Annotated in this window: 48 protein-coding genes and 1 pseudogene (2 of these 49 cut by a window edge); 21 read left to right on the top strand and 28 right to left on the bottom strand. The window is 68.5% G+C overall.

Annotation, left to right across the window (positions count from 1 at the left end):
- A protein-coding gene (locus PW843_19110; protein MDE1148694.1) for a hydrolase crosses the window boundary here: on the top strand, window positions 1-298 show its 3' portion. Its footprint begins 269 nt before the window's first position; 298 of the gene's 567 nt are visible here — the last part of the coding sequence; its start codon lies off the left edge, out of view; the stop codon is at window positions 296-298.
- 5 nt (window positions 299-303) lie between these two features.
- On the opposite strand, the gene PW843_19105 is transcribed toward PW843_19110, so the two are convergent.
- Window positions 304-453 (bottom strand): hypothetical protein, encoded by a 150-nt coding sequence (locus PW843_19105; GenBank protein ID MDE1148693.1) that lies wholly within the window; start codon window positions 451-453, stop codon window positions 304-306.
- Between the two features lie 374 nt (window positions 454-827).
- Window positions 828-1223: a hypothetical protein gene (locus tag PW843_19100; GenBank protein ID MDE1148692.1), complete on the bottom strand. Its 396-nt coding sequence runs from the start codon at window positions 1221-1223 to the stop codon at window positions 828-830.
- An 85-nt stretch (window positions 1224-1308) separates the two neighbouring features.
- Here PW843_19100 and PW843_19095 point away from each other — a divergent pair, with 85 nt between their 5' ends.
- Both PW843_19095 and PW843_19090 read left to right on the top strand, forming a co-directional pair.
- Entirely contained in the window at window positions 1309-2841 is a 1533-nt protein-coding gene (locus tag PW843_19095; protein ID MDE1148691.1) for an ActS/PrrB/RegB family redox-sensitive histidine kinase, read from the top strand.
- A gap of 336 nt (window positions 2842-3177) precedes the next feature.
- Window positions 3178-3726 carry an ActR/PrrA/RegA family redox response regulator transcription factor gene (locus PW843_19090; protein ID MDE1148690.1) on the top strand — a complete coding sequence of 183 codons (549 nt, stop codon included), beginning with the start codon at window positions 3178-3180 and terminating at the stop codon, window positions 3724-3726.
- 56 nt (window positions 3727-3782) lie between these two features.
- On the opposite strand, the gene PW843_19085 is transcribed toward PW843_19090, so the two are convergent.
- On the bottom strand, window positions 3783-3992 hold the full coding sequence (locus PW843_19085) for a DUF1674 domain-containing protein (GenBank protein ID MDE1148689.1): 210 nt from the start codon (window positions 3990-3992) through the stop codon (window positions 3783-3785).
- Window positions 3993-4129: 137 nt separating this feature from the next.
- On the opposite strand from PW843_19085, the gene PW843_19080 reads away from it, so the two are divergent.
- The 7 genes from PW843_19080 to PW843_19050 all read left to right on the top strand — a co-directional run bounded on the left by PW843_19080 (window position 4130) and on the right by PW843_19050 (window position 13474).
- Window positions 4130-5455: a transcription antitermination factor NusB gene (locus PW843_19080; GenBank protein ID MDE1148688.1), complete on the top strand. Its 1326-nt coding sequence runs from the start codon at window positions 4130-4132 to the stop codon at window positions 5453-5455.
- An 82-nt stretch (window positions 5456-5537) separates the two neighbouring features.
- Window positions 5538-6218, top strand: a complete 681-nt coding sequence (gene rpe / locus PW843_19075) for a ribulose-phosphate 3-epimerase (protein ID MDE1148687.1) — start codon at window positions 5538-5540, stop codon at window positions 6216-6218.
- Window positions 6219-6233: 15 nt separating this feature from the next.
- Window positions 6234-7883, top strand: a complete 1650-nt coding sequence (locus tag PW843_19070) for a heparinase II/III family protein (GenBank protein MDE1148686.1) — start codon at window positions 6234-6236, stop codon at window positions 7881-7883.
- 79 nt (window positions 7884-7962) lie between these two features.
- Entirely contained in the window at window positions 7963-9552 is a 1590-nt protein-coding gene (purH, locus tag PW843_19065) for a bifunctional phosphoribosylaminoimidazolecarboxamide formyltransferase/IMP cyclohydrolase (GenBank protein ID MDE1148685.1), read from the top strand.
- Between the two features lie 251 nt (window positions 9553-9803).
- Complete coding sequence (locus PW843_19060; protein MDE1148684.1) at window positions 9804-11465, top strand: histidine kinase dimerization/phosphoacceptor domain -containing protein; 1662 nt, start codon at window positions 9804-9806, stop codon at window positions 11463-11465.
- A gap of 77 nt (window positions 11466-11542) precedes the next feature.
- A complete protein-coding gene (locus PW843_19055) occupies window positions 11543-12001 on the top strand; it encodes a type II toxin-antitoxin system ParD family antitoxin (GenBank protein ID MDE1148683.1) in 459 nt (152 codons plus the stop codon).
- A 273-nt stretch (window positions 12002-12274) separates the two neighbouring features.
- Complete coding sequence (locus PW843_19050) at window positions 12275-13474, top strand: IS256 family transposase (protein MDE1148682.1); 1200 nt, start codon at window positions 12275-12277, stop codon at window positions 13472-13474.
- On the opposite strand, the gene PW843_19045 is transcribed toward PW843_19050, so the two are convergent.
- From PW843_19045 to rpmI, 7 genes and pseudogenes are all read right to left on the bottom strand, one after another.
- Window positions 13402-13689, bottom strand: coding sequence for a DUF1902 domain-containing protein (locus PW843_19045; GenBank protein MDE1148681.1), 288 nt, complete (start codon window positions 13687-13689; stop codon window positions 13402-13404). The two genes, PW843_19050 and PW843_19045, sit on opposite strands and share 73 nt — an antisense overlap.
- Before the next feature lie 147 nt (window positions 13690-13836).
- The gene (gene lepA, locus PW843_19040; GenBank protein ID MDE1148680.1) at window positions 13837-15639 is read right to left on the bottom strand and encodes a translation elongation factor 4; all 1803 of its coding nucleotides are present in this window, start codon (window positions 15637-15639) and stop codon (window positions 13837-13839) included.
- A 101-nt stretch (window positions 15640-15740) separates the two neighbouring features.
- Window positions 15741-17429, bottom strand: coding sequence for a methyl-accepting chemotaxis protein (locus tag PW843_19035; GenBank protein MDE1148679.1), 1689 nt, complete (start codon window positions 17427-17429; stop codon window positions 15741-15743).
- A gap of 193 nt (window positions 17430-17622) precedes the next feature.
- Window positions 17623-20032: pseudogene (gene pheT / locus PW843_19030) on the bottom strand (phenylalanine--tRNA ligase subunit beta).
- Window positions 20033-20096: 64 nt separating this feature from the next.
- Window positions 20097-21173: a phenylalanine--tRNA ligase subunit alpha gene (pheS, locus tag PW843_19025; protein MDE1148678.1), complete on the bottom strand. Its 1077-nt coding sequence runs from the start codon at window positions 21171-21173 to the stop codon at window positions 20097-20099.
- A gap of 243 nt (window positions 21174-21416) precedes the next feature.
- Window positions 21417-21779 carry a 50S ribosomal protein L20 gene (gene rplT / locus PW843_19020; protein ID MDE1148677.1) on the bottom strand — a complete coding sequence of 121 codons (363 nt, stop codon included), beginning with the start codon at window positions 21777-21779 and terminating at the stop codon, window positions 21417-21419.
- A 13-nt stretch (window positions 21780-21792) separates the two neighbouring features.
- A complete protein-coding gene (gene rpmI, locus PW843_19015) occupies window positions 21793-21993 on the bottom strand; it encodes a 50S ribosomal protein L35 (GenBank protein ID MDE1148676.1) in 201 nt (66 codons plus the stop codon).
- A 253-nt stretch (window positions 21994-22246) separates the two neighbouring features.
- Here rpmI and PW843_19010 point away from each other — a divergent pair, with 253 nt between their 5' ends.
- Together PW843_19010 and PW843_19005 are read left to right on the top strand one after the other, a co-directional pair.
- A complete protein-coding gene (locus tag PW843_19010; GenBank protein ID MDE1148675.1) occupies window positions 22247-22699 on the top strand; it encodes a DUF488 domain-containing protein in 453 nt (150 codons plus the stop codon).
- A 219-nt stretch (window positions 22700-22918) separates the two neighbouring features.
- Window positions 22919-24673, top strand: coding sequence for a potassium/proton antiporter (locus PW843_19005; GenBank protein ID MDE1148674.1), 1755 nt, complete (start codon window positions 22919-22921; stop codon window positions 24671-24673).
- Between the two features lie 270 nt (window positions 24674-24943).
- Here PW843_19005 and PW843_19000 read toward each other — a convergent pair whose 3' ends face one another.
- The gene (locus tag PW843_19000) at window positions 24944-25885 is read right to left on the bottom strand and encodes an IS110 family transposase (protein MDE1148673.1); all 942 of its coding nucleotides are present in this window, start codon (window positions 25883-25885) and stop codon (window positions 24944-24946) included.
- A gap of 231 nt (window positions 25886-26116) precedes the next feature.
- Complete coding sequence (pip, locus tag PW843_18995; GenBank protein ID MDE1148672.1) at window positions 26117-27064, bottom strand: prolyl aminopeptidase; 948 nt, start codon at window positions 27062-27064, stop codon at window positions 26117-26119.
- A gap of 119 nt (window positions 27065-27183) precedes the next feature.
- Between pip and PW843_18990 the strand changes: the two genes are divergently transcribed.
- Entirely contained in the window at window positions 27184-27612 is a 429-nt protein-coding gene (locus PW843_18990) for a group III truncated hemoglobin (protein MDE1148671.1), read from the top strand.
- A 108-nt stretch (window positions 27613-27720) separates the two neighbouring features.
- On the opposite strand, the gene PW843_18985 is transcribed toward PW843_18990, so the two are convergent.
- Window positions 27721-28671 (bottom strand): thermonuclease family protein, encoded by a 951-nt coding sequence (locus PW843_18985; protein ID MDE1148670.1) that lies wholly within the window; start codon window positions 28669-28671, stop codon window positions 27721-27723.
- A gap of 595 nt (window positions 28672-29266) precedes the next feature.
- On the opposite strand from PW843_18985, the gene PW843_18980 reads away from it, so the two are divergent.
- From PW843_18980 to PW843_18960, 5 genes are all read left to right on the top strand, one after another.
- On the top strand, window positions 29267-31243 hold the full coding sequence (locus PW843_18980) for an adenylate/guanylate cyclase domain-containing protein (protein MDE1148669.1): 1977 nt from the start codon (window positions 29267-29269) through the stop codon (window positions 31241-31243).
- Window positions 31244-31541: 298 nt separating this feature from the next.
- Window positions 31542-32183 carry an RNA polymerase sigma factor gene (locus PW843_18975; protein MDE1148668.1) on the top strand — a complete coding sequence of 214 codons (642 nt, stop codon included), beginning with the start codon at window positions 31542-31544 and terminating at the stop codon, window positions 32181-32183.
- Window positions 32146-33165, top strand: a complete 1020-nt coding sequence (locus PW843_18970) for a FecR domain-containing protein (protein MDE1148667.1) — start codon at window positions 32146-32148, stop codon at window positions 33163-33165. The genes PW843_18975 and PW843_18970 overlap by 38 nt, the downstream gene beginning before the upstream one ends.
- Window positions 33166-33330: 165 nt before the next feature.
- Entirely contained in the window at window positions 33331-36039 is a 2709-nt protein-coding gene (locus PW843_18965) for a TonB-dependent receptor (protein MDE1148666.1), read from the top strand.
- A gap of 232 nt (window positions 36040-36271) precedes the next feature.
- A complete protein-coding gene (locus tag PW843_18960) occupies window positions 36272-37546 on the top strand; it encodes an aminotransferase class V-fold PLP-dependent enzyme (GenBank protein ID MDE1148665.1) in 1275 nt (424 codons plus the stop codon).
- Between the two features lie 162 nt (window positions 37547-37708).
- On the opposite strand, the gene PW843_18955 is transcribed toward PW843_18960, so the two are convergent.
- The 5 genes from PW843_18955 to PW843_18935 form a co-directional block, all read right to left on the bottom strand.
- Window positions 37709-38593, bottom strand: coding sequence for an RNA polymerase factor sigma-32 (locus PW843_18955; protein ID MDE1148664.1), 885 nt, complete (start codon window positions 38591-38593; stop codon window positions 37709-37711).
- A gap of 708 nt (window positions 38594-39301) precedes the next feature.
- Window positions 39302-41518, bottom strand: a complete 2217-nt coding sequence (locus PW843_18950; GenBank protein ID MDE1148663.1) for an adenosylcobalamin-dependent ribonucleoside-diphosphate reductase — start codon at window positions 41516-41518, stop codon at window positions 39302-39304.
- A gap of 181 nt (window positions 41519-41699) precedes the next feature.
- Window positions 41700-42506 carry a lysophospholipid acyltransferase family protein gene (locus PW843_18945; protein MDE1148662.1) on the bottom strand — a complete coding sequence of 269 codons (807 nt, stop codon included), beginning with the start codon at window positions 42504-42506 and terminating at the stop codon, window positions 41700-41702.
- Window positions 42507-42617: 111 nt separating this feature from the next.
- On the bottom strand, window positions 42618-43280 hold the full coding sequence (locus PW843_18940) for a YdcF family protein (protein ID MDE1148661.1): 663 nt from the start codon (window positions 43278-43280) through the stop codon (window positions 42618-42620).
- The gene (locus PW843_18935; protein MDE1148660.1) at window positions 43277-44155 is read right to left on the bottom strand and encodes a hypothetical protein; all 879 of its coding nucleotides are present in this window, start codon (window positions 44153-44155) and stop codon (window positions 43277-43279) included. Before PW843_18935 ends, PW843_18940 begins: the two co-directional genes overlap by 4 nt.
- Window positions 44156-44550: 395 nt before the next feature.
- Here PW843_18935 and PW843_18930 point away from each other — a divergent pair, with 395 nt between their 5' ends.
- On the top strand, window positions 44551-45186 hold the full coding sequence (locus PW843_18930) for a DUF3426 domain-containing protein (GenBank protein ID MDE1148659.1): 636 nt from the start codon (window positions 44551-44553) through the stop codon (window positions 45184-45186).
- 19 nt (window positions 45187-45205) lie between these two features.
- Here PW843_18930 and PW843_18925 read toward each other — a convergent pair whose 3' ends face one another.
- From PW843_18925 to argH, 5 genes are all read right to left on the bottom strand, one after another.
- Window positions 45206-46387, bottom strand: coding sequence for an acyltransferase (locus PW843_18925; protein ID MDE1148658.1), 1182 nt, complete (start codon window positions 46385-46387; stop codon window positions 45206-45208).
- 101 nt (window positions 46388-46488) lie between these two features.
- Entirely contained in the window at window positions 46489-49236 is a 2748-nt protein-coding gene (locus PW843_18920; protein MDE1148657.1) for a TIGR02302 family protein, read from the bottom strand.
- 44 nt (window positions 49237-49280) lie between these two features.
- Window positions 49281-50543 carry a diaminopimelate decarboxylase gene (gene lysA / locus PW843_18915; GenBank protein MDE1148656.1) on the bottom strand — a complete coding sequence of 421 codons (1263 nt, stop codon included), beginning with the start codon at window positions 50541-50543 and terminating at the stop codon, window positions 49281-49283.
- 36 nt (window positions 50544-50579) lie between these two features.
- Window positions 50580-50897 (bottom strand): hypothetical protein, encoded by a 318-nt coding sequence (locus tag PW843_18910; GenBank protein MDE1148655.1) that lies wholly within the window; start codon window positions 50895-50897, stop codon window positions 50580-50582.
- A gap of 11 nt (window positions 50898-50908) precedes the next feature.
- Complete coding sequence (gene argH / locus PW843_18905; GenBank protein MDE1148654.1) at window positions 50909-52339, bottom strand: argininosuccinate lyase; 1431 nt, start codon at window positions 52337-52339, stop codon at window positions 50909-50911.
- Window positions 52340-52545: 206 nt separating this feature from the next.
- On the opposite strand from argH, the gene PW843_18900 reads away from it, so the two are divergent.
- The gene (locus PW843_18900; protein MDE1148653.1) at window positions 52546-52965 is read left to right on the top strand and encodes a TlpA disulfide reductase family protein; all 420 of its coding nucleotides are present in this window, start codon (window positions 52546-52548) and stop codon (window positions 52963-52965) included.
- 221 nt (window positions 52966-53186) lie between these two features.
- On the opposite strand, the gene PW843_18895 is transcribed toward PW843_18900, so the two are convergent.
- The 5 genes from PW843_18895 to PW843_18875 all read right to left on the bottom strand — a co-directional run bounded on the left by PW843_18895 (window position 53187) and on the right by PW843_18875 (window position 56883).
- Window positions 53187-54059, bottom strand: coding sequence for a 3-hydroxybutyryl-CoA dehydrogenase (locus tag PW843_18895; protein MDE1148652.1), 873 nt, complete (start codon window positions 54057-54059; stop codon window positions 53187-53189).
- A gap of 93 nt (window positions 54060-54152) precedes the next feature.
- Window positions 54153-55088: an FAD-binding protein gene (locus PW843_18890; protein MDE1148651.1), complete on the bottom strand. Its 936-nt coding sequence runs from the start codon at window positions 55086-55088 to the stop codon at window positions 54153-54155.
- Window positions 55089-55090: 2 nt separating this feature from the next.
- Window positions 55091-55840 carry an electron transfer flavoprotein subunit beta/FixA family protein gene (locus tag PW843_18885; protein MDE1148650.1) on the bottom strand — a complete coding sequence of 250 codons (750 nt, stop codon included), beginning with the start codon at window positions 55838-55840 and terminating at the stop codon, window positions 55091-55093.
- 248 nt (window positions 55841-56088) lie between these two features.
- On the bottom strand, window positions 56089-56655 hold the full coding sequence (locus PW843_18880; protein MDE1148649.1) for a cob(I)yrinic acid a,c-diamide adenosyltransferase: 567 nt from the start codon (window positions 56653-56655) through the stop codon (window positions 56089-56091).
- A 24-nt stretch (window positions 56656-56679) separates the two neighbouring features.
- Window positions 56680-56883 (bottom strand): HIG1 domain-containing protein, encoded by a 204-nt coding sequence (locus tag PW843_18875; GenBank protein MDE1148648.1) that lies wholly within the window; start codon window positions 56881-56883, stop codon window positions 56680-56682.
- Window positions 56884-57047: 164 nt separating this feature from the next.
- On the opposite strand from PW843_18875, the gene PW843_18870 reads away from it, so the two are divergent.
- Window positions 57048-57671, top strand: the 5' portion of a protein-coding gene (locus PW843_18870) for a DUF4743 domain-containing protein (GenBank protein MDE1148647.1). Its footprint extends 240 nt past the window's final position; the window shows 624 of its 864 coding nt (coding positions 1-624); it begins with the start codon at window positions 57048-57050; its stop codon lies beyond the right edge, outside the window.

Here is a 57671-nt window from a genome sequence, read left to right as displayed (position 1 = left end):
AGGCCTGGTGCAGCCCAGCGACATCATCGTCACCAAGCGCCAGTGGGGCGCCTTCTTCGGCACCGACCTGGACCTGCAGTTGCGCCGCCGCGGCATCACCACCATCGTGCTGGCCGGCATCGCCACCAACATCGGCGTGGAATCCACCGCGCGCGGCGCCTGGGAACATGGCTACGCCCTGGTCTTCCCCCAGGACGCCATGACCACCTTCTCGGCCGAGATGCAGGATTTCGCCTTCAAGGCCATCTTCCCCCGCCTGGGCCGCCTGACCACCACTGCTGATATTGCTCTGGGTTGATTGGCTCAGGCCGCGAACGACAGCAGCAGGAGGGGGCAGATCTCACGCACCAGCGTCCGTATCTCCCCCTCCGTCACCCCGTCGCGGCGCATCACGGCCTGGACGATGGGGTCGGTCAGCATCTCTTCCAATGTCGCCTCTTTGAACTCCGGCATGGTGGTCCTCCAAATGACTGATCGCACCCGCCGGAGCACCATAATGCGGTTAAGAATGAATCGCAATTAGACTTTCCGCAGCACGATGAATTGGCCGCAGCGGCTCCGCCCTCAGTCAAGCAACCGCGAGCGCAGCGAGCTAGGACGCGACCGCGTCCGCCGGAAGTTTCCGGGGAGCATTAGCGGACCGGAAACTGAGGATTAGCCAAGGGGCGGATGCCCCGCCGGCGCCTGAGGCTCAGGAAGACCCGCGAGCGCAGCGAGCTAGGACGCGACCGCGTCCGGCGGAGATTTCCGGGGAGCCGAAGGCGGACTGGGAATCGAGGATAGCCAAGGGCCGGATGGCCCGCCGGCGCTTGAGGCTCATATAAAACTCAAGGCGCGTGATACGTCAGCACCCAGGCCACGCCCACCACCAGGGCCACCAGGCAGGCCAGCATCCAGGTCCTCAGCGGCACCGGCACCTTCTCACCCGGCCGGACGGCCTTCTTCTTGGGCTTGGCCGGGCGTTCCGATCCCGCCACCACGGTGGGCTTGGGCCGGCCATTGCCCTTGTAGGGATCGTGCAGTTCCACCAGGCGCCAGTCGTAGTTGGACAGGGCCTCCTCACTGGCGAAATCGACCTGGATCAGCCGGACGTAACCGCGGCCGTGGGCGCGCACGGCCTCGCTGAACTCCCGCTTGCCGGCGGACAGGTTGTCCACCATGGCCAGCGTTTCCCACTTCTTGCCCTGGGGTTTCTGCACGGCGAATTTGCGTTGGGATTCCAAGGATCATCCTCCACCGACAAGGCCATGGCTCAGGGGCGCTTGGTCCCCTAGGAATTAACAGCGCCGCCGCACCGGGGGCAAGGGGATGCCGGTGGACGATGCCGGCGGGGGATTAGGTGCGACGCCGTGCCCCGTGCGCTATATGCTGAACCCCGGCATGGTGGCCGCGGATGGTCTCAAGGTGGGTTGGGTCTGGGCGATGGCGCGGCAGGCGTGGACATTCGGGGCGCGGGACGAACGGCCGAGCGAGCGGCAGTGGCCCGGCGGCGCCCCTTTCGGTGAGGATCCCGATGACGGCCGCGTGAACGGCCGGTGGACCGGCGCCCGCATCAACCTGCGTACCCTCAACACCATCCGCTGGATCGCCATCGCCGGCCAGGCCATCACCCTGCTGACGGTGGAGGATCTGGTCGGCATCGACATTCCGCTGCTGCCGGCGCTGGCGGTGACGGCGGTGTCGCTGCTGATCAACCTCTACGCCATCGCCCGGCGGCGGCGCAGCCCCTTCCTGACCGAACGGGGGGCGGCCCTGTTCCTGGGCTACGACATCGTGCAGCTGACCGTGCTGCTGATGCTGACCGGCGGGCTGGAGAATCCGTTCGCCGTGCTGGTGCTGGCGCCGCTGATGGTGGGGGCCAGCATGCTGGGCCAGCGGCTGGTGGCCATCCTGACCGTCATCACCGCCGCCTGCCTGACCCTGGTGTGGGCGCTGGCCATGCCGCTGTCCTGGCCCGCCAGTTATGGCGTCACCCTGCCGCCGGTCTATCTGGACGGCATCTGGGCGGCGCTGACCCTGTCCGCCATCTTCATCGCCACTTACGTCTACAAGGTGGCGCAATCCGGTCGCGACCTGTCGCAGGCGCTGATCGCCAGCCAGGTGTCGTTGGCCCGCGCGCAGAAGGCCTCCGCCCTGGGCGCCCTGGCGGCGGCGGCGGCGCATGAACTGGGCAGCCCGTTGGGCACCATCGCCGTGGTGGCCAAGGAACTGGCCCGCGACCTGCCGCCCGACAGCCCGTGGGCGGAGGATATCCAGCTGCTGCAAAGCCAAAGCGCCCGTTGCCGCGACATCCTGGCGGATCTCGCCCGCCGTCCCGACGCGGAGGGTGAGATGGAGCCCTACGCCCCCTTGGGTGCGGTCCAGGTGATCGAGGCGGTGGCCGCCCCCCATCGCCGGATGGAGGTGGTGCTGGACATCGACGTGACGGGGGTGGAGGAGGGGACGCCGTCCCCCCTGCCGCTGTCGCCGGAATTGCAGCACGGCCTGGGCAACATCCTCCAGAACGCCATGCAGTTCGCCCAGACGCGGGTGGACGTCACCCTGCACTGCGCCTCCCCGGCCCTGGTGCTGACGGTGATGGACGACGGCCCAGGTTTTCCCGTCGGCCTGCTGGAACGCCTGGGCGAACCCTACGTCTCCGACCGGGACGAACGCCTGACCGAGGTGCCGGTCAGGGCCGGTGGCGGCGGCAACATGGGCCTGGGCCTGTTCATCGCCCAGACCTTGCTGGAACGCACCGGCGCCACGGTGGCCTACGCCAACGGCCGGCCGGGCAGCACGCCGGCGGGATCGGGTGCCCGGGTCATCGTCAGCTGGAACGCCCCCTTGGCGGCCCCTTGAGCAGTTTTCGCCACCGCCGGCGCGGTACCACAAAAGGAAAATGGCGCATTCAAGGCGGGGGATAGCGACGTAATGCCGCCTTGATATGGCGGCCCCCGTGTCCATTTGTCCGGTTGCACGGATTCTACGTTGGGTTTCCCTTGTGAAGTCTGTGCCATGCGCGGGGCGGCGATCTGCCGCGTGCCGGCGTCGTACGGGTTTCAACGCTGCCTGGCGTAGTAATCTCAGTTTTGTGACGGACCATCCAGGTCAGGTGCCGCCGCCGGGAAGCCGCCCGGGAAAGGCCAAGAAGGGTTTTCAAGAATGATCGTTGAAAGCGGTGACGTGACTGATCCCATGCGCCTCGGCTTCACCGGGGACGCCTCGCGCAGCCTGCTGGTGGTGGATGACGACGCCCCCTTCCGCATCCGACTGGCCCGCGCCCTGGAAAAGCGCGGCTTCGACGTCGTGGCCGTGGAAAGCGTGGCGCTGGGTGTCGACGTGGCGCAGGAAGCGGCCCCCCGCTACGCCGTGGTCGACCTGCGCCTGGCGGATGGCAGCGGCCTGGACGTGGTGAAGGCCCTGCGTGACGCCCGGCCCGAGGCCCGCATCGTCATGCTGACCGGCTATGGCAACATCGCCACCGCCGTCGCCGCCGTGAAGGCCGGTGCGGTGGATTACCTGCCCAAGCCGGCGGACGCCGACGCGGTCGAGGCCGCCTTGCTGACCGATGGCCCCCTGCCGCCGCCGCCCGAACACCCCATGTCCGCCGACCGGGTGCGCTGGGAACACATCCAGCGGGTGTTCGAACAGTGCGACCGCAACGTCTCTGAAACCGCGCGCCGCCTGAAGATGCACCGCCGCACCCTGCAGCGCATCCTTAACAAGCACGCGCCCAGGACTTGATGCGGGTTCCCTCAAGCGCCGGGCGCCCGGCAATTGAGGGAACAAAAACAAAAATCTTAAAAATCGCTACAGCGGCCCTTGCGTTCCCAGTCGCCGTAGCGCGTGGGTTCGGGGCCGGTGGGGCCGCCGATCTCCTGCACGGGCTTTTCCGCCTGGGCTTCGGCCTTGGCGGGCTCGGGCTTCGTCTCAGGTGCGGGCGTGGTGGGGGCGACATGCGCCTTGAACACGGGGGCCTTGGGCTGGGGCAGGGGGGGCAGCTTGCTCATGCCCCTATAATTGGCCCTGCCGCCGCCGACCGCCAAGGGCTTTTGCCGTTCCCACCCAAATCCATGCCGGAAACGGGGTACGGGTGCCCGAAAGGTGCCGGTGACAGCGGGCGTTTTCCGGGTTACACCCCGCCCCCATGAACACCGAAACTTTGGCCGCCCGCCGGGTTGCCCTCGACCTTCTGGAAAGCGTGCTGCGCCGCCGCGTGCCGCTGGATGACGCATTGGACCAGCACCCGGGTTTGGCCGGGCTGGAGCCGCGTGATCGCGCCTTCACCCGCCTGCTGACCGCCACCGTCATCCGCCGCCTGGGCCAGATCGACGAAGTGGTGCTGTCGCTGCTGGCCCGGCCCGACCTGCCCAAGGGCGGCGTGCTGGACATCCTGCGCGTGTCCGCCGCCCAGCTGCTGTTCCTGGGCACCCCCGCCCACGCCGCCGTGGACACGGGCGTGGAACTGGCGGTGGCCAAGGGCTTCGCCGGCATGAAGGGCCTGATCAACGCCGTGCTGCGCCGGCTGTCGCGTGAGGGTGCCGAATTGCTGGTGGCGCAGGACGCCGGCCGCCTGAACACGCCCGACTGGCTGTGGCTCAGCTGGCGCCAGCATTACGGCACCGGCCACACCCGCGCCATCGTCGACGCCCACCTGAATGAGGCGCCGCTGGACATCACCGTGAAGGAAGACCCGCACGGCTGGGCGGAAAAGCTGGAGGCGACGGTGCTGCCCACCGGCACCCTGCGCCGTGCCGCCGGCGGCAACGTCATCGACCTGCCAGGCTTTGCCGAGGGCGCCTGGTGGGTGCAGGACGCCGCCGCCGCGCTGCCCGCCCGCCTGCTGGGTGATGTCGCCGGGCTGAACGTGATTGACCTGTGCGCCGCCCCCGGCGGCAAGACCGCGCAACTGGCCGCCGCCGGCGCCAAGGTCACCGCCGTCGATCGCTCCGCCCCCCGGCTGGACCGGCTGTCGCGCAATATGGAACGGCTGGGCCTGTCGGTGACCACCGCCGTGGCCGACGCCGCCCGGTGGCAGCCGGAGGAATTGGCCGACGCCCTCCTGCTGGACGCGCCGTGCAGCGCCACCGGCACCATCCGCCGCCACCCCGACGTGGCGCGCCTGAAGACGGCGGAAGATGTCGGCCGCCTGGCCAGCCTGCAACGCCGCCTGCTGGACCGCGCCATCGACATGGTGAAGCCCGGCGGCCTGGTGGTCTACTGCACCTGCTCCCTCCAGCCGGAGGAGGGGGAGGAGCAGTTGTCCAAGCTGCTGTCGCGCCGCACCGACGTGATGGTGGAACCGGTCATCCCGGTGGATTTGGCCTACCAGGGTGCGGCCGACGACGCCGGCATGGCGGCGCTGGGGGAACTGGTGACCGACGCCGGCGATGTGCGCGCCACGCCGGGCCACTGGGCCAAGCTGGGCGGCCTCGACGGATTTTTCGTGACCCGCCTGCGGCGCACCAATTGATCCCGGCCAATTGATCCTGATGGATGGGTGCCGGGTGGCCGGCTTGGCAAAGCAGTCTTGAGTTGATAGGAACCTTTTCATCATGCAGCAGCCGGTACGCATCGCCCCCTCCATCCTGTCGGCCGACTTCGCCAATCTGGGCGCGGAGGTGCGGGCGGTGGACGCCGCCGGTGCGGACTACATCCATATCGACGTCATGGACGGGCATTTCGTGCCCAACCTGACCATCGGCCCCATGGTGGTGCAGGCCCTGCGCCCGCATTCGGCCAAGGTGTTCGACGTGCACCTGATGATCTCGCCGGTGGACAACTTCATCGCCGCCTTCGCCAAGGCCGGCGCCGACATCATCACCGTGCACCCCGAGGCGGGTGCCCATACCCACCGCACGCTGCAACTGATCCGCAGCCTGGGCAAAAAGGCCGGTGTCGCCCTGAACCCGGCCACGCCGGTGTCGGTGCTGGACTACATCATGGACGACGTCGACATGATCCTGGTCATGTCGGTCAACCCCGGCTTCGGCGGCCAGTCCTTCATCAACAGCCAGAAGGACAAGATCCGGGCCATCCGCCAGCGCATCGACGCCGTGACGGCGGGCACGACCCGTGTCATCGATCTTGAGGTCGACGGCGGCATCAATGCCGAACTGGCGCCCGTGGCCATCGCCGCCGGTGCCGACGTGCTGGTGGCCGGCACCGCCACCTTCCAGGGCGGTCCCGCCGCTTACGCCGACAATATCCGCCGCCTGCGCGGCCCGCTGGTCTAAGGGGTTCGACGGCGCATGGCCCGTGGCATCACCGGCATGAGACGCTTCCGCGCCGGCCCCGGCGCGCTGGTCTACCGGACACCGCTCTATGGCGTCTGGCTGGGCGGCCGCGCGCCCCAATCGCTGGGCGTGGTGCCGGCCGACCCGTGGCCGGGGGATTCCCGCCAGGGCCAGGCCTTGCTGGCCGGGACCTACCGTTTCGCCGGTGAGGAACGGCAGGGTGAGTTGCCGCCCTGGCTGGACCTGACGGCCGGCTCCGCCTGGCTGACGGCGCTGCACGGCTTCGACTGGTTGCGCCACCTGAAGGCCGCCGGCGGTGACGCCGCCCGGCGCCAGGCGCGCGTGCTGGTGACCAGCTGGCTGGACGGTTTCTCTTCCTGGCATGCCGTGGCCTGGGCGCCGGAGGTGACGGCCCAGCGCATCGTCGCCTGGATCGGCGCCCACGACTTCTTCCTGGCCAGCGCCGACGACGGCCTGCGCGCCCGGGTGTTCGACAGCCTGGCCCGCCAGATCCGCCACCTGGCCCGCCTGGTGCCGGGACGCCTGCGCGGCGTTGATTTGCTGCTGGGTATCAAGGGGCTGATCTATGGCGGCTTCTGCCTGGCGGGGCGCGGCCGCACCGCCCAGCGCGCCCTGTGGCTGCTGGAACGCGAGCTGGCCCGCCAGGTCATGGCCGACGGCGGCCATGTGCAGCGCAGCCCGTCCTTGCAGATGCAGGCGCTGCGTCACCTGATCGACATCCGCGGCGTGTTGCGCACCGCCCGGGCGGACATGCCCGACGCCTTGCAGCACACCATCGACCGCCTGACGCCCACCCTGCGCTTCTTCCGCCATGGTGACGGCGGCCTGGCGCTGTTCAACGGCGGCTGGGTGGAAGACCCCATCCTGATCGACACGGTGCTGAGCCAGGCCGACGCCCGCGGCCGCCCCTTGCGCAGCGCCCCGCATGTCGGGTTCGAACGCCTGGCGGCGGGCCGCACCTGCATCCTGTTCGACGCCGGCGCCCCGCCGCCGGCGGGCCTGGACGGCCGCGCCCATGCCGGCACGCTGTCGTTCGAGATGAGCGTGGGGCGCGAACGCCTGATCGTGAACTGCGGCAGCCACCCGTCGGAAGCCGGCGCCTGGCGCGGCGCGCTGGCGTCCACCGCCGCCCATTCCACCCTGGTGGTGGCCGACACCAATTCCGCCTCCGTGCGGGAGGATGGCGGCCTGGGCCGCCGCCCGCACCCGGTGGAGGCCAAGCGCAGCGAGACCGGCGGTGCCGTGCTGGTGGAGGCCGCGCACGACGGTTATCGCGACGGTTTCGGCATCATCCACCACCGCCGCCTGTACCTGGCCGAGAACGGCGAGGATCTGCGCGGCGAGGATAGGCTGGAGGGATCCGCCGGCCAGACCTACACCCTGCGTTTCCACCTGCATCCCGCCGTGCACGCCAGCCTGTCCCAGGGCGGCGACGGCGTGTTGTTGCGCCTGCCCTCGGGTGCCGGCTGGCGCCTGCGCCTGTCGGGCGGCACCGTGGGGCTGGAGGAAAGCGTCTATTTGGGCGACGGGCCCGAGCCGCGCGGCACCCTGCAGGTCACCGTGCGCGGTGAGACCGGGACCGGTGGCGCCACCCTGAAGTGGGCCCTGCGCCGTGAGAAGAAGGCCGAGGGCGCCGACCCCTGAGCCATTGCGACCGAATGCCATCCTGAGCCCGGCCCCGCAGCCGGGCTTTGTCTTTTCCCATCCAAGCCGGATTGCCATCATGACCAGCAGCCCCGATCTCGTTCCCCTGCGCCGCGCCCTCATCTCCGTCTCCGACAAGACCGGATTGATCGAGCTGGGCCAGGCCCTGGCCGCGCGCGGCGTGCACATCCTGTCCACCGGCGGTTCCGCCCAACGTTTGGCTGAGGCCGGCGTGCCGGTGACGGAGGTCAGCGACCACACCGGCTTTCCGGAGATGATGGACGGCCGGGTGAAGACCCTGCACCCCCGCATCCACGGCGGCATCCTGGCCCGCCGTGATGACGAGGGCCACGTGGCCGCCATGAACAGCCACGACATCCCCGGCATCGACCTGGTGGTGGTGAACCTCTACCCGTTCGAGGCGACGGTGGCGAAGGGTGCCGATTTCGAGACCTGCATCGAGAACATCGACATCGGCGGCCCCAGCCTGATCCGTGGTGCCGCCAAGAACCACGACTTCGTCGCCGTGGTGACCGACCCGTCCGACTATGCCCCGCTGCTGTCCGAACTGGCCGCCCATGACGGGCAGACCAGCCTGGACCTGCGCCGCCGCCTGGCCGCCAAGGCCTACGCCCGCACCGGCGCCTACGACGCCGCCATCGGCGCCTGGTTCGCCAACCGCCTGGGCCAGACCTGGCCGGAGAGCGTCACCGTGTCCGGCACCCTGCGCCAGACCCTGCGTTATGGTGAGAACCCGCACCAGACCGCGGCCTTCTATGTGACGGGTGAGCGCCGCCCCGGCATCGCCACCGCCACCCAGCTGCAGGGCAAGGAGCTGTCGTACAACAACCTGAACGACACCGACGCGGCGTTTGAGCTGGTGGCCGAGTTCGAACGTCCGGCCATCGCCATCATCAAGCACGCCAACCCCTGCGGCGTGGCCGAGGGCGACGACCTGCCCACGGCCTACGCCCGCGCGCTGGCCTGCGACCCCGTCTCGGCCTTCGGTGGCATCATCGCCACCAACCGCACCCTGGACGCCGTGACGGCCGAAGCCATCGCCAAGCTGTTCGCCGAGGTGGTGATCGCCCCGGACGCGGATGAGGCGGCCCGCGCCGTCCTGGCGTCCAAGAAGAACCTGCGCGTGCTGCTGACCGGCGACCTGCCCAACCCGGCCCAGGCCGGCACCCTGATCAAGACCGTGGCCGGCGGTTTCCTGGCGCAGAGCCGGGACGACGGCCGGGTGTTGCCCTCGGCGCTGAAGGTGGTGACCAAGCGCGGCCCCACGCCGAAGGAACTGGCCGACCTGCTGTTCGCCTTCCGCGTGGGCAAGCATGTGAAGTCCAACGCCATCGTCTATGCCAAGGACCTGGCCACGGTGGGCATCGGCGCTGGGCAGATGAGCCGAGTCGACAGCAGCCGCATCGCCGCCATCAAAAGCCGTGAGGCGGCGGAGGCCGCGGGCCTGTCCGAACCGGGCACCAAGGGCAGCGTCGTCGCCTCCGACGCCTTCTTCCCCTTCGCCGACGGCCTGATCGCGGCGGCGGAAGCGGGCGTGACGGCGGTGATCCAGCCCGGCGGTTCCATGCGCGACCAGGAAGTGATCGACGCTGCGGACGAACGCGGCCTGGCCATGGTATTTACGGGCATGCGTCATTTCCGTCACTGACGGGCCTCACGTCTGCGGGCACGGTCGGCATCCGCCCCCCGTGCCCGCAGACGGGTTTCATGAAGGTCCGGTTGGTTGGGCGGCGATGACCGATGGGGCAGCCCGGGAACCGCAGGGGGGTGGTTGACCGGGCCAATAGGGACCGACCGCTTGTCATGACCGCCACAGCGCCAGACCAAGCCGCGACTGCTGGCGATGCGCCCCGGAACCATGGTTCCGGCAGGCCTCACGATGGCCCGCACCACGACGGCTTGAGCACCGCCGTTCCCCTGATTCCATCCGCCGGCCGGCCGGTGGCCGCCTTGCTGCTGATGAGCCTGCTGGTCACCCTGATGGTGTTCATCTGGGCCGCCTGGGATCATCACCGCCGGGTGTGGGACGATGCCCGCGACCAGGTGGTGGACGTCACCCACGTGCTGGAGGAACACGCCGGCAAGATCTTCACCATCCATGCCACCAGCCTGCGTTACGTGGAACGGCTGGTGGACGATGCCGGCTGGAAGGATATCGCCGAGGACCGCCGTTTCTACGATCGCCTGCGCGAAATCTGGCAGGCCTCGCCGGAGCTGGAGGGCGTGTGGGTGGTGGACCCCACCGGCATCGTCCGCGTCAACACCGTGCAATGGCCGGCACCGGCGCTGGACGTGAACGACCGCGAATACTTCAAGGCGCAGCTGGAACCCGGCCACGGCATCTTCATCGGCCAGCAGCTGCGCGGCCGCCTGTCCGGCGTGCCCTTCCTGCCCGTCAGCCAGCGCATGGAAACGCTGGATGGGCGGTTCAACGGTGTCGCCCAGCTGTCGCTGCGGCCGGATTATTTCATCGCCTTCTACCGCTCCCTGTTCTCGGGTGAGCCCAAGACCATGATGCTGGTGCGCGACGACGGCGCCCTGCTGCTGCGCGAACCGGCGCCGCCGGATGGGGCCTTGCAGCAGGGGTTCTATCCGCAACTGATCCAGGCGCCCGTGGACAAGGCCGGCACCTTCATCCTGACATCGCCCATTGATGGGGTGGAACGCCTGTACGCCCGGCGCAAGGTGCCCAACCTGCCGCTGTTCGTCGTCTACGGCATCACCACCCAAAGCGTGGCGCACGAATGGCGGGCGCGTGCCCTGCTCTACGCGGCAGTGGCGGTGCCGGCCTCCCTGGCTCTGATGCTGGTGGCGTGGATCGCCATCCGCCGGTCGCGCGACCTGGTGCGCGCCGACCGCATCCTGCGCCAGGCCAACACGGTGCTGGAGGCCCGCGTGGCCGACCGCACCCGCCACCTGGACCGGGCGCTGGCGGACCGGGAGGTGCTGCTGCGCGACACCCACCACCGGGTGAAGAACAATCTCCAGGTCGTTTCCAGCCTGTTGCAGCTGCAAAGCGGCATGCACCCCACCCTGCGTCCCCTGCTGGGCGACGCCTTGCGCCGCATCCAGGCCATGGGGCTGCTGCACGAACAACTGCACCGGGCGGCGGACGTGGACGTGGTGCAGCTGGACCGCGTCGTCGATGCGCTGACGCGTGAGATCGACAACATCCACCAGGGGGAGGGGGCGGAACGCGCCGTCGCCGGCCACGTGACCGTGACCCTGGACGCGGAACCGGTGGAAACCGACCTCACCGCCTCCGTCCCCGTCACCCTGGTGCTGAACGAGGTGATGTCCAACGCCTTCAAGCACGCCTATGCCGACGGCCGGGGCGGCGTGCTGAAGGTGGCCTTGCGCCGTGATGGCGATGACGGCGTGCTGACCGTGACCGACGATGGCGTCGGCATGCCCGACCCCACCGCCCCCGCCGCCGGCCGGCAGAGCCTGGGCCTGCTGCTGATCGACGCCTTCGCCCGCCAGTTGCGCGGCACCTTCCACTTCGAAGACGCCGCCCCGGGCACCCGCTTCACCCTGCGCTTCCCGTTGGGGCGGGAGTGAAGGTGAGTTTTCAATTATAGATAGCGCGTGATAAATTCTTGTTTCCCGAGAGGGACCGGCGAAATGGGGAATGGCGCATGGCAAAGTACGATTTGCTTCGTGACTATCTCATGAAGCAGCAAATGGATGAGTTCGATCTGAACTTCCAGGAAATCGAGAATATAATACGGGCACCCTTGCCCGAAAGTGCCGACCGACCGCAGTGGTGGGCGAATGTGCGGGGCGAATCCAGTCACGTCCAGCGCGAGGCTTGGCGAAAAGCTGGATACGATGCCTTTCTGACTTCCGGATCACGGCGAGTCAGGTTCCGCCGCGTTGCGAGCGCATCCGGACAGGCTGACAGGACGCTCAAACTCGTCCTGTCGCATCATCATGATCGCCTGATTGATGACTTGGTGCGCTCTGGCCGTTACCCGGATGCCAACGCAGTGTTCAACGATGGATTGCGGCTCGTCGCGCGGCGAGAGGAAATCTATGCCACCAAGCTAAGGGCGCTGAAAGAGGCGGCTGAAGCTGAACGCCGCGATATCGATTAAGCACGGTTCGACGAAGCCACTATGGTCAGGTGGCTGAAACTTGGCGGGACGCCACGAAGTTCAGAGGCAGGGGCTTGGCGGCGTGAATGTCGCCGTTGAGGGCCAATAACTCTGGCACCGGTCACGTCCCACTGCGTGGTGTAGGAGCGCCTCCGCCGTGTCAGGCGTGGAGGCCGGCATAGCCGGCTGGAAGGCCTGACACGGCGGGCGGTCATCGCGGTTCTTCGGTAGAGTTTGGTCACCACAACACATCCCCAACCGAGGGTGACCACGATGACCGACCCGATGATGGCGCTGCGCGTGATGCTTGAAAAGGGCGCAGACGCCGATGTCCTGAGACAGATGATCGGCTTTGCCGCCGAGCGACTGATGGAACTGGAGGTTCAGGAGTTGACCGGTGCCGGCCACGGCGAACGGTCGGCCGACCGCCTGGTTCAGCGCAATGGCTACCGTGACCGCGATTGGCATACCCGCGCCGGCACGGTGGAACTGCACATCCCCAAGCTGCGCAAGGGCAGCTACTTCCCAGGCTTCCTGGAGCCCCGCCGCATGGCGGAGAAAGCGCTGACCGCCGTGATCCAGGAGGCCTACATCCAGGGCGTCTCCACCCGCGCGGTGGACGACCTGGTCCAGGCCATGGGCATGACCGGCATCTCCAAGAGCCAGGTCAGCCGGCTGTGCGAGGAGATCGACGGCCGGGTTAAGACCTTCCTGGAACGGCCGCTGGAAGGCGACTGGCCCTACCTGTGGATCGACGCCACCTATGTGAAGGTCCGCCAGAACGGCCGCATCGTCTCCGTGGCCGTCACCATCGCCGTGGCGGTCAATACCAACGGTCGGCGAGAGATCCTGGGCATGGACATCGGCACCTCGGAAGCCGAGACCTTCTGGGTAGAGTTCCTGCGCAAGCTCAAACGCCGCGGCCTGGGTGGCGTCAAGCTGGTCGTCTCCGATGCCCACGAGGGCATCAAGGCCGCTGTCGCCCGCGTATTCCGTGCCACCTGGCAGCGTTGCCGTGTCCACTTTATGCGCAACGCCTTGGCCCACGCCGGCAAGCAAGGCCGCCGTGTGGTGGCTGCCTTCATCGGCACCGCCTTTGCCCAGGATGACGCCACCGCCGCCCGGACCCAGTGGCGCCAGGTCGCCGATCAACTCCGACCCAAGGTCGGCAAGCTCGCCGCCCTGATGGACGAGGCCGAGGAGGACGTCCTGGCCTTCATGTCCTTCCCCGCCGCCCACAGGGCAAAGCTGCACAGCACCAACCCCATCGAACGCCTCAACGGCGAGATCAAGCGCCGTACCGAGGTCGTCGGTATCTTCCCGAACGAGGACGCCATCACCCGCCTGGTGGGTGCCGTCCTCATGGAGATCAACGATGAATGGGCAGTTCAGCGCGGTCGCTACATGACCCTGGAAACCATCGCCGCCGTCGGCGATGATCCAACCATCATGCTGCCCACTGTCGCCGCATGATCGTCCCGGCCAAACGCGCCGGAGACCAAAATGACCGGGCGCTTCTTACACCACGACCTGGGACACGATCCTGGCACCACGGCGGTGACCCTCTCGATCAGGGCTTCGAAGGTATCCGCTTCCGAATGCAGGCCGGGGATGTCGGTTTCGGCGACGTAGTAGGTGCGGGATTCCTCATCCCATGCCACCTGCACCGTATAGACGTGGTCCGCCATGTCGCCCTCCAGGTGCGCGCCCGTGCACCTCAAACCATACCGCCAAATTGGGCGTTCCTTTGGGGGCGTCAAGGGATGGCCCCAAAAGCGAACCGGCCGCCCTTGTGGGGGCGGCCGGCGCGGTACTCGATACTCAAATCAACGGGATCAGCCGTCGCCCATCTTCAGGGCGGCGATGAAGGCGCTTTGCGGGATTTCGACCTCGCCGAACTGCCGCATGCGCTTCTTGCCTTCCTTCTGCTTGTCCAGCAGCTTGCGCTTGCGGCTGATGTCGCCGCCGTAGCACTTGGCCAGCACGTCCTTGCGCATGGCGCTGATGGTTTCGCGGGCGATGACGCGGCTGCCGATGGATGCCTGCACGGCGATCTTGAACAGCTGGCGCGGGATCAGTTCCTTCAGCCGTTCACACAGCAAGCGGCCACGGTGTTCGGCCTGGCTGCGGTGGACGATGGTGGACAGGGCGTCCACCGCCTCGGCATTGACCAGGATGGACATCTTGACCAGGTCGCCGGTCTCATACCCGTCCATCTGGTAATCAAAGCTGGCGTAGCCCCGGCTGATGGACTTCAGCCGGTCGTAGAAGTCGAACACCACTTCGTTCAGCGGCAGCTTGTAGACCAGCATGGCGCGACCGCCGACATAGGTCAGGTCGATCTGCTGGCCGCGACGCTCGGTGCACAGCGCCAGGATGCCGCCCAGGTATTCGTCGGGCAGCATGATGGTGGCGCGAATCCACGGCTCGTCCATGTGGTCGATGCGGATGGGGTCCGGCATGTCGGCCGGGTTGTGCATGTCCACCACCGACTTGTCGGTCATGTGGACCTTGTAGATGACGCTGGGGGCGGTGGTGATGAGGTCCAGGTTGAACTCACGCTCCAACCGCTCCTGAATGATCTCCAGGTGCAGCAGGCCCAGGAAGCCGCAGCGGAAGCCGAAGCCCAGGGCCGCCGACGTCTCCGCCTCGAACTGGAAGCTGGCGTCGTTCAGGGCCAGCTTGCCCAGGCTTTCGCGCAGATGCTCGAACTCGGCGGCGTCGGTGGGGAACAGGCCGCAGAACACCACCGGCACGGACGGCTTGAAGCCCTCCAGCGGTTCGGCCGCCGGGCGGCGTTCCTCGGTGATGGTGTCGCCGACCTTGGTCTCGCGGATGTCCTTGATGCCGGCGGTGATGAAGCCCATCTCGCCCGGCCCCAGGCGACCGGACTGCACGGCCTTGGGCGTGAAGTGACCGACGCGGTCGGCCTCCTTCGAGGCGCCCGTCGCCATCATGCGGATCTTCTGGCCGACCTTCAGTTCGCCGTCGACCACGCGCACCAGGATGACAACGCCCAGGTAGGGGTCGTACCAGCTGTCGACCACCAGGGCCTTCAGCGGCGCGTCCAGGTTGCCCTTCGGGGCGGGCAGGCGTTTGACGATGGCTTCCAGCACGTCCTTGATGTTCAGGCCGGTCTTGGCCGAAATCATCACCGCGTCGCTGGCGTCCAGGCCGATCACATCCTCGATCTGCTGCTTGATGCGGTCGGGTTCGGCCGCGGGCAGGTCGATCTTGTTCAGGACCGGCACGATCTCATGGTTATGGTCGATGGCCTGGTAGACGTTGGCCAGCGTCTGCGCCTCCACCCCCTGCGAGGCATCGACCACCAGCAGCGAGCCTTCGCAGGCCGCCAGCGAGCGCGAGACCTCATAGGCGAAGTCGACGTGGCCGGGCGTGTCCATCAGGTTCAGCTGATAGGTCTCGCCATCATCGGCCTTGTAGGCCAGGCGCACGGTCTGCGCCTTGATGGTGATGCCGCGTTCACGCTCGATATCCATGCTGTCGAGCACCTGTTCGCGCATCTCGCGCGCCTCCAGGCCGCCGCAAAACTGGATCAGGCGATCGGCCAGGGTCGACTTGCCATGGTCGATGTGGGCGATGATGGAGAAATTGCGGATGTGCGAAAGGTCGGTCATGACGGGCCGGTCTGGGGAAACTGAGCGCGACCATAGGATGCCCCGCGTCCCGGCGCAACCGCAGGGATGGCGGGGCGTTCATGTGCGGTGCGGGCCCGACCCTACCCCGCCCGCACCTTGGCGACGAAGCCGGCCACCTGGTGGCGCAGATGGTCGGATTGGCTGACCAGGTCTTGCGCCGCGTGCAGCACGTCGCTGGCCATGGTGCCGGTTTCGCTGGCCGCCCGGGTGACCTGGCCGATGGTGCTGGACACGTCGGAGGTGCCGGCGGCGGCCTGGGCCACGCTGCTGGCGATCTCGTTGGTGGCGGCACCCTGCTGTTCCACGGCGGCGGCGATGGTGGCGACGATGTCGCTGATGCGGCCGATGGTGCCGCTGACGCCGTGGATGGCGCCGGCGGCGTTGCCGGCCACCGACTGGATCTCCCCGATCTGGGCGCTGATCTCCTCCGTCGCCTTGGCGGTCTGGGTCGCCAGGGTCTTCACCTCCGATGCCACCACGGCGAAACCCTTGCCGGCCTCACCGGCGCGCGCCGCCTCGATGGTGGCGTTCAGGGCCAGCAGGTTGGTCTGGCTGGCGATGTCGCTGATCAGGCGCACCACATCGCCGATCTTGCGCGCCGCCTCCACCAGGCCGCTGACGGTGTGGTTGCTGCGTTCCGCTTCCATCACCGCATCCTGGGCGATGCCGGACGACTCCTCCACCCGGCGGCCGATCTCCTGGATGCTGGCGGACAGTTGCTCGGCGGCGGCGGCCACGGTGTTGACGTTGCCGGCGGCCGCCTCGGCGGCGCCTGCCACCGCCAAGGTCTGGTGGTTGGTCTGCTCGGCGATGGCGGACAGGCCCTTGGCGCTGCCCTGCATGCGGTCGGCGGCACCGCCCACCCCCTCCACCACCTGGTCCATGGCGGCCTCGAACTCATCCGCCAGGCGGGCCAGCGCCTGGTGGCGTTCCGCCTGCGCCTGGGCCTTCAGGGTTTCCTGCTCATGGCGCAGGGTGTCGGCCTCGCCCATGGTGCGCTGGAAGATGCGCAGGGCCCGCACGGTGGCGCCGATCTCGTCCCGCCGTTCGGTCGTCCGGATCTCCACCGTGCGGTCGCCGTCGGCCAGGGCGGTCATGCTGTCGACGATGCGTTTCAGCGGGCGGGAGACACCGGCCCAGGCCATCCACAGCGCCAGCGCCATCACCAGCACCGCACCCGACAGGCCGCTGGCCAGGGTGACCCAGTAGGTGCGCTCGTTGCGCGCCTTGGCGGCGGCCTCGCCCTTGGCCAGGCTGTCGTCCACCGCCTTGGTGATGACGGTCAGCCGGTCCTGCAGCTTGGACAGGCGGATATCGAACTCATCGGTCAGGGTGGATGCCCCGGCCTTGGTGTCGCCGGCCAGCATCTGTTCGCGCGCCTTCTCCGCGAAGCCCATCATGGCCTTGAACTCGGCCCTGGCCATGGCCAGGTCATCCTTGGTGCCGGGGTGCAGGGTCGCCACCGCGTCCAGATAGCGGCCCAGGTCGCTGGCCTGCTGCCCGATCTCATCCTTCATGCTGTCGATGATGAACTTGTCGGTCTCGGCCACCATCATGTAGCTGATGCGCCCGATATTGGCGGCGGCCCCATTGGCGCGGTCGATGGCCTTCAGCGCCTCCGCCTCGCCACGCAGCAGGTACTGGTACTGTGCGGCACCCGTGTTCATCTGCGACAGGGTGTAGAGCGAGGTGCCCAGCGTCACCAGACCCATCAGGATCAGGGGCAGCAGCAGTTTCTGGATGATGGGCAGATCCCGGAAAAACCTCATGCGGTCCCCTCCCTCCCGGAGCATGGCGCCATTCGGCGCCAGTCTTTTTTCTATCTTTGGAAGGATAGTAAGGGCCGGCCAAAGGCGGCGCGCAAGGGGATAAGGACGGGGTTTTCGTCGATTAAATGGGCATTAAAAGAAAGGCGCCCCCTGGAAGCCAAGGGGCGCCTACTGCAAACGGATAAGTCCTGTGTCAGCCGCGCAACACGGCCCCGGTCGCCTTGGTGACGGCGGCGACCACTTTGGCGGCCACCGCCTCGATTTCGGCATCCGTCAGCGTCTTGTCCACCGGTTGCAGGGTGACCGACAGTGCCACCGACTTGAACCCGGCCTCGACTCCGGGACCCTGGTAGACGTCGAACAGTTGTACCGCGGTGATCAGGGCCTTGTCGGCGCCCTTGGCGGCGCGGATCAGGCGGTCCGCCTCCACCCCTGCTTCCGCCACGAAAGCGAAGTCGCGGCTGATGGGCTGGAAGGCGGACAGTTCCAGCTTGGGCTTTTCCGTCCCACCCTTCTTCTTTGGCTGGGGGACGGCGTCCAGGAACACCTCGAACGCCACCAGCGGGCCGGTCAGGTCCATGGCCTCCAGCACCGTGGGGTGCAGCTCGCCAAAGCGGGCCAGCACGGTGGGCCCCAGCCGCAGGCAGCCGGAACGGCCCGGGTGGTACCAGGCGGGCGCGTCGGTGGAGACGACCAGGTTGGCGGTGGGGGCGCCGGCGGCCTCCAGCGCGGCGATGGCGTCGGCCTTGGCGTCATAGGCGTCGACGGGGCGGGTGCCCTTGGCCCAGTGACGGCCCACGGCCAGGCCGGCGCGCACGCCGGCGGCGATCAGGTCCTGGCCCTTCTCACTGCCGTCGCGGAAGGCGGGACCCACCTCGAACAGCGCCAGGTCGGCATGGCCGCGCGCGGCGTTGCGGCCGGCGGCGGCGGCCAGGTTGGCCAGCACCGACGGCCGCATGACGGCCAGATCCGCGCTGATGGGGTTCAGCAGCGCCAGCTCATCCGGCGATCCCCCGAACAGCTTGGCGGTTTCCGGCGCCAGGAAGGACCAGGTGATGGCCTCCATCATGCCGCGGCCGGCCAGCAGGCGGCGCACGGTGGCGGTGCGGCGCTGCTTGGGCGTGACCGCGACCTTGGGCAGGCCCTCGTCACGCGGCAGGCTGGTGGTGGGGATGGCATCGAAGCCGTGGATGCGCAGCACCTCTTCCACCAGGTCGGCCTCGCCCTGCACGTCGGCGCGCCAGGATGGTGGGGTGGCATGGATCAGGCCGTCCTGCTGCGCGACCTCGAAGCCCAGGGCCTTCAGGATGCGTACCTGATCGACTTCGGGCACGTCCACGCCGCCCAGGTTGGCGACGCGCGACGGGCGCAGGGTCAGGGGGCGCTGCCACGCGGGTTCGGCACCGGCTACGAACACCGCGCCGGCCTCACCGCCACAGAGGTCCAGCACCAGGCGGGTGGCCTGCTCGATACCGCTGACGACACTGGCCGGGTCCACGCCGCGCTCGAAGCGGTAACGGGCGTCGCTGTCGATCTGCAGGGCGCGGCCGGTCTCCGCCACCTTGGTCGGGTCGAACAGGGCGGCCTCGATGATCACGTCGGTCGTGGTCTCGGACACGCCGGTGGTCTCGCCGCCCATGACGCCGCCCAGGGACAGCACGGCACCGCTGGCGTCGCTGATGACGGTCAGGCCGGCGGGCAGGGTGTATTCCTTGCCGTTCAGGGCCAGCAGGGACTCACCCGCCTTGCTCTCGCGCACGACCAGGCCGCCCTGGACCTTGGCGGCGTCGAACACGTGCAGGGGGCGCACCTGGTCCAGGGTCATCAGGTTGGTGATGTCCACCAGGGCCGAGATGGGGCGCAGGCCCACGGCCGTCAGCTTGTCCTGCAGCCATTGCGGGCTGGGGCCGTTGCGCACGCCGCGCACCACGCGGGCGGCGAACTGCGGGCAGGCGCCGGCGCGGGCGGGGGGGAAGTCCAGCGTCACCTTCACCGGGGCGGGGAAGGCGCCGGGCACCGGGGTGGTGTCCAGCGGCTTCAGGGTGCCCAGGCCGGCGGCGGCCAGGTCGCGGGCGATGCCGTGGACGCCGGCGCAGTCCACCCGGTCGGGCGTCAGGGAGATTTCGATGACGGCGTCGTCCAGCTTGCGCCAGGCGGCAAAGCCGGTGCCCACGGGGGCGTCGTCCGGCAGCTCGATGATGCCGTTGTGCTCATCCGACAGGTTCAGCTCGCGTTCGGAGCACAGCATGCCCCCGGCTTTCCACGCCGCGGATGGCGCCGACCTTCAGCACGTCGCCGGTGGCGGGCACCACGGCGCCGGGGCTGGCGAACACCACGGTGATGCCGGCACGGCAGTTGGGGGCGCCGCACACCACCTGGATGGGCTCCCCCTTGCCGGTATCGACCATGGCGACGCGCAGCTTGTCGGCGTTGGGGTGCTTTTCCGCTGACAGGACCTTGGCGATGGTGAAGGGGGCCAGGGCCCGGCCCTGATCCTCCACACCCTCGACCTCCAGGCCCAGGGAGGTCAGCTTGTCGGTGATGACGTCCAGCGGGGCGTCGGTTTCAAGGTGCTGCTTCAGCCAGGAAAGGGTGAACTTCATCGCTACCTGCCGTTATCGGATTGGGGCGCCTGGTCTTCAGACCGGCTGCCGCTCTTGGGATGGGTTATCGGGTCAGGCCCTGGGCCAGGCTGGGCACGTCCAGCGGCACGAAGCCGTAGTGCTTCAGCCAGCGCAGATCGGCCTCGAAGAAGGTACGCAGGTCGGGGATGCCGTACTTCAGCATCGCCACGCGCTCGATCCCCATGCCGAAGGCGAAGCCCTGCCAGCGGGTGCTGTCGATGCCGCAGTTCTCCAGCACCTTCGGATGCACCATGCCGCAGCCCAGGATCTCCAGCCAGTCACCGTAGTTGCCCAGCTTCAGCTCACCGCCTTTGCGCGAGCAGCCGATGTCCACCTCCGCCGACGGTTCGGTGAAGGGGAAGAAGCTGGGGCGGAAACGCAGCGGCAGGTCGTCCACCTGGAAGAAGGCGCGGCAGAACTCCAGCAGCGTGCCCTTCAGGTGGCCCATGTTGATGTTCTCACCGATCACCAGGCCTTCGATCTGGTGGAACATGGGGGTGTGGGTCTGGTCATAGTCGGACCGGTAGGTGCGGCCGGGGGCGATGATGCGGATGGGCGGCTGGCCCGCCAGCATGGTGCGGATCTGCACCGGGCTGGTGTGGGTGCGCAGCACGCGCGTACCCCCGTCCGGCCCGTTGGGCAGGTAGAAGGTGTCGTGCATCTGGCGCGCCGGGTGTTCCGGCGGGATGTTCAGGGCGGTGAAGTTGTTGAAATCCGTCTCGATGTCCGGCCCTTCCGCCACGGTGAAGCCCATGTCGGCGAAGATGGCGATCATCTCCTCCACCGTCTGGGTGATGGGGTGGACGCGGCCCTCCGTCTCCGGCCGGGCGGGCAGGCTGACGTCGATGCGCTCCGCCTCCAGCCGCTTGGCCAAGTCGGCGGCCTTCAGCACCTGGCGGCGGGCGTCCAGCGCCGCGCTGATCTCTTCCTTCACCGCGTTCAGGGCCTGGCCGCGCTCGCGCCGTTCATCGGGCGTCAGCGATCCCATGTCCTTCATCAGGCCGGTGATGCGGCCCTTCTTGCCCAGGGCGTCCACCCGCACCTCTTCCAGGGCGGCCAGGTCGGGGGCGGCGGCAGCGGCGGCCAGCAAGTCGGCCTTCAGGCTGTCGAGGATGTTCATCGCGACGATCCGTTATTGGGTGCGTTGGGACGGTTCTTGGGTACTGGCAATGACACGAACGCCGTTATGGCCGGCGACCGCCGGCCCCGCAGCGAGTACCGCAGGGCGCGAGCCGAGGAAGCCAAGCGGCCGGAGGGCCGCGCCCGGCGTCTGAGGGAACAAACAAAACCACAAAACAAAAAAAGGGGAGCGGGCCCGCCGGGCCTGCTCCCCTTTTTTCAGTAGGCGTTGATCCGGGTAGGATCAAGCAGCCTTGAGAGCGGCCTGGGCTTGATCGACCAGGACCTTAAACGCATCCGGCTCACGCGCGGCGATGTCGGCGAGGACCTTGCGGTCAACGTCGATGGCGGCGCGCTTCAGGCCGTGCATGAACTGGCTGTAGGTCAGGCCGTGGATGCGGGCACCGGCGTTGATGCGCTGGATCCACAGGGCGCGGAAGTTGCGCTTCTTGGCGCGACGGTCGCGGTAGGCGTAACGAAGCGCCTTTTCGACCTTCTCGATCGCGATGCGGAAGCAGTTGTTGGAACGACCGCGGAAGCCCTTGGCGAGCTTCAGGATCTTCTTGTGACGGGCGTGGGTGGTCACGCCCCGCTTAACGCGAGCCATGGTTCAGCCCTCCTTACGGTACCCGAATGAAATTCTTGGTGATGATGATACCGTCCTGCTTGGACAGGGTCATCATACCGCGGGCGTTCCGCTTCATCTTCTGCGGACGCTTGCGCATGCCGTGGCGCTTGCCGGCGGCCTGGGCGCGAACGAGACCGGAGGCGGTCAGCTTGAACCGCTTCTTCGTCCCGCTGTGATTCTTCAGCTTGGGCATTTTGGTTCCTTCGAATAATAACCGTTCCGGGAACGGCGGTGGATCTCACTTGAACGGGTGGGCATGCCCTGGACCTCTCGGTCCGGCCTCGCCGCCCAAATGAAGCGCGGTTTGTACACGGGGTGGGGGCTTAAGGCAAGGGTTGTGCGGGGTGGAAGACCCCACTGCCGGACGCATGGGCCCCTTGCCTGGCGCGGGGGTGGGCCCCACCTCTGATGGCAATGCCCTCTTAACCATAAGGACACGCCCGCCCATGCCCGACCTCTACACCATAGGGTATGAGAAGGTGGGCCAGCCGGCCCTGGTGGAACAGTTGGTGAAGGCGGGCGTGCGCACCCTGATCGATGTGCGCGAGCTGCCGCTGTCGCGCCGCGCGGGCTTTTCCAAGGGCCCCCTGTCGGCGGCCTTGCGCGGTGCGGGGATCGAGTATCTGCACCTGAAGGCGCTGGGCACGCCCAAGGAGGGACGGCTGGCGGGGCGGGCCGGCAACCTGCCGCTGTTCTGGTCGGTGGTGGACAAGGCGCTGGCCCGGCCGGAGGCGCAGTATGAATTGGGTGTGGCGGCGGCCACGGCGCTCAAGGGCCCCGCCTGCCTGCTGTGCCTGGAACATGACCCGCATATCTGCCACCGCGCCCGTGTGGCGTCCGACATGGCGACGGGATGGGGGTTCCAGGTGCATCATCTGATGGCCGACCCGGCTTTCTGACGGGTCGCCGCCGTATTCCCAGAAAATCCCGGCCGCCGCCGTATGGCCGTCACAATGTCCATGGAAATCTTGGGGGGTATGATGGGGATGGCCCGGTGGGGGGCCTTCCCGCGCACGTCACCTATACGGGACCCGGCGCCGTCTGGTCCGAATGGATAGCTGGTCCGGGGTCTTGCCGCACGGTAAGCCTCGCAGACCGAAGGGGGAGCAAGGCTGCCAGTGCATCACGTCGATACCATCATCCTCGCCATGGGGGCGCTGCTGCTGCTGGCCATCCTGGCCGGCCGCGCGTCCTCGCGTATCGGCGCGCCGCTGCTGCTGGTGTTCCTGGCGCTGGGCATCGCGGTCGACAAGCTGGCCAACTTCCAGTTCAACGATTACCGCCTGGCCTCGCTGGTCGGGTCCATGGCCATCGCCGTCATCCTGTTCGACGGCGGCCTGCGCACGCCGCGCAGCGTGTTCAAGATGGCGCGCTGGCCGGCCCTGGTCCTGTCAACCGTCGGCGTGGTCATCACCGCCGGCATCACCTGCGTGGTGGCGCGCTGGCTGCTGGGCGTGGGCTGGGCGCAGGGTTTCCTGATCGGGTCCATCGTCGCGTCCACCGACGCCGCGGCCGTGTTCCTGCTGCTGCACCAGCGGGGCCTGCGCCTGCGGCCCCGCGTCTCCGCCCTGTTGGAGGTGGAGTCGGGCCTGAACGATCCCATGGCCGTGTTCCTGACCCTGCTGTCCATCCATGCCGTCCAGGGCTCGGGTTTCGGCTGGGCGCAGTTGGGCCAGTTCGCGCTGGAGATGGGCGGCGGCGGCATCATCGGCGTCGCCGGCGGCTTCGCGCTGGCCGCCCTGATCAACCGGCTTGAGCTGTCGGCCGGCCTCTACCCCATCCTGGCGCTGGCCGGCACGCTGTTCATCTTCGGCGCCACGCAGACCATTGGCGCCTCGGGCTTCCTGGCCGTCTATCTCGCCGGCCTGGTCATGGGCGATCGCCGCATGAAGGCGCGCCAGATCATCGAGCGGTTCCACGACGGCCTGGCCTGGCTCAGCCAGATTTCCCTGTTCCTGATGCTGGGCGTGCTGGTGTCGCCCGACACGCTGCTGCGGGTGGCGTTGCCGGCCCTGGTGGTGGCCGTGGCGCTGATCCTGGTGGCGCGCCCCCTGGCCGTCACCCTGTGCCTGTCCTTCTTCGGCTTCGCCTGGAACGAGCGGCTGTTCATCTCTTGGGTGGGCCTGCGCGGCGCGGTGCCCATCTTCCTGGGGTTGCTGCCTGTGCTGTCGGGCCTGCGCGGGGCGGAGACCTATTTCGGCATCGCCTTCGCCGTGGTGCTGCTGTCGCTGCTGGCCCAGGGCTGGACCATCGGCCCGGCGGCACGCCTGCTGGACGTGGAGATCCCGGCCGACCCTGAACCGCCCAGCCGGGCCGACATCGACCTGCCGGTGGACGGGCCGCAGCAGCTGGCCATGCTGACCGTGGCGGCGGAAAGCGAGGCGGCGGTACGCGGCCTGGGCCGGCTGGTGGTGCCGGAATCGGTGCGCGTGCTGGCCATGATCCGTGAGGGTCATCCCGTAGCACCGGAGGAGGTACGGGTGCTCTACCCCGGCGATGCCGTCCTGGTGCTGGGCGAGCCCGCGGCGCTGACCGCCATGGAACGCCTGTTCGGTCGCCGCGACCATGGCCGCCGGGCGTCGGGATTGGGTGATTTCCAGGTCAAGGGCGAAACGCCGCTGACCACCGTGGCCGGCCTCTATGGTTTCACCCCGCCCGATCTGGCGGAGGATGTCGCCATCGGCGACCATCTCAGCCGCCGCCTGGGCCGCCGCGCCAGCGTCGGCGTGCGCCTGCGGGTGGGCGAGGTGGCGCTGATCGTCGCCGCGATGGACGAGGCCCGGGTGACCGAGGTCGGCATCGACCTGACCCCCGACGAACGCCCCTGGACCAAGCTGCGCCAAGGCGTCAAAGGCCTGCGCCTAAGGGCTTAACGCTGTTGTCCTCAGGCGCCGGCGCCCCCTCTGGGGGCTATTCAGTTCCTCAGGCGCCGGCGCCCCCATCCGGGGGCTTGGCTATCCTCGCTGCGCCCTTCGGTGCTCGCTGCGGCGGACGCGGTCGCGTCCTTGTCGCTTCGCTCCGTACAGCCCTGAAGGAAAGGTCTCCCATCGGGCCGCCAGACCCGTAGGCCGCGACTGCGGCCGCCGGAGATTTCCGGAGAGCCGCAGGCGGACTGGAAATCGAGGATAGCCAAGCAACTGTCTTCATGAGGCGTGAGCCGGATCGTATTCGCGCTGTTGCCTGAGGATTGAGTTTGCGAGGACGATGATTTTCCGCATGAGTGCGGTGAGAGCGACCTTGGGCTTTTTGCCGGCGGCGATGAGCTTTTTGTAGAAGGCGGCCAGGGGTGGGTTGTGGCGGCTGGCGACGACGGCGGCCATGTAGAGAACGTTACGGACGGCGGGTCTTCCGCCGTAGATGCTCCGGGGCCCGTCGCGTTTTCCGCTTTGATTGTCCATGGGTGCGACGCCGGCGAGGGCGGCAGCCTGTTGGCGTGTAAGGGCGCCCAGTTCGGGCATATGGGCCAGCGCGGTACTTGCGAAGACAGGGCCTATGGCGGGGATGGAGCGGAGGAATTTGTTCTTGGTCTTCAAGACCTCCGAGGCGGCGATGTGGCTGGCGATGCGCTTATCGACCAGGACGATCTGAAGGGCGATGGATTTCAATCGTCGCTTGGCCAGTCGGCGCAGTTCGGCGTTCTCCAGCCGTCTGGCCTGGTTGGTGATCGTGGTCCGATCCTCAAGCAATTGGCGGCGGTATGTTGTCAGCTCAGCCAACGCTTCCCGGTCTTTGTCCGGCTTGTGGTCTTCCCCTTTGATCGCCTTGGCATAGGCTGCGATCATGCGGGCGTCGAGCCGATCATTCTTGGCCCAACGACCGGAAGCTTTGGCGTAGTAGCGAACCTTGCGGGGGTCGACGATCCGAACTGGGATCTCGGCCTTCACCATGGTCTGAGCGACGGGCCGTTCATAGCCACCGCTGGCCTCCATGACGATCTGCACGGTGCGTTTCCGGCAGCGTTGCCGCAAAGCCACGTAGCCAGCCGGGGAATTCTCAATTTGGAAGACATCCCCGGTTTCATCGTCGAAGCCGTCGAGACGGTCCTTGCTGACATCCAGGGCGATGATAGAGTCGTTCTGCGCCATCTTCATACTCCCAGCCTTGCGCATGCGGGGCGGCGACCCCGTGCAACTGTTCGGGCTAATGAAGGGGCCGACCGGAGAGCCTTGCTTGGCTACGGAGCCGGAACTTCCCGCCGTTGGAACGGTCTTCCGGTCGGATCACGGGCTGGGGCATGCCCCAGCCCGTGACGGCGCTACTTTACGCAGATTGGGAAGATACAAGCCCCCGGATGGGGGCGCCGGCGCCTGAGGAACTTATAAAGTCTTGAACCGCTCCGTCGCCTGCACCAGGGCGGAGCGGATGCCCGGTTCCATGGCGCTGTGGCCGGCGTCCGGCACGATGATGTAGTCGGCCTCGGGCCAGGCGCGGTGCAATTCATCCGCCGTGCGGATGGGGCAGACCACGTCGTAGCGGCCCTGCACGATGATCGCCGGGATGTGGCGGATGCGGTCCACATTGTCCAGCAGGGCGCCTTCCGGCGTCAGTTTGTTGTTGCGGAAGTAGTGCGCCTCCATCCGCGCCAGGCCCAGGGCGTGGTTGTCCTCGCCGGAGGCGGAGACCAGTTCCGGGCTGGGCAGCAGGGTGGAGCAGGCGCCCTCATACACGCTCCAGATCCGGGCGGCGGCCATGCGGGTCTGCGGGTCGGCGGAGGTCAGGCGGCGGTAGTACGCCTCCAGCAGATCGCCGCGTTCGTTCACCGGTATGTGGTTGGCGAAGGTGCCCCACGCCTCCGGGAACAGGGTGCGCATCTCATACAGGAACCAGTCGATCTCCTGCTGGCGCATCAGGAAGATGCCGCGCAGCACCAGGCCCTTGGTCCGTTCCGGATGGGCCTGGGCGTAAGCCAGCGCCAGGGTGGAGCCCCAGGAGCCGCCGAACACCAGCCAGCGGTCGATTTCCAGCAGCGACCGCAGTTGTTCCAGATCCGAAACAAGCTGCGGGATGTCGTTTTCGCGGATTTCACCCAGGGGGGTGGAGCGGCCGGCGCCGCGCTGGTCCAGGATGATGATGCGGTAATGGGCGGGGTCGAAGAAGCGGCGATGGGTGGGCGAGGCGCCGGCACCCGGGCCGCCATGCAGGAATACGACTGGCGCGCCCGCCGGATTGCCGGCTTCTTCCCAATAGATCGTGTGCAGGCCGCTGACGGCCAGCGTGCCGGTCCGATAGGGTTCCAGGGGTGGAAAAAGATCGCCGCGCGCCATGGGTCGTTACACCAGCTTCTGGGAAAGGCGCAAAGTGTAGGACAAGCGCACGTGCCAGCGCAAACCCAACCAAGGCGGGAGCGGGCGTTTTGACCCGATCCGGCCGGAGCCATACAGCGATGTCACAATTTCCCGCCGCTTGCCCCACCGTTTTCCCCACGGTGACGGAGGATGCCATCGCCGCCCTGGTCGCGGCCTTTTACGATCGCGCCCGGGCCGATGCCCTGCTGGGCCCCGTCTTCCTCGCGGTCGTGGGCACGGCGGAGGAGGCCTGGGTCCGCCATCGCGCCCGCATCAGCGACTTCTGGTCTTCGGTCCTGTTGAGCACCGGGCGTTATGAAGGCCGGCCCATGGTGGTGCATGCCGGCCTGCCGGAGATCGGCCCCGACCATTTCCGCCGCTGGCTGACCTTGTTCGGCGAGACGGCCCGGGAAATGTTCGCGGCGGAGGCCGCGGACCGCATCGTGGCGGCCGCTACCCGCATCGGCCGCAGCCTGCAGATGGGCCTGGCGGTGGCGCGGGGCGAGGGTGCTGGGGCTTATCTTTAAGCGCGCCCTCAGGCGCCGGGCGCGGCCGTCCGGCCGCTAGGCTTGTCCTCACTTTCCAGTTCACTGCGTTCCCCGGAAAGTTCCGGGGCCGGCGGTCGCCGGCCATGGTCAGGGCTCTGTGGCCGGAGGCGTGCCCTCCGCCCTCGGCGTGCTGTCCGGTGCGGCGTCCTTCCCCTTGCGCGTCGGGCGGCGGTGGGGCCAGCGGCCGTCGGTGGTGACGATCTGGTCGGGGTTGGTGACGCGGATCATGGGGCCGTTGTGCTCCTCCACCCAGCCGCGCACCTCCACCATGCGGCCTTTCAGGTCCAGCGGGCTCAACTGGCGGGCGCGGAAGGCGGCCATGTCGCGGCGGTCGATCTCCACCGTGAAGTCGGTGCGCCGGTTGGCGCCGAAGTTCAGATAGACGCGGTCGCGGGCGTCGGCGGCGTCCAGCACCCGGCCGCTGACCACCGCGTAGCGCCCCTCGCTCTGAGCCGCTGTGTCGGGATCGCGCACGGCGTAGAACGGATCGGCCCACAGGCCAAGGCCATGATCGCGGGCATAGGTTTCGGCCCGGCGCAGCGGTGCCAGGCCCTTGGGCGCGTCGGGATGGGGGGCCAGTTCCGCCCAGCCCTGGCGCAGCAGGGCGTCCTGCACCCACAGCGGGCGGCGGCCCTGTCCATCCCGGATGACCAGGTGGGCCAGGACGCGGCCGTAACGGTCGTGGTCGGTGCCGCCCAGCATCAGGCCGACCGTGCGGTTCAGCACCAGCGCCTCCAGCGCCGCGCGCGATTCCGGTGCCAGCGGCCAAGCCGCGTGGGTGCCTTCGCCATCCGCCTGGCGGCCGGTCTGCGCCCGGCGTGGCGCCAGGATGCCGGCCAGCCGTACCACGCGGCCGTCGCGCAGAGTCAGGGTGTCGCCGCTCAGTACCGCCATCACCACGCCGTTGCCGGCGGGCGTCAGGCCCCGGAAGGATTTGGCATGGGCGGTCCTGGTCCGGTGCGTCCGCGCCCCGGCACCGCACGGCAGGGCGCACAGCGCCACGGCCAGCAGCGTGAAGGCGAGTCGTCTGGCGTGCATCGCGGGCGTTTCCGGCAACTGGGGCGCGATGACGATACGGGCTGACGGTCCAGAAGAAAAGACGGCGCGGACCATTGGTCCGCGCCGTTGACAGTTTACGCGTTCTGCCAGAACCGATTGATGGCACGGCCGCGTAAGCCGGTGATGGCGCGTCTGATGGGTATCGGCGGTCCCAGGGTTCCGGCCGCTGCCCGGCCCGTCTCAGGTGGACGGTGGGGCGAGGCCAAAAACGCGTAGGGGACGAAATTCCATCGGTTCCATCGTCTGCGGATCCCTTGAGGTGGGGGTTGCTCTGCGAGACGTTCGATACTTCGCAAACACCGGGCCAAGCGGCCAAAGGTTCATTGGGAAGCGCAAAAGCCTTAGGAACTGGGCATCCGCGGTGTCACTTCCCACGTCGGCTCGGCTTGTAGCACTGGAACGATGGTCAGGCGTGTCGCTTTATGTAATGCATAATGCAATTGTTTGTTGGGGTGCTGTTAACTATTGCTTAATGCAATATGCTCAGTTGGCATCCGCCCCATACCCGCAACACGGGTGGCGTGCCCCCTTGCCGCAGTTGCCGCCGGGCCGGCCGACCGCTACCGTGCGGGCCATGAGTGAAACGACACAGGCCCTGGAGCAGTCGGCAAGGGGATGCCCCATCCGTCGCTCCGCCGTGCGCCTGTCCATCGCCACCGCGCTGCTGCTGGGGTTCGGCACGCTGGTTCTGGTGGCGGTGGCCAGCGTCCTGATCCTGGGCTTCAGCACATCCACCCGCAACACGGCGGCGCTGCTGACGGACAAGGTCATCCTGGCCATGGACGGTATGACGGTGCGCGTGCGCGCCCAGCTGGATCCGGCCCAGTACCAGGCGGAATTCCTGGTGGCCTCCATCGCGCGGGGGGAGATCGACACCACCGACACCGCGCGCCTGGGCCAGAATCTGCGCTCCGCCCTGGCGGCCTCGCCCCAGATCACGGCGGTCAGCTTCGTCTCGCCGGAGGGCAAGTGGACCGTGGCCCGCCGTACCGGGCGGACGGAGGCGGAGGTGTCGACCATGACGCCGCCCCCCGCCACCAAGGTGCTGATGGAGGAGATGAAGGCCGCGCCCATCGCCCGCTGGGTCGATCCCGTCTGGTCCACGGAAGGGGAGACCAGCTATCTGACGGTGCGGGCGCCGGTGCGCGCGGCCGACGGCACTTTCCTGGGTGCCGTGCTGGTGGGCGTCAGCTTCGTCGACTTGTCAGGCTTCCTGGGTGAGCTGGACAGCAGCCAGGGCGTAACCGCCTTCATCCTGTATGACGCCGACCATGTGCTGGCCCACCCGGCCCTGATCGGCCGCACCTTCGACCTGGCCGATCGCACCCCGCCGCTGCCCACCCTGGCCGACCTGGGCGATCCCGTGGCCGCCGGCATCTGGCAGCGCCAGCCGCCGGGCCATGTGGTGGCCCGCGACGGCATGGGCGGCAAGCTGCGTGACCTGGATTTCCGCCAGGCCACCGTGGGCGACGTCGATTACGTCTATCTGCTGCGCGACCTGACGGGGTACGGCGCCCGCAGCTGGACCCTGGTCATGGCCCTGCCGCAGCGTGAGGTGGACCAGGAAATCCGCCGGGTGCGCTGGTTCGGCCTGGGTGGTGTCGCCATCCTGCTGGTGTCCGTGGTCCTCAGCCTCATCCTGGGCAAGACCATCAGCCGGCAGATCCGGGGCCTGTCGCGGGCAGCGACCTCGCTACGCGACCTGGACTTCCACGCCGTGCCCTATTTGCCGGATAGCCGCCTCAGCGAATTGTCGGACGCGGCGGCGGCCTTCAACACCATGCTGACCGGCCTGCGCTGGTTTGAATCCTACGTGCCCAAGGCGCTGGTCCTGCGCCTGATCCGCCGGGGCGACCATGCCGGCTCCATCCTGTCGGAGGAACGCGACGTCACCGTCATGTTCACCGACATCAAGGGCTTCAGTACCCTGGCGCAGAACATGACGCCGGCCCAGACCGCCTCCCTGCTCAATGAGCATTTCACCCTGCTGTCCGCCTGCATCGAGGCGGAGGGCGGCACGGTGGACAAGTTCATCGGCGACGCCGTTATGGCCTTCTGGGGCGCGCCTGACGACCAGGCCGACCACGCCGCCCGCGCGCTGCGCGCCGCCGCCGCCATCAGCCGCTGCATCCGTCACACCCATGACGAGGCGATGGCCCAGGGCCGGCCCGCCATCTGCCTGCGGGTGGGCATCCATTCCGGCCCGGTGGTGGTGGGCAACATCGGCACCGCCAGCCGCATCAACTACACCATCGTCGGCGACACGGTGAACGCCGCCGCCCGGCTGGAGGCGCTGGGCGCCGACCTGGCCGCCGAGGCCGCCCCCTGCATCGTCCTGGCCAGCGCCGACACGGTGGATGCCGCCGGCGACTGCGGCGTCGCCATGACCGATGTCGGCGAATACAGCCTGCGCGGCCGTACCGGCCAGGTGCGGGTCTGGCAATTGGCCGATGGCGACCACGGCCCCTCCGATCCCGTTGGCCCCGTGGGCATCACCATCGGTGAAGCCGGGGCGCCCAGCGTGACCGAGGACTGCCCGAAGCTGTCGTGAAGAATACCGGCGGCATGGGACTTCGGCTCATGCCGCTGTAGGCTGCGACCGCAGCCGCCGGAGATTTCTGGGGAGCCGAAGACGGACTGGAAATCGAGGAAGCCAAGCCAGCGGATGCTGGCGCCCGGCGCCTGAGGGGAAGTTTGATCGGCCACGATCAAACTGCGCGCGTAAGACTATAAATTTTTTATGACGCATGGGGGAAACACCCCCGCTGACGCATCAAGGCCCTACGACGATCGCGTGCGCCGGGATGGGGATGGGCCTTGTCTGCCGGCGCCGCAGCGGGATGCGGCCTGTGCAGGATCTGAACGACTTTCAGGGAAGTTCCCCGCCGGCGGCGCGGCTCAGCGACGACCGGGCGCGGTGGCTGGCGGCGCATGTGCTGCCGCATGAGCACGGCCTGCGCGTCTGGTTGCGGTCCAAGTCCTATCTGGGCTTCGATGCCGACGATGTGGTGCAGGAAACCTACACCATCCTGGCGGCCCGGCCGTGCGTGGCCGACATCCACAACCCCCGCGCCTATGCCTTCCAGACCGCCTACTCTGTCATCCTGCGCCAGTTGCGCCAGGCCCGCGTGGTGCCCATCGCCGCCGTGGCCGACCTGTCGGCGCTGGGGGCGGAAATGGACGCGCCCTCGCCGGAGGAGATCACCTCCGCCCGGCAGGAACTGCGCCTGATCCAAAGCGCCATCGAGGATTTGCCGCGCCAGACGCGGCGGGCCTTCGTCATGCGCCGGGTGGAGGGTTTGCCGCAGCAGGAAATCGCGCGGCGCATGCGATTGTCGGAAAACACGGTCGAAAAGCATGTCAGCCGGGGGCTGAAGCTGCTGATGGAAAAGTTCGGACGTGCCCGGGCGGGTGCGGAACCGGAGACGGGTGGCGTGGCGGACAAAAGGTCGAATGAGCGTGATTCCAAGACAAACCGCCGGGGCGATTGACCTGATCGCCGCCCAGTGGGCGGCCCGGCTGGACGCGCATGCCCTGACGCCGGAAGAACAGCGCGACCTGGACGCCTGGCTGGTGGACGATGTGCGCCACCTGGGCGCCCTGACCCGGGCCCGCGCCCTGCTGCTGGGCGGCGGCGTGGCCGACGCCCTGGCCATGGCGCCACCGCCGTCGCGCGGGATCACCCGCCGGGGCGCCCTGGTGGCCGCGGCGGCGGGATTGGCGGGCGTTGCGGTCTATGGCCTGGGCGGCCGGCGCCCGGCGGCGGCGCAGACCTTCACCTCCCTGGTGGGGGAGGTGCGGCACATCCCGCTGGACGACGGGTCGCGCATCATCCTGAACACCGACTCGGCCGTCTCGGTGGATTTCCATGCCGGCCGGCGCCTGGTCCGCCTGGACCGGGGGGAGGCCTTCTTCGAGGGGGCGGAGGCTTGGGCGGCGCCCTTCGTGGTGCGCAGCGCCGTGGCCCAGGTCTTCGCCGGCGGGGCGGCCTGCGCCCTGCGCCTGCTGGGCACGGGGGCGATGACGGTGGCGGTGGTGTCGGGCAAGGCCGCCATCGAGGGGCCGCCGTCGGCGCTGGCCGACGCGCTGGGCCGCCTGACCGGCCGGGACTGGTCCCTGCGGCCGGCGCCGGATGACGCCGTGCTGGTGGCGCCGGGGCAGGAGGTGATGATCCGCCACGGCGGTCACGGCACCCAGGTCAGTTTCGAGACGGTGGCCAAGGGTGGGCTGGAACGCGCCCTGATGTGGCGGGAGGGGCGCCTGGCCTTCGAAGGCGAAACCCTGGCCCAGGCGGCGGCGGAGTTCGCGCGCTATTCCCCCCGGCGCCTGGTGCTGGCGGGTGACCGCCTGGCCCAGCGGCGCATCTCCGGCCTGTTCCAGGCGACCGACCTGGCCGGCTTCGCCCGTGCCGCCGCCATCAGCTTCGGTGCCCAATACAGGGAAGATGGTGGCAATATAGTTCTTTCTGATTGAATGAGTTCGTGAGGATAGGTCGCGTAGGGATTTAAGCTGTTAAACTTAAATGACGGAGTGGCGGAAAGATAAGCCGCCAATTCTCTCTCCCAGCATGAACGCAATGAGCGCGGCCGACTGTCGAGGACGGCAAGGCCGCCCACTTCATCGTTGGGGGAAGATGTAATGATTGTGAAATACGGTCGCGGCCTGATGTTGGCGGGCACGGCGTTGGGTGGCCTGTGGGGTGTCACGCCGGCCTGGGCGCAGAACGCGCATTTCGATCTGGCGGCCCAGCCGGCGGTGCGTTCCATCCCCCTGTTCGCCCAGCAAGCCGGCATCCAGATCCTGGCGCCCACCGACCAGCTGGACGGCATCAACACCGCCGCCTTGCAAGGCGATCTCGATCGCGGCCAGGCCCTGGCCCGCCTGCTGAAGGGCACGCCCCTGGTGGTGGCGTCGGACGACGGCCGCACGGTGGTGCTGAAGCTGGCGCCGGCTGTGGCACCGTCATCCGGGTCGGCGGCCCGGCCCCGGGCCCAGGCGGCCCCCGCCGACGTCCAGGTGGCCGATGCCGCCGGTGGCAGCCTGGATGAGATCGTGGTCACCGGCACGCGCGATCGTGGCCGCACCCAGTTCACCACCATGACGCCGGTGGACGTGCTGAGCGCCAAGGACCTTCAGGACGGCGCCTCCAACCAGCTGCTGGAAAACCTGACCCAGGTCATTCCCGGCTTCAACGTGCAGAAGCTGCCCAGCTCCGACGGTGGGCAGTTCATCCGCCCGGCCCATCTGCGCGGCCTGTCGCCCGACCAGACCTTGGTGCTGGTCAACGGCAAGCGTTTCCACCGCACCGCCTTCCTGGGCCAGCGCGGCGCCCAGGGGGCGGACCTGGCGCAGATCCCGGACTTCGCCATCGGCCGGGTGGAGGTGTTGCGCGACGGTGCCTCCGCCCAGTACGGGTCCGACGCCATCGCCGGCGTCATCAACATCCAGCTGGACGACCGGCCCGGCGTCTATGGCTACGCCCAGGGCTCGCAGTACTATGCCGGCGACGGCACCACCTGGAATGGCGGTTTGCGCGCCGGGACGGAGGTGGGCGACGGCGGCCACCTGATCGCCACGGCGGAATGGTCGGACGGCACCCTGACCTCCCGCACTCACCAGCGCGCGGATGCCGCCGCGTTGCAGGCGGCCAACCCATCCCTGAAGATCCCCGACCCGGTGCAGCGCTGGGGTCGGCCGGACGAGAGTTCCTACCACTACGCCGTGGACGGCATGCTGCCGGTGGGCGCGGCGGAGGTGTACGGCTTCATGACCGTGGCGACGGGCGAGGGGCTGAACGACATCAACTGGCGCACGCCCGACGTGAAGAGCAACGCCAGTGTCTACGGGCTGGCGCCCACCATCTTCCCCGGCTGGGACCTGAAGTCCCTCTACCCCAACGGCTTCACGCCGCAGGAAGGCATCAAGTACACCGACTATCAGGCCGTCTGGGGTACCCGCGGCCATGTCGGCGGTGATTTCGACTGGGACCTCAGCGGGTCGTACGGCGAGAACGAAAGCCGCTTCTACCTCTACAATTCCATCAACGCGTCGATGGGGCCGGACAGCCCCACCAACTTCTTCCTGGGCACCCAGCGGCAGGATGAGTTCAACCTGAACGCCGACGGCGTCTATCGCCTGGATGTCGGCGCCCTGCCGGAACCGCTGAACATCGCCTTCGGCGGTGAGCGCCGGCTGGAGATCTATACAGTGGAGACGGGGGACAAGGCCTCGTATCTGGTGGGGCCGGGCGCCACCGCCGGCCTGGCCTCGGGCGCCAACGGCTTCCCGGGCTTCAGCGACCAGCAGGCCGGGTCCTGGTACCAGACCAGCTATGCCGGTTACCTGGACCTTGAGGCCAAGCTGCTGCCGCAATGGACCGTGGGTGGTGCCGCCCGGTATGAGACCTACAGCGGTTTCGGCGACAAGATGACCTACAAGGCCTCCACCCGGTACGAGATCACGCCCGACCTGGCCCTGCGCGCCTCATACTCCACCGGTTTCCGGGCGCCGACGCCGGGGCAGATCAACTCCCTCAGCACCTCGCAGGGGCTGGACACCAACACCCTGCAACTGTTCACCAGCGGCCGCCTGTCGCCGGACAACCCACTGGCGGTGGCGCTGGGCGCCCAGCCGCTGAAGCCCGAAACCTCGCAGAACTACAGCCTGGGTGCCGTCTGGCGCACCGATGTCGGCCTGTCGGGCTCGGTCGATGCCTACCAGGTCGACGTCGCCAACCGCTTCTCAAGTTCCCAGACCATCACCCTGACCGCGGCGCAAAAGGCCCAGCTGGTGGCCCAGGGCGTGCCGGGGGCGGACAACTACACCTCCGTCTACTGGTTCACCAACGACTTCAACACCCGCACCCAGGGCCTGGACGTGGTGGTGGACTACACCCAGCCGGTGTTCGAGACGGGCCGCGTGGACCTGAAGCTGGCCTACAATCACAACCTGACCATGGTGACCGCCGGCAGCCTGAACGCCAATCCGACGCAGAAGATCCTGTATGAACAGGGCCTGCCCAAGAACAACGTGACGGCCAGCGTCACCTATACCGACCATCCCTTCGAATACCAGGCGCGGGTCCGGTATTACGGCGGCTGGACGGACAGCACCGGCAATTCCACCGGCGACATCTACCAGACCTTCGGCGGCATCACCTTCTACGACCTGTCGGTCACCTATCACATCAACGACAATCTGTCGGTGCGGGTGGCGGGTGAGAACATCTTCGACACCTATCCGGAAAAGGCCGTCTACCAGGCCAGCCGGGGCATCGAATATTCGCGCAACGCGCCCTACGACACCTATGGCGGCCGCTATTACGTGCGCGTCAACGCCGCTTTCTGAAGCTTGAATGCGTGGCATTTGATCGTACCGCTCAAATGCCGCCCTCAATCGGCGGGCGCCGGCATCCGCCGGCTTGCCTTCCTCGCTTTCCAGTCCACTCCGCTCCCTGGGCAAGCTCCGGCGGACGCGGTCGCGTCCTACAGCGGCATGGGGGAAATCCCATGCCGCTGTATTATCCTGATATCCCTGAACCGCCGGTCGGCGGATGGAGTCCATGTCCATGGAACGACGCATGCTTTTGCAAGCCGCCTTGATGGGGGCCGCCGGTGGCCTGATGGCCGGGTCCTCCCCGGCGGGGGCGCAACCGGTTCCCGCGACCGTCACGGCGCCCAAGGCGCTGGATGACGAGGCCGGCTGGCAGAAGATCGCCGCCGCCTATCCGGCGCGACCGGACACCGGCATCATCAACCTGGAATTCGGCGCCTTCGGCCAGATGCCGCTGGCCGTCAACGCCGCCTATGACCGCTACACCGCCAAGGTGAACGCGGAGGGTGCCACCTTCGTGCGGCGGGACTTCTGGCCCTATTACCAGGCCTTGCGGCAGCGCATCGCCGCCCAGATCAATGCCGAACCGGGTGAGATCGTCATCACCCGCAACGCCACCGAATCGCTGCAGGCGGTGCTCAGCGGCTACAGCCGGTTGCGGCCCGGCGACGCCGTGCTGATGAGCGACCATGACTATGACAGCGCCCGCACGGCCCTGGCCTGGCTGGAACGGCGCCGGGGCGTGGCGGTGGTCAACGTGGACCTGCCCTGGCCGGCGACAGACCAGGGCCTGATCGACGCCTATGACCAGGCGCTGGCGGCACACCCCGCCGTCCGCCTGATGCTGCTGACCCATCTCAGCCACCGTGACGGCCTGCGCCTGCCGGTGGCGGAGATCGTGGCCCTGGCCCGCCGCCGGGGGGTGGACGTGGTGGTGGACAGCGCCCAGGCCTGGGGCCAGGGGCCGGTCGATGTCCGCGCCGACGGCGTCGATTTCGCCGTGCTCAACCTGCACAAGTGGATCGGCGCCCCGCCGGGCGTCGGCGCCCTCTACATCCGCCGGGACCGCATCGCCGACATCGATCCCTTCATGGGGGAGGAGGTCGCGGCCGACGATCCCATCCTGGCGCGGGTGCACACCGGCATGGCCAACTACGCCGCCCAGATGGCGGCCGTTGACGCCGTGGACTTCCACGCCGCCCTCGGCACCAAGGTGATCGGCGCGCGCCTGCGTTACCTGCGCGACCTGTGGGCGCTGCCCGCCCGCGAGATACCGGGGGTACAGGTGCTGACCCCCGACGACCCCCGCCTGTGCGCCGGCATGACGTCGTTCCGCCTGAAGGACCGGACCTCGGTCGCGGACAACACCGCGCTGGCGAAACGCCTGCTGGCCGACCACCACATCTTCACGGTCATGCGCGCCGGCCTGGCCGGCGGCGCCTGCATCCGCGTCACCCCCGGCTTCAGCACCACGCCCGACGACATGACGGCGCTGGCAAGGGCGCTGAAGGCAATCGCCTGACGCCAAAACGAAACCAGGGCCACGGTTTCCCATGGCCCTGGTCGGAGCGAAGCGACTAGGCCGCGACCGCGGCCGCCGGAGCATTTTGGGGAGCGTCAGCGGACCGAAATGCGAGGACAAGCCAAAGGTCCGGACGGGCCTGCCGGCGCCTGAGGGATGCGTTCACGCATCCACAAACAGCTCTTCCGGCCGGCCGACATGGCGCATCATGCTCTGGCGCAGCTTGCCCATGGCGCGGTGCTCCAACTGGCGCACCCGCTCCTTGCTGACGCCCAGGGTGTGGCCCAGTTCCTCCAGCGTCGCGCCATCCTCCCGCAGGCGGCGGGCGGAGATGATGGTGCGTTCGCGCGGCGACAGGGTGTCCATGGCCTCGCTCAGCCAGGCGGTGCGGCTGCGGCTGTCCTTGATGCCGATGACGATCTGCTCGGGCGAGGGGCCGTCGTCGGCCAGGAAGTCCTGCCACTCGCCGCCATCCTCGCTCAGCGGGTGGTTCAGCGACTGGTCCATGGAGGTCAGGCGGATTTCCATGCTCTCCACCTCATGCTCGCTCACGTCCAGTTCGGTGGCGACGTGGCGGCGGCCCTCGGCCGTCAGCGAGGTGGAGGAGGGGTTGCTGTCGATGCGGGCGCGCAGGCGGCGCAGGTTGAAGAACAGCGACTTCTGCCCCGCCGTGGTGCCGGTGCGCACAATGGACCAGTTGCGCAGCACGAATTCCTGGATGGTGGAGCGGATCCACCAGGCGGCGTAGGTGGAGAAACGCACCTCGCGCTCCGGTTCGAACCGGCTGGCGGCCTGCATCAGGCCCAGATTGCCTTCCTGCACCAGGTCGCCCAGCGGCAGGCCGTAGTTGCGGAAGCGGCTGGCCACGGCGATGACCAGGCGGGTGTGGGATGAGACCAGGGCGTGCAGCGCCTTCTCGTCCCGGCTCTGCTGCCAGCGGCGGGCCAGTTCAAATTCGTAATCCCGGCTCAGCAGCGGCGCCTTCATGGACGCCTTGATGAACGACAGGTTCGCCCTTTGGGTTTGAGGATCGTCGATGTGCGCCATGCCCCCCTCCATCTTGGCTGACCCGGCACGACCGCCCATGGGGACGGTTTCTTAGGGTCCCCTACAGCGGCGTTCCCGGATGGGGTGTCCCGGCGGCCTATTCCCCCAGGTCAACACCCCACGTGGATTTGCGGGATCGGTAAGACAGTAATGACCCATCGGATCACTGAAATATCGCGGGAAAAAGTCGATCACCCACAGGGCATAACCCGACCTCGCCTTAGGCTGGTCCGGGTCGTACTCGCCTATTACCACCACCAAAGGGTCTAATTTCTCGAATTTGATATAATCGGGCGATATCGGCCGGGCCTATTCGGGGGCTTAACATCCCTTCCGATAGGCCATTGGTCATCCCCCCGGGACGGCGTAGCCACCCCTTCCGGCTGTCCATCCTGTTAACATCGCTTCGATGTCCCCGGGGTGGGTTGGGCGCGGTTTGTTAACAAGTGGCCCCGAGGTAAACGGGGTGTGAAGCGCGGGTTTCAGCCGTCCCGGCCTTGCATCCTTCACCCGCTGGCGGGGCGCCCCAGCCGGTGGCCGGCCGTCCTCGCGCACTTGCCGCCGGCCCCGGCCTATGCCTTATGGCAGCCCCTTTGGGGATCGCACCGGCGCGACCGGAAGTGCCATGTGGGGGACCCCTATCTCCTTAGACCAGTAGCCCTGCCCCTTCGACAACATAGCGGCGGTAAGGGCTTGCACCGGGGCTGATCAACCACAGCGCGAATAGCCGCACGACAGGCAGGTGTCGCACCCCTCCTGATGCGTCAGGCTGGCCTCGCCACAGCGGGGGCATTGCGCCGGCGGGGGCCGGGTGTCGGCGTCGGGTGCCCCCGCGTCGGCCGACTCCACCGCCGGCAGGCCGCCGGGGCGGGCCAGGAAGCCCGTCTCCACCAGATGGCGTTCGATCACCTCGCCGATGGCGGCCAGCAGGGAGGGGACGTAGCGGCCCTTCATCCACTGCCCGCCGCGCGGATCGAACACGGCCTTCAGTTCCTCCACCACGAAGGCGACGTCGCCACCCCGGCGGAAGACGGCGGAGATCATGCGGGTCAGCGCCACCGTCCAGGCGTAATGCTCCATGTTCTTGGAGTTGATGAACACCTCGAACGGCCGCCGCCGTTCATCGATCACGATGTCGTTGATGGTGATGTAGAGGGCGTGGTCGGTGCCCGGCCAGCGCACCTTGTAGGTGGCGCCGATCAGCGTCTCCGGCCGGTCCAGCGGCACGGCACCGGTGGCCGCCGGCGGTGTCGGTTCCGGTACCGGAGCGGCGGGCGCGCTCAGCACCGACCCGGTGATGGCGTTGGGACGGTAGGTCGTGCAGCCCTTGCAGCCCAGGTCGTAGGCTTGCAGGTAGACGTCCTTGAATGCCTCGAAATCCAGGTCCGCCGGGCAGTTGATGGTCTTGGAGATGGAACTGTCCACCTCTTCCTGGGCGGCGGCCTGCATCACCAGGTGGGCGGCGGGCGGCAGGTCGCCGGCATCGACGAAGCTGTCGGGCAGGGGGGCGTCGGGCCCGAAGGCCAGGCGGAAGCGGTGATAGGCGTAATCGGCCACCCGTTCCGTCCGGCGGCTGCCGTCGCGTTGCAGGACGGCGCGGTCGTATTCCCAGGTGAACACCGGCTCGATGCCTGAGGACACGTTGCCCGCCAGCAGCGAGATGGTGCCCGTGGGCGCGATGGAGGTCAGCAGGGCGTTGCGCACGCCGTGCCGCTCCACCGCCGCGCGGGTCACGTCGTCCAGGCCCCGGATCATGGGCCGGGCCAGGAAGCGGTCGCGGTCGTACAGGGGGAAGGCGCCCTTCTCCGCCGCCAGGCCGGCGCTGGCGCGATAGGCGTGGCGGCGTACCGCACCCAGCCATTGCCGTGTCAGATCCACCGCGTCCTGGGTGCCGTAACGCACCCCGCACAGGATCAACGCGTCGGCCAGCCCGGTGACGCCCAGGCCTACCCGGCGCTTGGCCTGGGCCTCGGCACTTTGCGCCGGCAGGGGGAAACGCGAGACGTCGATGGCGTTGTCCAGCATGCGCACCGCCACCGGCACCAGGCGGGCCAGCCGGTCCAGGTCCAGCCGCGCCTGATCGGTGAAGGCGTCCACCACCAGGGCCGCCAGGTTGACGGACCCCAGCAGGCAGGCGCCATAGGGGGGCAGGGGCTGTTCGCCGCAGGGGTTGGTGGCGCTGATCACCTCCACCCCGCCCAGATTGTTCCGGTCGTTGATGCGGTCGATGAAGATGACGCCCGGTTCGGCGTAGTCGTACGTCGCCCGCATGATGCGGTCCCACAGGGCGCGGGCCCGCACCGTGCGCCAGACCGTGTCCCCGAACACCAGGTCCCAGGGGCCGTCCTCGCGCACCGCGGCGATGAACGGGTCGGTCACCAGGACCGACAGGTTGAACATGCGCAGGCGGCCGGGATCGCGCTTGGCGTCGATGAAGGCCTCGATGTCCGGATGGTCGCAGCGCAGGGTGGCCATCATGGCGCCCCGGCGGTTGCCCGCACTCATGATGGTGCGGCACATGGCGTCCCACACGTCCATGAACGAGACGGGGCCGGAGGCGTCGGCGCCCACCCCCGCCACGGGCGCCCCGCGCGGGCGGAGGGTGGAGAAGTCGTAACCGATGCCGCCGCCCTGCTGCAGGGTCAGCGCCGCCTCGCGCAATCCGGCGAAGATGCCGCCCATGTCGTCGGGCACCGTGCCCATGACGAAGCAGTTGAACAGGGTGACGGCACGCCCCGTGCCGGCCCCCGCCAGGATGCGGCCGGCCGGCAGGAAGGCGAAGTCCTTCAGCGCCTCATAAAACTGGGGTTCCCACAGGGCGGGGTCGCGTTCCGCCGCCGCCAGGGCCGTGGCCACGCGGCGCCAGCTGTCCTCGACGGTCTGATCGATGGGGGCGCCGTCCGGCTGCTTGAACCGGTACTTCATGTCCCAGACCTGGGATGAGATGGCGGGCCAATCCGGCGGGGTTCCGGGGGATGCCGGTTCGTCGATCGCCGCCTGACCCTCACGCCCGACCATGCCGTCCTCCGGTAACCCGACTGGAAACGGTCTCAAGGGTAGGGTGCCGGGGGGCTGGCGGTCAATCCGGCCAACCGGTTCATACCGGTCAGCGGGTGGGCTGGCGCTCAGGCAGGACGCGATTGGTCACATGGCGGTTGGCGCGGGTTGGCGCGTCGGGCGGCCGCACGGTGGGCGGGCCGCCGGCCGCCACCACCAGCCGGTCGGTCGCGGCCTCCAGCACCGTCTCCAGGCGGGTCAGCGCCTCTTCCTTGGTCAGGCCCGGGGGGATGGCCGGCAGGAACTCGATGATGATGGTGCCGGGCCGGCGCAGGAACTTGTGCCGGGGCCAGTACAGGCCGGAATTCAGCGCCATGGGGACCAGGGGCACGCCCAGGGTCTCATACAGCAGGGCGATGCCGATCTTGTAGGGCCGCCAGGCGCCCACGGCGGTGCGGGTGCCTTGGGGGAAGATGACGATGGGCCGGCCCTCGGCCACCCGTTCCCTGGCGCCGCGCAGCAGCGACTGGATGGCCGCCCCGCGCTTGCCCCGGTCCACGGCGATCATGCGGGCCTTGGCGGCGTACCAGCCCCAGATGGGGATGTAGGTCAGTTCCTTTTTCAGGACGATGGCCGGATCCTCGAACATGAGGTGCAGCTTCATCGTCTCCCACATCGACTGGTGCTTGGCCCCCACCAGGAAGGTGCCGTCCGGGGGCAGATGCTCCAGCCCCCGCACCTCGTAGCGCAAGCCGATGACGGTGCGCTCCAGCCAGGACAGGCTGGCCATATAGCCGCGGATGGCCCAGATCATGGTGCGGTGGGGCACCACCAGCGTCCACAGCAGGCCGAAGCAGGAAAACACCGTCCAGACGTAGAAGACGATGTTGAAGATCAGGGATCGCAGAACCAGCATCGCCCTTAACCGCCCCTCGGATTCGCAAGGCCGCATCAGGGGCCCTCGGCCGTACCGATAGTGTCTGGGGCGGCGTCTGTCCAGCACCCCTTGACCACCTTGCCGCCGGTGTCAGAGCCCCAGGGCGTGGCGCAGGAAGGCCACCAGGTATTTGTCGTACTCGCTGACGATCAGGCCGGCGGTGCCGCGCCAGTGCCACCAGCCGTCCAGGCGGACGTTGGGCGGCTGCACCGCATGCGGCACGATGCGGGCGTCGGGCAGGGCGTTGTGGAATTCCACCAGGCTGCGCGGCATGTGGTAGTTGGCGGTGACCAGGCGCAGGGAGTGATAGCCCTCCGCCTGCATCCAGCGGGCGGTCTCCTGCGCGTTGCCCACGGTGTCGTCGGCGCTGTAGCCCAGCACGACGCAGCATTCCAGCGCCGCCGGCGTCGCCTGCGACATGCGCAGCAGCGCCCGCACGTCGACGCCGCGATAGACGCCGGAAATGAACAGCTTGTGCGCCCGCCCGGCGGCCAGCAGGTCGAATCCGGCCTCCAGCCGTTCACTGCCGCCGGTCAGCACGACGATGGCGTCGGTGGCCTCGCCCGTGTTCTCCGGCGTGCGGGGGATGTGGGCGGCGAAGACCAGCAGGCCGCCCAGCCACAACACGCCCAGGGCGGCGCCCAGCGACGTCAGGCCGCGCAAGCGCGACAGCAGGGGACGGGACCGCGGGGCCGACACGGCCGGTGCGCGCTCGCGCGCGGCCTTGGTGTCGTCCCGCTGCAGCGGCGTCACGGCAGCCGCTCCAGTGCCCGCAGCACCGTCAGGCGGGCGCTGATGGCGGCCAGGGCCGCGGCCACCACCGGCACGGCCACCAGCACCAGCCATTGCGCCGGCGCCAGGGTCATGGGCGGCAGCAGCGTGCCCTCCACCGTGCGCGACAGCAGGGATAGGCTGCCCAGGGTGGCCAGCGCCACGGCGGCCCCGCCCAGGCCGCCGGTCAGCGACAGGCGCAGGATGTGGCGCTGGAACTGGCCGGCCACGTGGCTGTCGGTGGCGCCCATGACGTGCAGCAGGTCGACATCGTCCTGGTGCATGGCCAGGCCCGCCTTGGCGGCGAACATCACCACCGCGACGGCCGCCCCGCCGATCAGGGCCACGATGACCAGGGCCACCATTTCCACCAGGCGGGCCAGGCGGCGCAGGTCGCGCAGCCAGACGCCCGGTTCCTCCACCGTCGTGCCGGGCACGGCGGCGGCCAGCCGCTGGCGCAGGGCCGTCACGTCGGCGCTGGGGCCGGCGGTGACATCGATCAGGGCGGGCAAGGGCAGGTCCTGCAACAGGGCACCGTCGCCCAGCCAGGGCTCCACCAGGCGGGCGGCGTCGGCCATGGGCACGGGACGCGCGTTGATGATGCCCGGCGCGCCGCCCAGGGCGTGCAGCACCGCCTGCACCCGTTCATCCAGGGCGGGGCCGGGGCCCACCGGGCTGACCTGGATGGTCAGGCTGCCGTCCAGGCCGCTGTCCCAGCGCGCCGCCCAGCCGGACAGCATCTGTGCAGCCGCCACCGCCAGGGTGGACAGGAACACCATCAGGGCGATCAGCCAGGGCAGGAAGCGGCCCGTGGCATCGCGACGTAGGGACAGGACGGCAGGGCCGCGCCGGCTCATGGGACTGGCCTTCATCTGGGGTGTCGGCATCCGGACGCTGTCGTCCGCACGCGGGCCCTAGTGATGGCACGGGCGGGGGCCGGGCGTCCAGCGGACTACCTGTCCCACGTGTTGTCCCACGCCGCCCTGCAGCGTCATGGTCAAGACATTCCTGGGGCTCATCTTGCGCTGGCGTGACCTTTTCGTTTAAGTCTAACGTGCCTCTTAAGGAATACGGCCTGGCCCTGCCCCCCATGATAACAACCTGCCCGTCCTGCGCCACGCGCTTCCGGGTCGACGATGCTCTTCTCGGGCAAGGTCGGCGGGTGCGGTGCAGCGCCTGTGGTTCCGTTTGGCATCAGGTGCCTGAGGCGGCCGGCGCGTCCGATTCCTTCCCCGATGACGACGCCGACTGGATGGCGCCGCGTTCCCGATCCTCCTTCGCCGACCTGGCGGCGGAGATGGAGCGCGAGACGGAATACAACACCCTGGGCACCGACATGCTGGCCCGGGACAGAAGCCGGGCCGGGGACGACGACGACGCGCCGGCGGCACCCCTGTCGCTGGGACGCCTGCGCCCGCCCTCCGCGGCGGAGCCCGAGGAAAAGCCGCGCCGCATCCTGGCCGCCGTGCGCTGGGCGGCCCTGGCCGTGGTGGTGTTCGGCGGCGTGGCCGCCCTGGCGGTGGAACGCGACGCCATCGTCGATGCCTGGCCGGCGGCGGCGCGTCTTTACGACGCGGTGGGTTTCGGCATGGAACCGCCAGGTGCTGGGCTGGAGATGGTGGACAGCAAGACGGAGTTCCGCGACGTGGAGGGCACGTCCATGCTGTTCGTCGACATCACCGTGCAGAACAAGTCCGACCGCCAGCGTGAGGTGCCGGACCTGATGGCGTCGGCCCTGGGTGCCGACGGCAAGCCTTTCCAGCGCTGGCGCATGCAGCCCAAGGCCCGCCGCCTGTTTCCGGGCGAAAAGACCGTCTACCACGGCAACATCGTGGAAAAGGGCGGCCAGGCCGCCCAGATCCGGCCGGAGTTCGTGCTGCCCAACTAGGTGTGGGCCTGGGTCCGGTTCAGGACTCGGGCACCGCCTGGCGAACGCCTGGACGGCCGCGCGTCAGGTGCAGGAACAGGCCTTCGATCCGCTTGCCCAGGAGGATGAAGGGCTGTTCGATGTATCTTTCGGACAGGATGGCCACGGGTATCGTTACGGCCCCGATGGCGATGCTGGCGATGGAGCCGACAAGCACCGCGTGGTCCGGCGTCCAGGCGGGGAAAAGGGGCCTGAACGCGAACAGGGCGTTCAGGAAAAGAACGTTCCACAGATAGACGCTGTAGCTGATCTTCCCCAGGAAGACGGAAACCGGCCGGCTGAGGAAAGCCGTCACTGCCCGCGACTGGCCGTAAAAGACCTGGCAGAGGAACCAGAAGCAAAGGCCGGCCTGGGCGAACTTCACGGTCAAGCCGTCATAGGGCATGAAGATGCTGCGTTCATACAGCATGGCCGCGATCACGACCCAGATGCCGACCCGCAACCGCCCCACGGCGGCGCCCACCTCGGTCGGGATCAGCGCGCCCAGGGAAAAATAGATCAGCGAGGTTCCCAAATCGGGGTGGCCAAGGGTCAACCCGGCGTTTTCATAGGCCAGGATCGAAAATAGCAGAAAGAACGCCAGGCCCGCGGTTCCCACCTTCTTATGGAGGAAACCCGCGATCGCCATGGCCGGGATGGCCAGGATTTCCACCCGCAAGGTCCAGGACGCGCCGTGAACCTTGTTTGAGGCCAACAGCAAATTGTCGAGGACCTGGGCCTCGGGGTACGGGGAGATGATTTGCGGGAATACGAAGGAAAGCGCCCAGAAGGCGGCGGCGATGGTCGCGACGCAGATTATCAGCAGGGGCAGGATACGGAAGGTGCGCCGGATCAAGAAGACCACGTTTCCCCGGATATTCCCGACCTGAAGGCAGCGCTGGGACGACAGGATGAGGACGCATCCACTCACCACGAAGAATATGTTTACGGCAGTATGGCCGCTAAACGTCGCCAGAAAGAATTTTGCGAAAGCATAGTAATTGGAAATGGACGATACTGGTTCCGTGATGGATTTCCTGATCCCGTAATCAAATCCAAGAACACAATGGAATACGATGACAACAAGGGCCGCGTATCCACGCACGCCATCAAAAGCCTTGTTGCGATCCAGGGACGTCGCCTGTGGGGCCGGGGATTTATCAACTAAACCCGTGATCGGCATTTCTCAGATCCGGAAATGATAGGCGACGGATCGGTTGATATCATGTTCCGGCAGGTGTGTTAAGGCGGGCCAGCGGCACGCCTTCCGGTCGGCTCCCGCCCTCAGAACCGCTTCAGCAGGCGGTCGATGTAATCCAGCTCTTCCTTTGGCCGGCCGGCTTCGCCGGCGCGGCGGCGCAGTTCTTCCAGGATTTCGCGGGCGCGCTGCAGGTCGCCGTGGTCGGGGATCTTGACGCTGTCGGTGCTGGCGGCCCCCTGGCCATTCATCTGGCGGCCCAGCGGGTCGGCGCCGCGGCCCCGGCCGTTGCCGGCGCTGCGCGGGGCGATGCGGGTGCCGCGGCCGCCCATCTGGCGGGCCATCTGCTGCGCCATGCCCTTGATGCCGTCCTGCAGGGACTGCAGGGCCTGGGTCTGGGCCTCCACCGCGTCGTCGGCCTCGCCATCGGAAAGCGCCCGGCCGGCCTGGCCCATGGAGCGCAGGGCCTGGTCCAGCGGCGATTTGCCCGCACCAGTGGCCCCCTGGCCGCTTTCCTGGCTATCCTGCTGGCCACCCGGCTGCTGGCCGTCCTCCTCACCCTGCTGCTGGCCCTGTTGGCCTTGCTGCAACTCCTGCATCAGGGCCAGCAGGTCCTGGCGCAGGCCGTTCTGGCGCTGGGCCAAATCCCGGCCCTGGTCCTTGCCGTCCTGGGCACCCTGGTTGGGCTGGGGCCGGCGCGGGGCGGCACCCTGGCGGTTGGGGGCGGAACTGGGGTTGTCGCCCCGGGTGCTGGGCGGCTGGGGCAGGTTGTCGTCGCCCGACCGGTCGCTCTGGCGGAAGGTTTCGTCCAGCAGTTCGCGCTGCTTGGCCGTCAGCTGCTGCAGCTTCTCCAGCGCCTGCATGGCCTGGCGCATCTGCTGTTGCTGGCCCGGCGTCGGCTGCTGCGGGTTGGTCTGGACGCTTTCCATCAGGTCCTGCATCTGGTCCAGCATCTTGCGCGCGGCATCGCGGGAGCCGGTCTGCGCCATCTGTTCCAGCTGCTGCATCATCTGGCCCATGTCGATGGTCTGGCCGTCCTGGTCCTCCAGCGTGGCGTCGTCGCCGTTCTGCCCCTGCTGCTGGTCGCTTTTCTCGGCCAGCGCCTGCATGTAGCGGCCCAGCGCCGCCTTCATCGCCTCCAGGTCGCGGCGGATCTCGGCTTCGGGCGCGTTGCGGTCCAGGGCGTCGCTCAGGCGCTGGCGGGCGTCGCGCAGTTCGGTCTCGGCCGACGCCAGGCTGCCGTCCTCGATCTTCAGGGCCGTGTCCCACAGCAGGTCGGCGACGTCGTCCAGCGACCCCGCCTCCTCATCCAGGGCCAGCTCCCGGGCGGCGGCATACAGGGCCATGAACACCGTGGGGTCGCCGGCATAACCGTCCAGCGCGCTGGCCAGGTCCAGCAGTGCCGGGATGGCGGGCTTGCGCGCATCCTCCCCCTTGTCGATCAGGGCGCGGCGCTGGGCGATGACGGCCTTGGCGGTGGGGTTGTTGAACACGCGCTCCGGCAGGGTGGTGGTTTCAGTGGCGCTGGTGGCCGTCTGGCCGGCGGTGTCGGTGGCGGTCAGCTGGATGGTGACGGGCTGGCCCGCCCAGCGGCTGGCTGTCAGGTCGAAATAGCCGGTGGCGTTGGCGACGACGGGTGTGCCGGCGGTGGCCGGATCCCGCGTGGGTCGCGCCGGCACCGGCAGGGTCAGCACCAGCGGTTCCACCGCCGTCCCTTCCGCCCGGGTGGTGGGCGTGACCGTCGCCGTGACGGTGGCGATGCCGTAATCGTCGGCGGCGGTATAGTCCAGCTTCAGGGCATAGCGTTCGGTGGCGCTGGGCTTGTCGCGGAAGGCGATGGCCGGCGGCTCGTCCGCCACCAGCTGGATGGGCCAGCTGCCCAGGGTACGGGCGCGGTCGGTGACGGTGATACGGGCGCCCTGGGTGACCGTGCGGCTGGCCTGGAAGCCACCGTTGGGCACCGCGTCCAGGGCCATGCGGTCGTCGTCGACCGCCAGGCGCGGCGCGCGGTGGTGGGCGCCCAGGCGGGCGGTGAGGGTGGATCCCACCGGCACCGCGACGGGGTCGGTATTGGCCGCGTCCGCCACCTTGCCGCGACGGGTCAGGAACTGGGGCGGCAGGCCGGTCGATTCCGGTGGGGTGATCCAGACGTCCAGGTCGGCCTGCATGCCCGGCGGCGGCGCCTCATAGCCGAAATCCGCCGCCTCGATCAGGCGGGGGCCCCAGTCGCCCCAGGCCATGACGGCGGCGATAGCGGCCAGCAGCACCGCGACATGGCGCAGGGCCCAGGGATCACGGTCGGCCAGATCCAGCCGGGGGCCGGCCAGGCGCAGGTGCCCCAGGCCCTGGCGCGCCCGCTGCTGGGCGGCAGCCCACAGCGCCGCGGCGGGGCCGTCGGACTGTACCGCCGGCAGGTCGATCAGCAGGTTGAAGGGGCGGTGGCGCAGGCCGCCGTCCTGTTCCAGGCGGCGGAACACCGCCTCCCGGTCCGGCAGGCGCAGGCCCGGCAACCGGCGGACCAGCAGGCCGGCAAAGGCGACGGCATAGGCGGCCAACACCAGGCCATGGGCCCAGGGCGGCAACTGGGGCAGAAGGCCGGACCAGGCGATGGCCAGGCCCAGCAGCAGCAGGGGCGGCAGCGGCCATAGCCGCAGGCCCACCCGCTCCGCCGCCAGCACCAGCCAGGCGGCGCGCAGCCACCGGCCCCAGGGTTTCAGGATGGTGGGCACCAGGGGGGCTGCGGGGCGGGGCGAAAGCGGCACGACCACGGCGTCGGCCTTACGGGGCGTCGCCGTTTGCGGGTTCGTCCGGGGTTTCAGTGCCCTGCGCGCCATGCCGCTTTTCCCGTGCCCTTCCGCTTATGGGGTTCCGTTCCGGCTCAAGCGTCGCGCCATTGCGGCGTCACGTCCAGGGCCAGCATCTCCTCGAAGGTCTGGCGGCGGCGGATGACCGCCCATTTGCCGCCATCGGCCAGCACCTCGGCCACCAGGGGCCGGGAATTGTAGGTGGATGACATGGCGGCACCATAGGCGCCGGCCGTCATGAAGGCCACCAGTTCACCCTGCGCCACGGCCGGCAGCTCGCGCTGGCGGGCGAAGGTGTCGCCAGTCTCGCAGATGGGGCCGACCACGTCCATGGGGGCGAGCGGGGCGCCCGCCGCCGGCTCATATACCGGGCGGATGCCGTGGTAGGCGTCGTAGAGGGTGGGGCGCATCAGGTCGTTCATGGCCGCGTCCACGATCAGGAAGCGGCGGTGCAGCCCTTCCTTGACGTAGACCACGCGGGCCAGCAGCACGCCGGCGTCACCCACCAGCGACCGGCCGGGCTCCAGCGTCAGGCGGCAGCCCAGGTTGCCTAGGCGCTTGCGCACGATGGCGGCATAGGCGCCATGGTCGGGGGCGGTCTCGCCTTGGTAAGGCACGCCCAGGCCGCCGCCCAGATCCAGCCGCTCCACCTTCAGCCCGGCCTCGCGCGTGGCGATAACCAGGTCCGACAGGTGGCCGTAGGCGTCGTCGTACGGGCTGATGTTCAGCAACTGGGACCCGATGTGGACGGCGTAGCCCTTGGGCGCCAGGCCTGGCAGTTCGGTGGCCTTGGCGTAGGCCGCCACGGCGTGGCCCAGGTCGATGCCGAACTTGTCCTCCTTGCGCCCGGTGGCGATCTTGCCGTGGGTCCCGGCGTCCACGTCCGGGTTGATGCGCAGCGCCACCGGGGCGGTGCGGCCCAGGCTGGTGGCGACCTGCGACAGGGCTTCCAGCTCCGGCAGGCTTTCCACGTTGATCTGGTGGATGCCGGCGGTCAGGGCCGCCGCCAGTTCGTCCCGGGTCTTGCCCACGCCGGAGAACACCACCTTTTCCGGCGGCACGCCGGCGGCCAGCGCGCGCCGCATTTCCCCTTCCGACACCACGTCGGCGCCGGCGCCCAGGTTGGCGAACAGGCTGATGATGGACTGGTTGGAATTGGCCTTCAGGGCGAAGCAGACATCCACCGGGTCGCGGGCGAAGGCCTGGGCGTAGGCCTGGTAATTCGCCCGCAGGCGGCTGGCGGCGTAGACGTAGACAGGGGTGCCGACGGCCTCGGCCAACCGGTCCAGGGGCACGCCGTCGGCGGTCAGCACGCCGGAAACATAAGAGAAGGCCATCGAAATCCGAACCGTCGCTGGAAATATCAGGGGGGGTTACTGCGGCGTGGTGCTGCTGCCGCCGCCCATCATCGGGCCGCTATGGGTCTCATACGGGGTGTCCGGCAGGATGCCGTAGGGTTGGGCCGGCTGGATGGCGGCCTTGGCCGGCGGGGTCTCACCCGGCTGGTCGGCCGAGCTGGGTAGCGCCACCTGCGCGCCCGGCTGGGGATCCAGCTTGGGATTGGGATAGGGGTTGAAGGGATGGTCTTCGCCATCCGGCGTGTCCAGGCTGCGGGCGATCTTGCCGCAACCCGACAGCGCCAGGGCGGCGGCGGTCAGGGCGGCGATGGCCAGAAGGCGGTTCTTTGTCATGGCGGGCGCTTTCACAGGAACCGCTTGCGCGCGGCGTCGATGGATGCCCGCACCCGGTCGGGCGCGGTGCCGCCGAAACTGGTGCGGCTGGCGACGGAGGCCTCCAGGCTCAGCACGGCGTAAACCTCCTCGGTGATGCGGGCGTCGACGCCCTTCATGGCGTCCAACGGCAGGTCGGACAGGCCGCAGGACCGCTCCTCCGCCAGGCGGACGATGCGGCCGGTGACATGATGCGCCTCGCGGAACGGCAGGCCAAGCCGGCGGACCAGCCAGTCGGCCAGGTCGGTGGCGGTGGGGAAGCCCGCCTCCACCGCGCGGCGCATGGCGGCCGGATCGGGGGTCATGTCCTGGATCATGCCGGTGGTGGCCGCCAGGCACAGCGCCAGCGTGTCGTCGGCCTCGAACACCGGTTCCTTGTCTTCCTGCATGTCCTTGGAATAGGCCAGCGGCAGGCCCTTCATGACGACCAGCAGGCCCGACAGGGCGCCGATGACGCGGCCGCACTTGGCGCGCACCAGTTCGGCCGCGTCCGGGTTCTTTTTCTGCGGCATGATGGAACTGCCGCTGGTGAAGGCGTCGGACAGGCGGATGAAGCGGAACTGGGTCGTGCACCACAGCACGATCTCCTCCGCCAGGCGCGACAGGTGCATGGCGCAGATGCTGGCCGTGGCCAGGTAGTCCAGCGCGAAGTCGCGATCGGACACGGCGTCCAGCGAATTGGCGGTCGGCCGGTCGAAGCCCAGGGCGGTGGCCGTGGCCACGCGGTCGATGGGATAGGGCGTGCCGGCCAGGGCCGCACTGCCCAGCGGGCACTCGTTCAGGCGGCCGATGGCGTCGCGCACCCGGGCGCGGTCGCGGCCCAGCATCTCCACATAGGCCAGCAGATGGTGGCCGAAGGTCACCGGCTGGGCCGTCTGCAGATGGGTGAAGCCGGGCATGATGGTATCGGCGTGCTGGGCCGCCTGGTCGATCAAGGCTGCCTGCAGCGCCTTCATGTCGCCGTCCAGGCGGGTCAGGGCGCCGCGCACCCACAGCTTGAAGTCGGTCGCCACCTGGTCGTTGCGCGAGCGGGCGGTGTGCAGGCGGCCGGCCGGCTCGCCGATCAGTTCCTTCAGGCGGGACTCCACGTTCATGTGGATGTCCTCATGCTCGTTCCGGAAGACGAAGGAACCGGAACGGATTTCCTCGGCCACCTGGTCCAGGCCCTTCAGGATGGCGTCGGCGTCGGCCTGATCGATGATGCCCTGGGCCGCCAGCATGGTGGCGTGCGCCTTGGACCCGGCGATATCCTCCGCCCACAGCTTCTTGTCGAAGCCGATGGAGACGTTGATGCGCTCCATGATCTCCGACGGGCCCCGGCTGAATCGGCCGCCCCACAGTTCGTTCACTGCGGCATTATCGGCGGTCGAGGCGTTTTCCGGGGTGGTGGGTGTTGACGTCATCGGGGGCGGGGGACCAATTTCATCGGGGGCCAATAGGCCCGGTGGCACGAAGAGTGATGGCAAGAATGGCGATTTTGCGGTTTCTCGCAAGGATTGGCGTGGTCGCGTCGGTCGTTTTCTGCGCTGGGGCGGCATGCGCCGCCGGTGGCGCGCCGGTTTTGAAAGGAAGCATCTCTCCGTTCACGGAGACGGCGGATCATCCCGTCGTGCCCGACCTGGCGCTGACCCGCGCCGACGGCAGCGGCATCCACCTGTCGGAACTGAAGGGCCGCGTGGTGCTGCTGAACCTGTGGGCCACCTGGTGCGCACCGTGTGTCCAGGAACTGCCTTCGCTGGATAAGCTGCAGGGTGACCTGGGGGATAAGTCGTTCGAGGTCGTGGCCCTGTCGATGGACCGGGGCGGGGCGCACGTGGTGGAACCCTTCCTCCAGAACCACGGCATCAGCCATCTGGCCATGTGGCTGGACCCGCGCAGCACCGCCATGTCGGTGCTGAAGCCCCGCGGCCTGCCCACCACCCTGCTGATCGACGCCCAAGGCCGGGAGATCGGCCGGCTGGAGGGCGACGCCGACTGGAACTCGCCTGAGGCCCAGGCGCTGATCAAGCACTATGCTCGCGGCCTTTGATCTTGATTGATCAAAGGCCCCCTCAAGCGCCGGGCGGCCACATCCGTGGCCTTGGTTGATCCTCGCATTTCAGTCCGCTGACGCTCCCCAAAATGCTCCGGCGGACGCCGTCGCGTCCTACAGCGGCACGAGTCGGAATCTCGTGCCACTGACATTACCGGAAATAAAAAAAGCCCGGCGCCGGGATCGTCCGGTGCCGGGCTTTCATGCGGGGGCGCCGCTTACCGCGTCGGGCGCGGGGTGTCGCCGGAATAGTCGTAGAAGCCGCGGCCGACCTTGCGGCCCAGCCAGCCGGCCTCGACATATTTCACCAGCAGGGGGCAGGGCCGGTACTTGCTGTCGGCCAGGCCCTCGTACAGCACCTGCATCACCGACAGGCAGGTGTCTAGGCCGATGAAGTCCGCCAGCTCCAGCGGCCCCATCGGGTGGTTGGCGCCCAGCTTCATGGCGGTGTCGATGGCCTCGACCGAGCCCACGCCCTCATACAGGGTGTAGACCGCCTCGTTGATCATCGGTTGCAGCACGCGGTTGACGATGAAGGCGGGGAAATCCTCCGACACGGCGGGGATCTTGCCCAGCTTGAACGTCAGCTCGCGGATGGCCTGGTAGGTTTCCTCATCCGTGGCGATGCCCCGGATGATCTCCACCAGCTGCATCACCGGCACCGGGTTCATGAAGTGCATGCCGATGAACTTGTGCGGCCGGTCGGTGCAGGCCGCCAGCCGGGTGATGGAGATGGAGGAGGTGTTGGTGGCGACGATGGCGTCGGCCTTCAGGTGCGGCACCAGCGATTTGAAGATGGTGCGCTTGATTTCCTCGTTCTCGGTCGCGGCCTCGATCACCAGGTCGCAATCGCCCAGGGTCGCCATGTCCGTGCCGGTGGAGATGCGGGCCAGGGCCTCGTCCTTCTCCTGCTCGGTGACCTTGCCCTTGGCGACCCACCGTTCCAGGTTCTTCTCGGCCGTCTGCATGGCCCGGGAAAGCGACTCCGGGCTGGTATCCATCAGCCGGACCGTGTGGCCCGACAGCGATGTCACATGGGCGATGCCCGTGCCCATCTGCCCGGAACCGATGATGCCGATCGTGCGTATCATGGCGTCTGTCCTTGCAAGGCCACCCTGGCGGGGGCCCTTCGACCGTCGAAGGGCCCCGTAGTTAAGGTAGAATAGGGTGTTAAACGGGCTTTGTTAGCCCGCCTTGCCCAGTTCTTCAGTCAGTTCCGGCACGGCCTTGAACAGGTCGGCGACCAGGCCGTAGTCGGCGATCTGGAAGATCGGCGCCTCTTCATCTTTGTTGATGGCGACGATGACCTTGCTGTCCTTCATGCCGGCCAGGTGCTGGATGGCGCCCGAGATGCCGACCGCGATGTACAGTTCCGGCGCCACGATCTTGCCGGTCTGGCCGACCTGGTAGTCGTTGGGCACGAAACCCGCATCCACCGCCGCACGGGATGCCCCCACCGCCGCGCCCAGCTTGTCGGCCAGGGCTTCCAGCAGGGGGAAGTTGTCGCCCGACTGCATGCCGCGACCGCCGGAGACGATCACCCGGGCCGAGGTCAGCTCCGGCCGCTCCGACTTCGACACTTCCTGGCTGACGAACTTGGACAGGCCGGCATCACCGGTCCCGCTGGCGGCCTCCACCGATGCACTGCCGCCCGTGGCCGCCACCGGCTCGAACGCCGTGCCGCGCACGGTGGCCACCTTCACGGGGTCGATGGACTGCACCGTGGCGATGGCGTTGCCGGCGTAGATCGGCCGGTTGAAGGTGTCGGGACCCTCAACGCCGATGATGTCGCTGATCTGCGCCACGTCCAGCAATGCGGCCACGCGCGGTGCCACGTTCTTGCCGAAGGTGGTGGAGGGCGCCAGCACGTGGCCGTAGCCGCCGGCCTGGGTCAGGCTGACCACCAGCGGGGCCACGTTCTCCGCCAGGCCGTGGGCGTATTCCGCCCCATCGGCCACCAGCACCTTGGCAACACCGGCCACCTGGGCCGTGGCAGCACCGTCCTTGCCCAGCACCAGCACATGCACGTCGCCGCCGATCTTGGCCGCCGCCCCCAGGGTGGTCAGCGTCGGGGCCTTCACGCCGTCCGTCGACGGCTCCGCGATAACAAGAATGGTCATGGTCAGATCACCCGCGCTTCGGTCTTCAGCTTGGCCACCAGTTCCGCAACGGAACCCACCTTCACCCCACCGGCACGCTTGGGCGGCTCAACCACCTTCAGCGTCTTCAGGCGGGGGGCCAGGTCCACACCCAGGGAACCCGCGTCCACCACCTCAAGCGGCTTCTTCTTCGCCTTCATGATGTTGGGCAGGGAGGCGTAGCGCGGCTCATTCAGGCGCAGGTCGGTGGTCACCACCGCCGGCAGCTTCAGCTCCACCGTCTCCAGGCCGCCGTCGATCTCGCGGGTCACGGCCACGGTGCCTTCAGCCGGCACCACCTTGCTGGCGAAGGTGCCCTGGGCCCAGCCCAAAAGGGCCGCCAGCATCTGGCCGGTCTGGTTGGCGTCGTCGTCGATCGCCTGCTTGCCCAGGATCACCAGGCCCGGCTGTTCCTTCTCCGCCAGCGCCTTCAGCGCCTTGGCGACACCCAGCGGCTGCGTCTCGGCATCGGTCTGCACCAGGATGGCGCGATCCGCACCCATGGCCAACGCCGTGCGCAAGGTCTCCTGCGCCTGTGTCGGGCCCACGCTCACCACCACGATCTCGGTGGCCTTGCCCGCCTCTTTCAGGCGGACCGCCTCCTCAACCGCGATCTCGTCGAACGGGTTCATCGACATCTTGACGTTGGCCGTCTCAACACCCGTGCCGTCCGACTTCACACGGACCTTCACGTTGTAGTCAACGACCCGCTTGACCGCGACCAGTATCTTCATCCTAGCGATCCTTTGGCACTTCTTGGAGGGCGCCCGCCCGGTGTGACGCTCCACCCTCGATCTGGCGGGTTCTGGTTATTATCCAGCCCGGCGGATCGAGCCGCCGGACGTGGTCGGCAAAAATAGGATTGTCCCACGGGGCTGTCAACGCTGCCCCGCAACATGAATTTTGCACTGCAATATATGCCATGAAATCAAGGGCTTCATCGCCAGGCGACGGATGACCGCCAGGCGAGATCCCGCCGGCGTCATCGGTTGGCCCCCGGGACCCACAGGACGTCGCCGGCCCCCCTGTCATTCACATGGCGCGACAGCACGAACAGGAAATCTGAAAGCCGGTTCAGGTACTTGAAGGCCGCCGGGGTCACCGTTTCCCGCTCCGCCAGGGCCGCGACCAGGCGTTCGGCGCGGCGGGTGATGGTGCGGGCCTGGTGCAGGAAGGCGGCGGCCGGCGTCCCACCCGGCAGGACGAAGGACGACAGCGGCGCCAGATCGGCGTTCACCGCGTCGATCTCCTGTTCCAGCCGCGTCACCTGGGCGTCCACGATGCGCAGCGGCGGGTATTTGGGGGTTTCCTGCTCCGGCGTGCACAGATCGGCACCCAGATCGAACAGGTCGTTCTGGATGCGGGCCAGATAGGCGTCCGCCGGCGTTCCCCGGGTGTGCAGGCGCGCCAGGCCGATGGCGGCGTTGGCCTCATCCACCGTGCCGTAGGCCTCCACCCGCAGGTCGCCCTTGGCCACGCGGCTGCCGTCGCCCAGCGAGGTCTGCCCCTTGTCGCCGCCCCTTGTGTAGATGCGGGTCAGCGTGACCATGGCGTTTCCTTCGATGTCGGGGCTTCAGGCATGGTGGTTGAGCGCCAGGGCCGTCAGGATGAACAGCACCACGGCCAGGATTTGCAGGCGGATGCGCCACCACATCAGCCGGTTGCCCAGGCGGGCGGCGGCGTCCCCGCCCCGCGCCATCGTCAGCAGGCCCAGGATCAGTACACCCAGCACGGCCACCACGGTGGCGCCCAGGCAGAAGAACAGGAAGTTGCCCATGGACAGGGACTATAACGCGCCGCGGCACCTTTGCCCACGGCTGGTGGTCGGCGCCAGCTTGGACGATGGTTGTAGGAATTGGGCCCGGCCGCGCGTACCACTGGATCGGGCCGCCCGGGACTGCGCCCAGGGCGCGCCACGGCGCGATGGATAAGAGAAGGTTCATGACTTACCTGCGGCACATCCAGGCGTGCAATGCCTACGACCCCTCCGCCTTCTGGCCCTTCGCGGTCGATGGCCATGCGCTGGGATGGGTGCGTCCCGGCTTCGCCGACCGCGTCGCCGGCCTGAACGCCGCCTTCCGCCTGGTCCCGGGACACCCGACGCCGACGCTGGACCTGGTGGCGCCGGGGCCCGAGGCCCGCACCCGCGCCATGGCTGCGGTGGTGGCCGTCCTGGCGGATGACGGCCTGGTGCCGCCCTTGCGGGGGGAGGATTTCCCCGTCGTCGGCCAATGGGGCCAGCCGGAACTGCTGCGCGTCGATCGCGCGGCGGTGCCGGGCTTCGGCGTGCGCGGTTTCGGCCTGCATGTGAACGGCTATGTCCCCGGAACCGGCGGCCAGGTCGAGATGTGGGTGGGCCGGCGCGCTCGCGACCGGGGTGTGGCCCCCGGCAAGCTGGACAACATCGTGGCGGGCGGCCAGCCTGCCGGCCTCAGCCTGGCGGAAAACCTGGTGAAGGAGGCGCATGAGGAGGCGGGGCTGGACCCCAGCCTGGTCCGGCGCGCGGTGCCGGTGGGCGCCATCACCTATGTCTTCGACACCACCGCCGGCCTGCGCCGCGATACC

It is taken from the genome of Azospirillaceae bacterium, assembly GCA_028283825.1.
Lineage (GTDB): Bacteria > Pseudomonadota > Alphaproteobacteria > Azospirillales > Azospirillaceae > Nitrospirillum.
Note: the sequence above shows the minus strand (reverse complement) of the source record. Positions and strands in the feature narration are given on the sequence as shown.

Bases quoted from the DNA above. Each gene is read 5' to 3' on its own strand.
- PW843_19105 (MDE1148693.1), bottom strand. From the start codon at position 453: ATGCCGGAGTTCAAAGAGGCGACATTGGAAGAGATGCTGACCGACCCC.
- PW843_19095 (MDE1148691.1), top strand. From the start codon at position 1,309: ATGCCGGTGGACGATGCCGGCGGGGGATTAGGTGCGACGCCGTGCCCC.
- PW843_19090 (MDE1148690.1), top strand. From the start codon at position 3,178: ATGCGCCTCGGCTTCACCGGGGACGCCTCGCGCAGCCTGCTGGTGGTG.
- PW843_19085 (MDE1148689.1), bottom strand. From the start codon at position 3,992: ATGAGCAAGCTGCCCCCCCTGCCCCAGCCCAAGGCCCCCGTGTTCAAG.
- PW843_19080 (MDE1148688.1), top strand. From the start codon at position 4,130: ATGAACACCGAAACTTTGGCCGCCCGCCGGGTTGCCCTCGACCTTCTG.
- rpe (MDE1148687.1), top strand. From the start codon at position 5,538: ATGCAGCAGCCGGTACGCATCGCCCCCTCCATCCTGTCGGCCGACTTC.
- PW843_19070 (MDE1148686.1), top strand. From the start codon at position 6,234: ATGGCCCGTGGCATCACCGGCATGAGACGCTTCCGCGCCGGCCCCGGC.
- purH (MDE1148685.1), top strand. From the start codon at position 7,963: ATGACCAGCAGCCCCGATCTCGTTCCCCTGCGCCGCGCCCTCATCTCC.
- PW843_19055 (MDE1148683.1), top strand. From the start codon at position 11,543: ATGGCAAAGTACGATTTGCTTCGTGACTATCTCATGAAGCAGCAAATG.
- PW843_19050 (MDE1148682.1), top strand. From the start codon at position 12,275: ATGACCGACCCGATGATGGCGCTGCGCGTGATGCTTGAAAAGGGCGCA.
- PW843_19045 (MDE1148681.1), bottom strand. From the start codon at position 13,689: ATGGCGGACCACGTCTATACGGTGCAGGTGGCATGGGATGAGGAATCC.
- lepA (MDE1148680.1), bottom strand. From the start codon at position 15,639: ATGACCGACCTTTCGCACATCCGCAATTTCTCCATCATCGCCCACATC.
- PW843_19035 (MDE1148679.1), bottom strand. From the start codon at position 17,429: ATGAGGTTTTTCCGGGATCTGCCCATCATCCAGAAACTGCTGCTGCCC.
- pheS (MDE1148678.1), bottom strand. From the start codon at position 21,173: ATGAACATCCTCGACAGCCTGAAGGCCGACTTGCTGGCCGCCGCTGCC.
- rplT (MDE1148677.1), bottom strand. From the start codon at position 21,779: ATGGCTCGCGTTAAGCGGGGCGTGACCACCCACGCCCGTCACAAGAAG.
- rpmI (MDE1148676.1), bottom strand. From the start codon at position 21,993: ATGCCCAAGCTGAAGAATCACAGCGGGACGAAGAAGCGGTTCAAGCTG.
- PW843_19010 (MDE1148675.1), top strand. From the start codon at position 22,247: ATGCCCGACCTCTACACCATAGGGTATGAGAAGGTGGGCCAGCCGGCC.
- PW843_19000 (MDE1148673.1), bottom strand. From the start codon at position 25,885: ATGGCGCAGAACGACTCTATCATCGCCCTGGATGTCAGCAAGGACCGT.
- pip (MDE1148672.1), bottom strand. From the start codon at position 27,064: ATGGCGCGCGGCGATCTTTTTCCACCCCTGGAACCCTATCGGACCGGC.
- PW843_18990 (MDE1148671.1), top strand. From the start codon at position 27,184: ATGTCACAATTTCCCGCCGCTTGCCCCACCGTTTTCCCCACGGTGACG.
- PW843_18985 (MDE1148670.1), bottom strand. From the start codon at position 28,671: ATGCACGCCAGACGACTCGCCTTCACGCTGCTGGCCGTGGCGCTGTGC.
- PW843_18980 (MDE1148669.1), top strand. From the start codon at position 29,267: ATGAGTGAAACGACACAGGCCCTGGAGCAGTCGGCAAGGGGATGCCCC.
- PW843_18970 (MDE1148667.1), top strand. From the start codon at position 32,146: ATGAGCGTGATTCCAAGACAAACCGCCGGGGCGATTGACCTGATCGCC.
- PW843_18965 (MDE1148666.1), top strand. From the start codon at position 33,331: ATGATTGTGAAATACGGTCGCGGCCTGATGTTGGCGGGCACGGCGTTG.
- PW843_18960 (MDE1148665.1), top strand. From the start codon at position 36,272: ATGCTTTTGCAAGCCGCCTTGATGGGGGCCGCCGGTGGCCTGATGGCC.
- PW843_18955 (MDE1148664.1), bottom strand. From the start codon at position 38,593: ATGGCGCACATCGACGATCCTCAAACCCAAAGGGCGAACCTGTCGTTC.
- PW843_18950 (MDE1148663.1), bottom strand. From the start codon at position 41,518: ATGAAGTACCGGTTCAAGCAGCCGGACGGCGCCCCCATCGATCAGACC.
- PW843_18945 (MDE1148662.1), bottom strand. From the start codon at position 42,506: ATGCTGGTTCTGCGATCCCTGATCTTCAACATCGTCTTCTACGTCTGG.
- PW843_18935 (MDE1148660.1), bottom strand. From the start codon at position 44,155: ATGAGCCGGCGCGGCCCTGCCGTCCTGTCCCTACGTCGCGATGCCACG.
- PW843_18930 (MDE1148659.1), top strand. From the start codon at position 44,551: ATGGCGCCGCGTTCCCGATCCTCCTTCGCCGACCTGGCGGCGGAGATG.
- PW843_18925 (MDE1148658.1), bottom strand. From the start codon at position 46,387: ATGCCGATCACGGGTTTAGTTGATAAATCCCCGGCCCCACAGGCGACG.
- PW843_18920 (MDE1148657.1), bottom strand. From the start codon at position 49,236: ATGGCGCGCAGGGCACTGAAACCCCGGACGAACCCGCAAACGGCGACG.
- lysA (MDE1148656.1), bottom strand. From the start codon at position 50,543: ATGGCCTTCTCTTATGTTTCCGGCGTGCTGACCGCCGACGGCGTGCCC.
- PW843_18910 (MDE1148655.1), bottom strand. From the start codon at position 50,897: ATGACAAAGAACCGCCTTCTGGCCATCGCCGCCCTGACCGCCGCCGCC.
- argH (MDE1148654.1), bottom strand. From the start codon at position 52,339: ATGACGTCAACACCCACCACCCCGGAAAACGCCTCGACCGCCGATAAT.
- PW843_18895 (MDE1148652.1), bottom strand. From the start codon at position 54,059: ATGATACGCACGATCGGCATCATCGGTTCCGGGCAGATGGGCACGGGC.
- PW843_18890 (MDE1148651.1), bottom strand. From the start codon at position 55,088: ATGACCATTCTTGTTATCGCGGAGCCGTCGACGGACGGCGTGAAGGCC.
- PW843_18885 (MDE1148650.1), bottom strand. From the start codon at position 55,840: ATGAAGATACTGGTCGCGGTCAAGCGGGTCGTTGACTACAACGTGAAG.
- PW843_18880 (MDE1148649.1), bottom strand. From the start codon at position 56,655: ATGGTCACGCTGACCCGCATCTACACAAGGGGCGGCGACAAGGGGCAG.
- PW843_18875 (MDE1148648.1), bottom strand. From the start codon at position 56,883: ATGGGCAACTTCCTGTTCTTCTGCCTGGGCGCCACCGTGGTGGCCGTG.